Here is a 51,367-nt window from a genome sequence, read left to right as displayed (position 1 = left end):
ATCCCTTGAACAGGTAGAAGATGTACTTTGCCAAGGCTTACTTGAACTTTCTTCTAATAGTGAGCGCCTGCGTTCAATGACTTTCTTCCCTCATCTTCAAATACTACCTCTGACCGCAACTTAGTATGAGGAATAAATCAAAGCGATCGCTCCTAATTGTTTAATATTAAATCGAAGCAGCGCTTTTCTAATTAAAAGAACACACTTATATCACAGCAGGTATTTAATTCAATACCTAGTTCATTCAACAATCAAAAAAGAGAACATCAAATCATGAATAATCTCACCTTTGTAATAGAAAAAGAACTACAGCATCAGGGTATGTGTGATGCTTCTGGTTCAGTTGCAATAGACGAGCATCGATTTCTCGTTGCCAACGACGAAGATAATATTTTGAAAGTCTATTCGTCTGAAAAGTCAGGTAAACATCTTCAAAGCATTGATACAAATAGTTATTTCATTAATAATCCTCCTAAAGATGAAGTTGATATTGAAGCAGTTACACAACTGAATGGAATCTTATACTGGATAACATCCCACGGCAGAACTAAAAAAGGAAAACGCGAAGAAGAACGGCATCAATTTTTTGCTAACAAAATTACTAATTCTAGCCAACCAGTTCTCAAACAGGTTGGCAAGTCTTATACACAACTTGTACTTCAAGATATGCTACAAGAAAGCAGCCTTAAAAAATACAACTTAGAAAAAGCAGAAACTATAGCTCCTAAAGGGAAAGGTGGCTTAAATATTGAAGGGTTAACTACTACTCCTGAAGGAGAATTGCTTATCGGTTTTCGCAATCCCATTACTGATGGAAAAGCTTTACTTCTCCCTTTAAAAAATCCTCTCGAACTTATTCAACAAAACGAAGATAAATTTAGTGCCAGTTTTGGCGATCCCATAGAAATTGATTTAGAAGGCTTAGGAATTCGGAGTATTGAATACTGGGAATCTTACAAAGTCTACCTAATTATTGCAGGCGCTTATGACAGTAGCGATAAATTTGGTTTGTATTGGTGGTCAGGAAATGATGAGGAGAAGCCACAAAAAATCGAAATAAATGATTTGCCAGAGAAATTTCGCCCCGAATCAATATTGTTTTATCCAAATCAAAAAAATCGCTTTCAACTACTTAGTGATGATGGAGCAATTATTAGAATTGATAATAAGCCCTGCAAAAATATCGATGATAAAACTCATCCTGAAAAATATTTCCGAAGTGTGTGGGTTCAAGTGAGTCCAAGTTAAAAATATTACTTTCTATAAAATAACTTTGCATAGGAGTATTTTAGAAGTCAATGAAAATACATTTTTTAAGCAATCTACACGATCATCAAATTTCTAATATCAAAGTAATTGCAGAACTCTTACAGTAAAATGCAGCCTTAATTACTTCACTTACATAATCATTAATCATGACACAATCAACATCTACACAATTACCTAAACTTGTTACCCTTACTTGCTCTGGTGGTATTTCATTAGGTGCATATATGGGTGGGGTTTTCTATGAATTGGTCAAAGAGTCTGTAAAGGATAACCCCAAAATTACTATTAATATCATTACAGGTGCTTCTGCTGGTGCTATGTCTGGAGCAGTTGCTGCTTACTACTTGTTAGGAGGAGGTAGAGATAAATTATTTTCAGGCAAGGTAGAAGATGATTTATTCTATCAGGCATGGGTAGAAAAAGCTGACATGAAGTTCATCGAAGAACTTCAGCCGGAAGAAATTCAATCTAAAAACTTGAGCGTACTTTCAGGAGAAGCAATTAATAAAATTGCTGATGTAATTAAAGAGACTCCACCAATACCAGCAAACACAAAGCCACTGGCGCTTTTAATGACTGTTACTAACTTACAAGGTCTTCTTAAAAACCAAAGTGGTACTAAAGTAATTACTAATGCAGAAACTCGTGAGTTTAAGTTTAAACATGGTATAGATACAAATGATATACATGAGATGTGGGAGAAAGTAAAACTTAGTGCTAGGATTTCTGGCGCTTTTCCTGTTGCTTTTCCTCCTATTCCAGACACTTCAAATATTAAAAGTCCCAATTTTCAGAATTTAAGCGATGAGGATTATTTTGAACCAAATATTGACCCCAAAGTTTTTAAAAAATTAGTAAATGCTTATGTAGCTGATGATCGCTTAAAATTTCTGTACACTGACGGTGGTATTCTTGATAATCTACCAATTGGTAAAGCCATTGACTTTGAAACAAGGTTTCTTGAGTGGCAACAAGACGGAGAAATTAAGAGTGATCGCCAAATTGAAATTGACAAGAAAATTGAGCTTGAGCAGTTTTACGAGGTACTTGCAGAAACTCAACCTCAAGAATCATCTGAAAGAATGTATGTCTATGTTGTACCTGCACCTGTCAAAAATTTAGAGCGTTCCAAACGTCTGACAACAGGACATTTTTCTATGCTTGAAGTTGGGTTAAGTGGGTTGCAGCTTCCCAAAACAGAACAAGACTCAATTCAAATCGATGAAATTATTAGCCGTAATAAACTGGCTGCATATAAACAGCAATTAATCGAAGAAATCGACAACGGCTGTAGTGGAAATATAGAACAGGTCAAAGCAACTTTAGAAGATGCAATTCCTTATCGAAAGATTGAATTATCTCCAATCAGTCCAGCTATTGTTGGCAAAATTGTCGAAGAGAATATTGGTTCACTTAAACCTATTTTTGATAAGCTACCAAAGCACATTCAAGATTTCCTAATAGAAGGTAATGCGGAAGCTTTACTTGCTTCCGATTTTCTGGGAGCCTTTGGAGGATTTTTTAACAAAAGTTACCGCGAACACGATTTTCTTTTGGGTAGGTTGTGCGGATTGACATGGTTACATTTAAATTGCCCAGGTATGCAAATTTCTGAAAGTGAGATTGCAAGTCTTGTTAATGAGATAGAACAAAAAATTCTAGATTACGATCCTCAACCGTCCGATCTCAAGTTGAGCCAAAAAACTAGACTTGCTAGAATGGCTATTCGTGCCTTAAGAATAGTAGTAATTGAAGGAAAAATAGCAGAAAGAGAGACTCAAAAACTTATTGCTAATTTTTGGAAAGTCGTTTTTGGAATTTTCAGAATTTTGGCAATTATTACCCTCAGAACTCTCGAAGGTTTAGTAACTGTAATCATGAAAGTTTTGGAAGCATTTGGTTTCTAAATTTTTTTTGGTTAAATTGCATCGTATAAAAAGTGATCACTTGTTTTTAGTAAATACACAATAGGCAGTGAATTATGACAAAAGATGTAAATAAAGAAATAGAAGACCAAATTAAAAGATGGCATCACAGTGCAATTACCTTACATTCTACATACATAAGTTTAGGAATAATTTCGGTAGTTTCATCTGTAATAATTGCTACTTTTACTGAACGGCTTCAACCATTTTGGCTCAAAGTTTTTGCTGCTACAAGTGCCACCTCAGTAGCATTAATCAAAACAACAGATGTGGGACGTAAAGGTAACGGTTTTCGTCAAGCTCACAGACATTTAAGAGTAGCAGAACTACGATTTAATACAGGTGAAAGTTCTATTCAAGATTTAACTAAAGCCTTTGCAGAAGCTGAATTAATGATAGGAGATGTAGTAGTTGCAGTTCGAGATTTACCGGAACTACAACAATAACCATTCACGTTCTTTTAATCAGGAAATTATGCAAACAACTGTTAAAGCCAACAATATTGACATTTATGTAAAAACCTTTGGCGATCGCACACATCCCGCCGTACTCTTAATTATGGGATTAGGTTGTCAGTGTCTCAACTGGTTTCCTTACTTCTACGAGCCAATAGTAGAGCAAGGTTACTATGTTATTCGTTTTGATAATAGAGATATAGGCTTATCAACCTGGAGCGATGCTAATGGCTGGGAAAAACATCCCTATTTTTTAGACGATATGGCTACTGATAGCGTAGAGTTGCTCACAGCATTGGAGATTGACAAAGCGCACGTTATTGGTGTATCAATGGGAGGAGCGATCGCCCAACGCATGGCTATTAGCTACCCCGAACAGGTTTTGTCTCTTACTTCTATTGTCTCTTTTGCAGATGCGTCAGCTTTGAGTAAGAGCAATATATCATCTCTATCTTTGTTAGCTAAAGTCCCATCATTAGAGGAATATTTGGGGTTTTGGTCGGCGCTGGTTGGTACAATTTATCCCCTCGACATCCCGCTCTATACCCAATTGTACAAAGACAGTGTACAAGAGAGTAAACGTTACAACCCTAATTGTATAACTCATCAACTGGGTGCGATCGCTCGTTCAAGTTCACCAGACTTAGCAAAGATCGACGTTCCTACTCTCATTCTCTACGGTACAGCCGATCCTTTAATTCCCGCTACTCATGCGGTGGAGTACGCCAAATTAATCGCTGGTTCTCAACTATTCAAAATGGACGGTGTCGGACACGATATCCCCGCCGGAATTTGCGATCGCATTCATCCAGAAATTTTCAACTTACTTAAAAGGAGTTAACTTACTATGTCTAACGAAATCGAAGTTGTAAGAGCAAAATTTATTGAATATTCAGAGGTATTTAACAAGCTCGATCCTAGCTTAATACCTCCTTTCTTTAATCTGGGTTCTATACTGATAACTACAAAGGTCGTAGCTACAATGGCTAAAGAACAAGAGGTTTTGGGTGTCTTTACCCAATTTATGAACTCTTTACGCGATCAAAACTTTACTCGCAGCCAACTAGATGTAGATAACCTCAGCACAAAAATGTTGAGTGAGAATATTGCGATTGTCAGTGGCACGGCGATTCGCTATAAAAAAGATTCAGAAACAGACACAAAAGAAGTAGAGCTTGAGCAGATCGGCGTTACTTACACTTTCCGCAAAGATGATGTCTGGAAAATTGTCGCTGGCATTATTCACGAGCCAAAAAATGCGATTACTTTATAATCCCTAACTAATACTCCCTCTCCCCGCCGACAGCTTCAAATTCAAGATAGATAAGCCCAAAATTGCCAAAAATAGCACTAAACCAATCGTGCAAGCATAACTAATTTCGAGGTTTTGAAAGGCTTGTTCGTAGAGGTAATAAACTATTGTTTTGGAGCTATCGCGCGGTCCTCCTTTGGTCATAATAAAAATTTCCTCAAAAACCTTAGTAGCTGAAATTGCTGAGATTACAGCTACCAAAACTATATAAGGCTTCATCAAAGGAACTGTAATATCCCAATGCTTAGAGATACCGTCAGAGCCATCTATGGCGGCGGCTTCATACAAGTCTGCGGGAATTGCTTGCAGCCCTGCAAGGTAAATAACCATGTAGTAGCCCAACCCCTTCCATATTGTTACTGCCATCACGCTAAATAGCGCTAATTGAGGACTTGTTAGCCAGCCAAGCCCCTCTTTAGCAGAAAAAACACTTTTAATTATTTGATTGAGTAAGCCATTTTCTGCATACAGCCAACTCCAAGCAATCCCAGCAACTACTGTAGAAATTACAACAGGCGTATAGAAAGCTGCCCTAAACCAATTCATACCCCGGAGTTTTTGGTTAACTAAAATTGCGATCGCCAATGGTGCAATTACCAAAATTGGTACGACACCAATTAGATAAATTACAGTATTTTGCAAAGTTTTCCAAAACACGCGATCACCAAACAAACGCTTAAAATTTGCCAACCCTACCCACTGCGGTGGCTGAGTAATATCGTACTCGTAGCGGGTAAAGCTGAGATAAAAGGCTTGCAATGCTGGCAAAAATACCGTTATTCCCAAAATCAACAGCGCGGGAAGCAAAAATAAATAGGGAGTCAAGCGCTGAATTAACACCCGGTTTGCAGAGATGGTTTTTTGCATTAGTTTGGCTCATTAAAATTAACTGCAAGTTTTACCACTTGTCTTTTGACTTGTTTACAGCGTTCAACCCAAAATTAGTAGCAGTATCTGTACAAGATCTACTAGATGAAGGAGAACGCATGAAGAGAATATTATCAGTCATAATACTTGTTATGGTGACTTTTGCTTTTAGTTCCCCCACTCTAGCTGCCGATGCGGCTCAAGGAGCAAAACTTTTTACAGCCAATTGTGCAGCCTGTCATTTGGGCGGACGCAACGTAATTGTTGCAACTAAAACTCTAAAAAAAGATGCTTTAGAAAAGAATAATATGAACTCAATTGCAGCAATTGTGACTCAGGTACAAAATGGTAAAAATGCCATGCCTGCCTTTAAAAGTCGTTTAAATGACCAACAGATTAAAGATGTAGCTACTTACGTTCTAGAACAAGCAGACAAAGACTGGAGTTAAACATGAGTTACCTCTATCGATGTATTTTCAGTGTGGTAATAGCGATCGCTTTTTTTTGTTTTTCTCCTCCTGCTCAAGCGCAGACATTATTTGATGTAGGAGTAAAAGAGCTTGTTAACGGCAATTATCCCGCCGCTATTACTGATTTTACTAGGGCAATCGAGCTTAATGAAAATGTCGCAGAGGCCTATGGCGATCGCTGTAGCGCGCGAATTGAGTTAGCAGATTACCAGAGGGCAATTGCTGACTGTACTCAAGCAATTACCCTGGCAAAGAATCCGACAGAACCTTTACTTAGTCGCTCTATTGCCTACTACCGCCAAGGAAATTATCTAGATGCCGTCGCCGATAGCGATCGCATAATTGCTCTACATAAGTGCGATTTTCGCGGCTATTACAATCGCGCCCTTGCTTATGCAGGGCAGAAAAATTACCTCCAAGCCATTGCCGATCTCAATCGAGCTTTGGTACAACTTCCCCACAATTCTCATTCTCTCTTAGCTAATATTTATACCGATAGAGGGCTGGCGCGGTTTGAACTTGCCGACTATCAAGCAGCTATGCAAGACTTTTCTCTTGCTATTCGGCTCAATCCTCTTGGCGATCGAGCTTACTATAATCGAGGTTGTACTTGCTTTCGCCATGGCGACTATCAAAATGCGATCGCTAACTTTACAACTTCTTTGCAACTCAATCCAAGCAATGCCCAAGCTCATGTAAATAGAGGTATTGCCAGGCATCAGCTAGGCTACCAGCAAGCAGCTATTGAAGACTTACAGCAAGCCGCCCAAGACTTTATTCGCCAACAAGATCGATCGGCTTATCAAAAAACTTTAAACTCAATTGAGCAAATCCAACAAATATTAGGATCGGAATTTGAAGTAGTTGATGCCTAAATTACTCCTAAAATTCAGTCATCATGGAGTAGTTGCCATCAGTCACGTCCCCAACTTATGAGAGCCAAAATTGAAGATATGGTTCTTTACATCCATAAAGAAGATGTACCGGAGTTTAAAAAAGGCGGCTCGGTAGTAAGAAATAGTTATTTTTGGGCATTACGCTCTATTGCTGGACAAGCTTACCGCAATCGTGACTGGGAATACGAAGCCGAGGTATGGGTAGCATTATCTCGGATGCTATTATCATTTAGCGAATCTAGATATTTGGGCTTAAGCGAAACTATTTTAGAATTTCCGCGCAGCCAGGAGCAAATTCCTGAGGTGCTGCGGAGTATTTCTACTTGGGAGTAATAATTTTGTTTGTTTTTAGGTAATTACACTATCAAAGTCTCCTTAAATCCCGCGCATAATAGGTACACACCCTTGGTAGTTATTAGTACCGAATATGCACGCTCCCAACTTAAGCAAATTTACTGCTTCAATTGCAATTACTTCTATATTGTTTCTAGCTAGTAGTGCGGGGGCGCAATCTCAACAACCTACTTTTAACTTGGACAGAGATATCAAAAAAAATACTGTATGTTCCTTTATTACAGGTAATAACGTCAATATTCGTAGTGGAGCAGGCAATCGTTACAAAACTGTTGCCAAGCTTAATCGCGGCGACGGTGTAAGAGCTACTTATAAAAAAGGAAATTGGGTGCAAATTACCGCTACAGTATCTGGAACTATTCCCAATGAAACTTTTAAACCCCTTAAAGGTTGGGTATACAACGCTTATATTAATGGCTGTTCGGAAGATCAATTTGACAGATGGCGCTCTTGAGTTAGGAGTTTCTAACTGATTAGTTATGCTTGGCGACTAATTCTATGAGAGTGATTTGATATCAAACTTCATACCCAATTGTTTTAGGATTCATTCTAAAGAAAGATCGTTTAAGAGTGTAATCCTTGGTACATTGCGTGTAACCCCAATTAAATAGGACAAACCTATGAATAATCCCATCGGTGGCGTTATTCCTCCTCAGCCACCAATCGATCCTCAATCCAACGCTCACGAACTCAAATCGCGTCTAGAGTGGGGAGAGCCAGCTTTTACAATTCTCGATGTCCGCGATCGCATGGTCTATAATGACGGTCATATCATGGGTGCTATGTCCATGCCTATGAACAAATTAGTAGAAATTGCTAAAAATACTATTGCTCTAAGCCGCGATATCTATATTCACGGCGAAACCGACGCAGAAACAGCCCAAGCCGCCCAACAACTCCGCAGTGCTGGTTTTGAACATATATCTGAACTAAAAGGTGGTTTACCAGCCTGGAAAGCTATCGGTGGTCCAACCGAAGGTATCATCGAGTCTAGAACTCCCGCAGGTGCGGATGACTACAACGTAGTTTCTAGAATGCAAAATCACGCTGAAACTCAGAAAAAAGACGTATAAATTGAGATTGCAAGGAATCTAAACTAATCCTTGTCTTCTAATTCAATAAGTTGCTAGTCCAAAATACTCATTTAATTAACATAAAAATACCCATTTCCAAAATCAATTTGGAAATGGGTATTTTTATTTGAGTAAGTGTAAGTGAGAACACATTATCAAAATGAATAAATACATATAAATAGGACATTACTCATTAATTAAGCAAAATTCTGAGAAATATTTCAAAAAGTTTGTAAATATTAAAGTTGTTTGTTACATTATGAGCAAGAAAATTAATAAATATAAAAATTATGTCTCAGTTTTTAGGAATGATTCCCACACCGCCACCATTTAAAGATAAATCGCTAGTTTTTGAATTAAAAGCACGGCTAGATTGGGGCGAACCAGCATTAACAATTATTGATGCCCGCGAGCGCAGCGAATTTAATTTTCGGCATATACTAGGCGCTATTCCTATGCCCATGTCAGAACTCGTAAGCCGCGCTCAGTCATCTTTAGAAAACAGCCGCGATATCTATATCTACGGTGAAACCGATGAAGAAACAGCCCAAGCTGCGGCAAACTTGCGCAATGCAGGCTTCCAAAATGTCTCTGAACTTAGAGGTGGCGTTGCTGCTTGGCGGGCGTTGGATTACCCAGTAGAATCAATTTCGTCGCAAGTAGCCTAAGTTAATTGGTGGAGCTTTGTTCTTGGCAATGGATAATAAACACGGCTGTTGCCAAGCAGTTAATTGAAGCCGGAGCAACGATTCTTGATGTTCGCAGCCAAATCTCTTGGAGATTTGGACATATACCAAATGCGAGTTGCGTAAATTGGCAGCAGTTTTCCCAAAAAACTCCACCAAATAAAGGCAAGTTATTAGACAATTCTCAAGCTTTAGAGCAACTCCTGCGTCAACTGGGCATATCAAACAATAAGCCTGTAATTGTAATTGGCAATCCAACTCACCCTCTGCATTTTGGGGAAGAAGGGCGAATTGTCTGGATGTTACACACTTTGGGACATTCCCAAGCAGCTTTTGTTGATGGTGGGCAACAGGCACTAACTAAAGCTGATATAGCGCTGGAAATGTGGGGAAGTAAACCAAAACAAGTAGGCGATTTCAAGATTAATCGTACAACCGCTTGGGAAATTCAAACCCATCAATTGCAATCTAGTCTGGCAAATCCCCAAAGCCTAATGGTCCTTGACAATCGCGAAGCAAGAGAATATTTTGGGCATACTCCTTATGGGGAAAAGCGAGGCGGACACATACCTGGGGCAGTACATTTTTACTTTAAAGATTTATTGCAACCTAATGGTTATTTGCTCTCCCCTGAGCAGATAGACTACAAGCTTAAACAAGCAGGAATCGAAAAGGGCAGCAATCAGGAAGTTATTACTTATTGCACAGGCGGCATTCGTTCCGCTTTTTTTGTCGCCGTGCTAGTTAATTTAGGCTATACCAACGTCAAAAACTACAGTGGTTCAATGTGGGAATGGTCGCAAGCCGAAAACTCCAGCTATCCGCTTGTAAATTAAGCAGCTAATACTCAACTATTTTCCCCAACTAACAGCAAACCCGCGTAAAATTAGTTGCACGTATTCGGTTGACTTAGGAATTTTTATTAATGCCAGCAGCAGTAGGAACAATTGAAGCTTTAGGATTTCCGGCAGTGCTTGCCGCAGCAGATGCAATGGTTAAAGCTGGTGCAGTAACCCTAGTCGATTACAATTTAGCGGAAAGCGGACGGTTTGTAGTTAGTATTCGGGGTAAGGTTTCAGAAGTCCAAATTGCTTTAGCGGCGGGAATTGAAGCAGGCGCAAAAGTTTTTGGAGAACAAGCAATGACTTACTATATTGTGGCTAATCCGCCAGAAAACGTCGAAAGCGTTTTACCAATTCATTACACCGCAAAAGTAGAAGAATACAGAGTGTAGTTTATTGGTAGCTTTTGGCAAGAATTTACTAAGCTAAGGCGCGATCGCACTACCAAATGTTCGTACAATGATTGTTTGGCTTTACATACTCTATTAATCTTAGGAGATTTTTCATGTCGTCAGCACAGGCAGTTGGATCGATTGAAACGAAGGGTTTTCCGGCGGTTTTGGCGGCATCAGACGCGATGGTCAAAGCTGGTCGAGTTACATTAGTTGGCTATTTAAGAGCCGGAAGCGCGCGTTTTACTGTCAATATTCGGGGGGATGTTTCGGAAGTCAAGGCGGCTATGGAGGCGGGTATTGCTGTAGTAGAGAAGGTTTATGGCGGCACTTTGGAATCTTGGGTAATTATTCCTCGTCCTCATGAAAACGTTGAAGCAGTTTTACCTATTGGCTATGGTGATGATGTGGAAATGTTTAGAGAATCCCTAGATAGACCAGCTATTAGAGGATCGCACTAGAAAATACATTTATTAAATGTTTAATTTAAAAACATAATAAATTGCTATTAGTGTAGAGATGCTTACAACGTCTCTACTACCATCAACTTTCTTAAATGTCTTGTGTCTCAATTATTATTCCTACTCTTAATGAAGCAAGCTGTTTAGAGCGCACTCTGCACCAATTGAGTATTCTCGATCCTCCAGCCAAGGAAATATTAGTAGTAGATGGTGGGAGTAAAGATGAAACGGCAGCAATTGCCAATAAAGCAGGCATCAAGGTCTTAAGTTGCCAACCCCCAGGGCGAAGTCTTCAAATGAATTATGGAGCAAAAGCTTCTACGGGGGAGATATTGTGTTTTCTTCATGCTGATACTTGCGTACCTGACGATCTAATCGCCGTAATTACCGCTACTTTAGAAGACAAAAGTATTGCAGGAGGCGGGTTTATTTCTTTAATGACAGGTTTCCAGACTACCCGTTGGGGAGTATCGCTACACAACTACTTAAAAACTTACTATGCCCCGTTAATATTTCGTCCCCACCTGTTTTTTAAAGGACTGCGCTTGTTATTTGGCGATCAGGTAATGTTTTGTCGTCGCGCCGATTTTTGGGATTGTGGCGGCTTTGATGAGGCTTTACCTATATTAGAAGAAGCTGACTTGTGTTTGAAGCTAGTACGGCGGGGACGTATTCGTCAAGTAAATCGAATAGTCATGTCAAGCGATCGCCGTGTGGCACATTGGGGTACATTCAAGGCTACAGGCATATACCTTTATATTGGGTTATTGTGGGGCTTAGGTGTTTCACCAAGCTATTTAAAAAAGTTCTACGAGGATATTCGTTGATTCGGGGTTAAAAAGGGATGGGTTGGGTTATTTAGAGCGCGAGTTCTTTTTCCTAGGGAGTTAAAAGCTTTGCAAACACAAGCTCTCAAACGCATACGGCTAATTATCAATCCAGTTTCTGGCGACGACGAGCCAAATTTGATGAAATTGCCAGAAATTATTGCGGCAATGGATGCGGCAGGAATTAGAGCCGATATTGCCTTTACTGACCCCGATAATTCCCCAGCTTTGATTGCTCAAAAAGCGATTGAGGAAAATTACGAATTAGTAGTAGTTGCTGGGGGAGATGGTACGGTGGGCGAAGTTGCCAAGGGATTACTGCGATCGTCCATTCCGCTAGGAATTATCCCTATTGGCACTTACAACAATATTGCGCGTAGTTTGAGCATTCCCACCGATTTAGTTGCAGCGTGTCAGGTAATTGCGCGTGGTCAAATCAAAAGTATTGATGTCGGTCAAGCTAATAACGAACATTATTTTTTTGAAGCGGCAGGAGTGGGGCTAGATGCTGCCCTTTTTCCCATTGGTGAAGAAATCAAAGGCGGTCGGTGGGGACAAATGCTGCAAGCGGTTCGATTAGCAATAAATTACAAACCGCAACGGCTAAGAATTGAGTTTGACCGGACAATAGCCGAAGCCCGTGCAGCGACTTTTTTAAAGCGGCGGTTTGCGCGGCAAAAGCCCCTCGCAAAGCGAGAATTGCGGCTTTCTGCCTTATTAGTTGTAATTGCCAATGGCTCTTACTACGGTACTGGTTTTACCGTTGCTCCCGATGCCGCAATTGATGATGGCTTGCTGACAATTAGTATTTTCCGCAACTTTAGCAAATGGGAACTAATGCGTCACTTTTGGTCAATTAGCAAAGGTCAGCGTCAATATAGCCCCAAAATAGAGACTTATCGAGTTGCTGAAGTAAAATTGACTTCTGATGTCAAGATACCAGTTCATATTGATGGTCATCCCATTGGAGAACTACCTGTAACCCTGAAAGCAGTTAAGGATATGCTCAAAGTAATTGTGCCAAAAACTACCGTGATTCTACCTATTGATCGGGCTTAAGCGTTTAAATGCGATCACGCATTTTCCCTAAAATAGGATTGTTTAGTGCGATCGCTAATCTCTCTATTCACCCGACTTCAGACTGAGCTGAACTAACCATTTCTTGAGAAGCATCAGATTCTTTATTCATCAAATGCTGCACAACTAAAACTGAACAGGAAGCATGGTGAAGAACATAATTGCTTACACTTCCCAAAATTAATTCATTTATACCCGATCTGCCTCTGCGTCCCATAACTATCAGATCGGCTTGCCAATTAATAGCTAAATCGCAAATAGTTTTACCTGGACTGCCTTGATTTTGAGTAAATTCTGTACTAACTCCGGCGGCAATTGCTTGGTCAGCAAAACTTTGTAATAGGTTTAAACCTTGATTTTCAATCTCTTTGCATTGTTGTTGATAAATCTCCAGCGCTTTACTGCTTAGTCCTGCGTAGTAATCTCTACCAAAGCTTGTAGGCAGATAGGGCATCCCTTCTTCTGAAGATAAAACGTGCAGCAGCATGATACTCGCTCCTGTAGTTTTGGCTAAATCGAGAGCTTTATCAAAGACATTTCTACCAATTGTAGAGGAGTCAATAGCTACTAAAATTTTTGCAAACATAATAAACTTTCTCCCAATTACTTTAATTGAGTCCTTAGCTTTTTACAGCGCTTTGTCAGCCTATAATCTGCTAGTTTCTATTTGAAAATATGTTAATTTTACACAACATATGTTCCTGCAAAGTGCTTTTAACTTTACAAAAATCGCTTAGTATATGTGGGAAAACCTAACCATCATTAACACCAACCCCACTAACATACAAACCCAAATTATCAACGACCCCCAGCTAACAGACTGCCCTGGCTCACGTTGTTCTGTTCCAGTTAGCTTCTTGAGGATAGCCATTTGCCTTCCTCCATATTTATAAATTCTTAATTTTTAATCTAACCTAAAGGCTGCCAATAAGAGGTTGACTGCAATGAAAATTAAATACTATCAACAATAGTATAAGTTCAGGTTTAATATTGCTCTCAAGCAGCCCTAACGATGTAAAAGAGCAGCTTAATGTTCTGGTTGAGCGGCTGCCGATAAACTTTGCTACAACACCGAATAACTGTGGCAGTCTGCTCTAATCGGGTTGTTATGCCGCATTTCTATAGGTAACTGCCCGCATTCTGAAGCAGGCTCGGTTTTGTGAAGACTCATTCACCTGCTGCGGACTGGCTACACTAAACCACGTAGTCAATATTTTTCCTCCGCAGCAAGGGCTGATGTGAATTTAGCGAAATATGCAGCATCTGCAATTCGGTCGAGCAACAACATTTTACCGTCAGCATTCACAACAGATTCGTCGCCAAAATGCCCTTCCAATTCTTCACCATTGGACTTGGCCCGAATCCTTAATACTTCGTGATATATTATGTGTCCTGAATATACTTCTATAAGGTTGTACGCTTTAGCAAATTTAAACTCAATCTTAGAAAAGATAGACTCCCAAATATCTTGATGACAAAAGGATACCGATGCCTCATGCAGCTTATCATTCACAATATAAACCAGTCCTGGATGGAAAAGTTGTGCGATCGCTTTTGAGTTAGCCTGTTGTAATGCTTCAGCATAATCATTAAGCTATTGTGTACCAATAGATATTGTCATGAATTTTCTCCACTCGTTTAGATCCAACTCAAACTAAAGCATCTCCGCCATCTAACAGTAATGTTGTTCCTGTAACAAAACCATTATTCATGAGAAATACAACTGCATCCGCTACCTCCTCTGGTTTGCCAATTCTTTTAACAGGAAGCCTCTGGGCAATCTCTTGTACAATCTCATCTCGATTTTCACCGAATACTTTGTCGAGCATTTCAGTATCAATTACGCCCGCACAGACAGTATTGACTCGAATTGGAGATAGTTCAATTGCCAAATTTCGAGCGACTGCCTCAATTCCAGCATTAGCCGCTCCGGCAACTGCAAAATTAGGGTAGCCCCGCCGACCTGCTAAACCTGAGATAAAAGTGATTGAACCATTTATTGATATTCGTGAAATTGCTTGTTTAACAACGTGCAACGCTCCCCAAATCTTACTGTCTAAAGTCATGCCAAGTTGTTCCATTGTTGTTTCTACCAAAGAAGCAGTAGAAGCATCCTGAGCAGAAATGAATAGATGATCGAGGCTGCCGATTTCAGTAAATGCTTTAGCGACAGTTTCCTCATCCATCACATCAAGCACAGTAGTTGTCACTTCCCCTCCAATTGAAACCTTTGCTTGTTCGAGCTTGGTCGATGAACGTCCAAGAATCACCACCGATGCACCCTCAGCCTTAACCATTTTCGCAACAGCTAAACCAATTCCAGAGCCACCGCCAACCACCACAATCTTTTGACCAGATAACCGCATAGGTATCGCCTAAATTTCAACCTTTAAGGTTTAATTCCACCAGATCTCTACAGTGTACTCATGAATTAAGTTTAGATAAAGAAGGATTTTAGAAACTTTGAAATGAAAAATATTCATGAATAGGGCTATAATCTTTCTGTGGCTTGGGAGCAAATCATGGAAAAATTTAAAGCGATCGCAACCTTTTTGCGAGTCGTAGAAGCAAAAAGTTTTGCCCAAGCTGCTAATTTGCTTGAGCTAACGCCTTCTGCGGTTAGTAAGTCTATTTCGGCTCTGGAGGCTGAACTAGATGTTCAACTCCTGAAACGCTCGACTCGGACACTAAGCTTGACCCAAGATGGTGTTATTTTTTATGAGCGATGCCGGAGACTTTTCGATGAATATGATGAAATAGAAGCAACCTTACGGGGTACATACCAAGCTCCTCAAGGACGTTTAAGAGTTGATATGCCAATTGTTGTGGCAAGGTTCATTGTCTTGCCTGCACTGTTGGAATTTTTGCATCGATATCCGCAGGTGCAATTAGAACTAGGCGTTAACGATCGGCCAATTGACTTGATTCAGGAAGGCTATGATGCAGTTGTGCGAATTGGCAAATTGAAGGACTCTAGATTGCTAATGCAGTCGCTTTCAACAATTCGGTTATTTACCTATGCGTCACCGGACTATTTGGTGAGATATGGAGAACCCGAAACACCTGAAGCTCTATTGCAGCATAATTGTCTTGCCTATACTTACAGACCATCGGGGCAATTAGCAGATTGGTTGTTTGAGCGCGATGAAGCACGATTTTCTCTGTCGGTGACGGGAAGTTTCTGCTCAAATGACCCTGAAGCTCTCATCGATGCAACATTGGCTGGCATTGGAATTCACCAAACTGCCAGTTTTACAGTAGCTAAACATCTCCAAGCAGGCGCTCTCCAATCCATTTTGACTGGCTATAGTACCCTTGGTCTTCCTGTTTCGTTGCTTTATCCACCAACGCAGCATCTTTCGGCAAAGGTGCGTGTGTTTGCTGAATTTTTGAAGGAACAATTTGCCCGATCGCACCACACAGACAATTTCTCGATTCCTCCTACACCAACAACCTGAGCAGCATGACAAATCACTTAACAGAAACTCAACTAACTTAAGCAATATACTTAGCTGGATCTTCGCCAAATACTTTGCCACTGCCTATTTAAATAAGCCCAAAGCGGAAAGTCTAAAAATTCAATTACTAACCAGCCAATAATTCCTAAATGCAAGAAAAAAGTTAACCCCGTCCAAAACACCGGAAACCAAGATAAAGGGCGGCTAGGTACAGGAGGTCTAGCATAAACTGTGATGCCAATTAAAATCGTTGGCAGCACAACAAAAGTAATCGCTCCCAACCAGTAACCCCAGCCTATTTCTACATTTTTTAACTGCCTTTCACTCCAAGAGTTACCATTCCACCGCCACATCAAAGGCGGCTGTCTGTCTGCCATTTGCAACTGCTGTTGTTCTAAATCCGCAGTAAAAATATGATGGCAAAATTGACACGCCATCGCCTCCATCAAAGGCATAGTAGCAATTTCACCCACACGGCAAATCGGGCAAGGATAAACTTCTTGAGTTGTGAAGTATCTAGCGGATTTGTTTAAATCGTGCATAGATAAAATAATTTCTATAAGAGTTTAATTAAGATCAGTTATCGCGATGGTTATTATCATAATGAACTCTTGCCCCCGCCCATTGGAGTTTTTCTCGCAAGGTTTGATAATAAGAATAGTTTTCTTCCAAAATTATAAATTTCGCTTGACAGTCAGCCATCTTTACATCTACCCTCTGTCCGGGCCAAATAGATGTGCCTAAAATACTATCAGTCCATAATTTTGTACTGAGATCGTAATCGGCTAAGGGCCAAACACTTACCACTGAACCCGCAGGTAAAATCAAAGGACGACTCGAAAGACTCATCGGACAAATAGGCGTAACAATAATAGCTTTCATGCCATCATGCACTATTGGTCCACTAGCAGAAACAGTATAGCCTGTAGAACCCGTAGGCGTGGCAATAATTAACCCATCCCCTTGATACTGATCGACAACTTCCCCATCAATATCCATTTCCAAAATTGACGTAATCGTGCGGTCAGCAGAGGCAGGTTTGATGCACATTTCATTAAGAGCGAGAAATTTATCGCTCATCAATTCAGTATTAGTGCGATCGCCTTCATAAATTGCCGCCTGCAACATCATCCGCCGTTGAATAGCATAGCGATCGGCAAGTATTCGCTGCCAAACTTGTTCGGAGTTTTTAAATTCTTCAAAAGCTTCTGTCAAAAAGCCTAAGTGTCCCCCCACATTCACCGCCAAAATGGGGATATTGTGAGGGGCTAAATGTCTTGCTGCCGTTAGTACCGTACCATCCCCGCCTAACACTACTGCAAGATCGATTGGCTGGGTTGCGGACGCGAGAAACACTGGATAAGGGTTATCTTTTGGTCCGCTTGGTCCCATGAGAATGCGGCAATCGAGACTTTCTAATTGCCGCGCGCATTTTTCCGCCCATTGGCGGCTTTGGGCATCGGCGGCTTTGTGAGCGATAATAACCTGCTTTAGCTCCACCCGATTACCACTTCAAAAGGTTGAATTGCTCCATATCTACCGTATCGCGGTTGCGATAAATAGTCAGCACGATCGCCAGCCCTACCGCCGCCTCGGCAGCAGCAACGGTAAGCACAAATACTGTAAATACTTGTCCTTTAATTTCTTGGGCATCTAAATAGTTGGAAAATGCCATCAAATTCAAATTCACAGCATTTAGCAGTAGCTCAATGGACATCAACACTCTGACTGCATTTCGGCTAGTAATTAAGCCAAAAATACCAATACAAAATAAAGCCGCAGCTAACAATAAAAAGTATTCAAGTTGCATAATTCTCCTGCTTTTTTACTGACTTGTAGGGACACTCTTACCTGCGTCCCTACCTACTTTACCCGCGCCGACCATCGTCAAGACTGCTAGTTTTATCGCTAGACACGCCCACAAGTTCTCTTGGACGTTCTGGTAAGGTTAAAATTGGCTGTTCTTTTGTCGGCGACATAGTTTGATCGGGTAAAAATTCGCGCCGTGCAAGGATAATTGCTCCCACCATTGCAATCAGCAATAAGATCGAAGCAAGCTCGAAAGGCAACAAGAAGTCTGTAAAGAAATGCTCTCCAATCGTAATCGTCGAACTACTGCCAGGAATCGTAGGTGGCGAAAGCTCCCAAGGAGTAGCCAAAATCATCGCGCTAAGTAAGCTAAATATGCCTGCACTAACTATTGCCGTTAATGTTGGACGCACCCAAGCATTATTCATGGGCTTAAAAGTTTCCCGTTTGTTTACTAGCATGATCGCAAACAAAATTAATACGTTGACAGCCCCGATATAGATTAATACTTGAGCAGCAGCTACAAAGTCAGCATTGAGTAGTAAATACATCCCCGCAATGCTAATAAACACGCCTCCGAGCAGAAAGGCAGAATAAACGATATTAGATAACAGCACTACTCCTAACGCTGCGGCAATCATCATTATTGCCAAGATGCCAAACGAAACAATTTGTACGCCTTCTGCTAAATTCACTTTTTTATTAGTCTCCTTGTTGGCTAATGGTTTTGAGCCAAGGAAACAATATTTCCCAGTGACTCAAAACTTAAAACTATTTCGTTGCTGGTTTTTCTTGCTCGGCAATTTCTTCCGGTGTTTTACCAACGCGGCGGCTATCAGCAGGTAGATTATGCGGTTCTAAAATGCCTTTAGGTAAGTACACAAGTTCGCGCAGTGGTGTCACCATCGGATCGTCCGTTACTTTGTAAGGCAAACGCCCCAAAGCTACGTTGTCATAATTTAGCTCGTGGCGATCGTAGGTAGAAAGATCGTACTCCTCAGTCATGGAGAGACAATTGGTCGGGCAGTACTCCACGCAATTACCGCAAAATATACAAACACCAAAATCAATACTGTAGTGCTTGAGTTTTTTCTTTTTGCTGGCTTTGTCAAATTCCCAATCAACTACAGGTAAATTAATCGGGCAAACTCGCACGCAAACTTCGCAGGAAATGCACTTATCAAATTCAAAGTGAATCCGCCCGCGAAACCGCTCCGAAGGAATCAATTTTTCGTAAGGATACTGTACGGTGATCGGTCGTCGCTGCATATGGTCAAAGGTGACAGATAGCCCTTGACCAATGTATCGGGCAGCTTGTACCGTTTCTTTGGCGTAATCACCAACTTGCTTGAGAAACTTGAACATAAGTAGTGTATCTCTCTAATTTTCAGCTATCAGTTAGCCACCAAAAGCAACAGGAAAAGCTAATTTTAAGGCGGCAGTTAGTAATAGGTTAACTAAACCAACAGGCAGTAAAAACTTCCATCCTAAATCTAACAACTGATCGATGCGGACTCTAGGTACAGTCCAGCGTAACAAAATCGCCACAAATATCAGAAAGTAAGCTTTTAACACAGTCATAGTGATGCCCAGTGAAGCATCTACTAGCTGCAACCACGAACTTGTTTCACTAACTCCAAACAAGTTTGCTAGTACGTCAATTGGAATGGGAAAATCCCAACCACCCAAATACAAAACTGCGACTAGCAAAGAAGAAAGTACCAAGTTTACATAAGATCCTAAGTAAAAAAGTCCAAACTTCATCCCGGCGTATTCAGTTTGATAGCCTGCTACTAACTCCTCCTCCGCTTCGGGTAAGTCGAAGGGCATCCGTTCGCATTCAGCAAGTACGGAGATCCAAAAGATAATAAAGCCGATAGGCTGTCGCCAGACATTCCAGCCCAAAATCCCGTAACCCGATTGTTGATTAACAATGTCAATGGTACTCAAGCTATTAGACATCATGACGATCGCCAAGACTGCCAACGATAGCGGGATCTCATAACTAATTGACTGGGCGGCGGCTCTCAAGCCCCCTAGCAAGGAATACTTATTATTAGACGAGTAACCTGCCATTAGTAAGCCAATGGGCTGAATGCTAGATAAAGCAATCCATAAAAATACCCCTGTACCTACATCTGTAATTACTAGGTTTTGTCCAAAAGGCACTACCAGATAAGACAAAAATACTGGAATAACAACGATTATTGGACCTAATGTAAATAGCAGAGGATCGGCTTTTGCGGGTACTACATCTTCTTTAAAAACTAGCTTTAGTCCATCCGCTACGGGAGCTAGTAACCCAAAAGGTCCCATAAAATCAGGACCAATACGTTGCTGGGCGGCGGCAGAAATTTTCCGCTCTAGCCATGTAGTAACTAATACCCCTACTGTTGCACCAATAATCATCAATATCATTGGCAGTGGCATCCAAATAGCTTTGGCTGTACCCGCAGGCAAGCCTAGCTGTATCAGAGATTCAATAAAGGTTCCTTGGAGGTCTATTCCTGAATTCATGTTTACGCTCTTAACATCATTGATTCAGTTAGTTATTTACAAAGCTGCTGTTAGGGATTGACGACTAGGGCTATTCCTGCAAGGCTTGTAAATTCACTTTGTTTTCGGTTATCTAAACTAACAGCTTGGAAGTAAAGATTTTTTACCTATTCCAATGCTTAGTATACCGTTGCCTAGAGAAGTTAAATGCACCGTCTATCTCTGCTCGATCGGAATATAAGCTTCTTTGTGCAAACCGCTATACACTTGGCTAGGGCGAAAAATTCGATTTTCCGCTAATTGTTCTTTCCAGTGTGCCAGCCAGCCAGCTACACGGGCGATCGCAAAAACTGGCGTAAATAAATCTGTAGGTATTCCTAGCTTTCTATACACCAAACCTGAGTAAAAGTCAACATTTGGATAAATTCCTTTATGACCGAGTTTTTCGGCAACAACTTGTTCCATTTCTAGGGCAATATCGTAGTATTTGTCATGCCCAAACTGCTCGAATAGTTGCTCTACTAAGCTTTGCAAAATAGTGGCTCTGGGATCTTTGACTTTATAAACGCGATGACCAAAGCCCATAATTTTAGCTTTGCGTTGCAGTCGGTCTTCCAAGTAGGAGCGGACATTTTCTACAGAGCCAATTTCTTCTAGCATCCCAATTACTTCTTCATTAGCGCCACCATGCAAAGGTCCGCCCAACGTACCTACGGCGGAAGCTACTACCGCATAAGGATCGGTCAAGGTAGAGGCTGTGACTCTAGCGCTGAAAGTAGAGGCATTCATTGTATGCTCGGCGTGCAAGGTCAGACAAACATCAAAAATTCGCGCCGATAGAGGGTCGGGTTCTTTTTCGCTGAGCATATAGAGAAAATTTGCTGAGTAATCCAAGTCATCGCGCGGGCGCACCGGGTCATTACCTTTACGCATGAGTTGGAATGCAGCCACCATCGTCGGAATCGTAGCTAGGAGGCGCACCACTGCATCGCGGATGTAGACGGGGTTATCTAGGTCGCGACGGGAATAGAACAAGCCCAAAGCGGCGGCAGAGGCTTGCAGGGCATCCATTGGGTGTCCGCTTTCGGGAAAACATTTCATCATGTCTCGGATGCGATACTTGATCCGGCGATGATAGCGAACTTCATGCTCAAACTCAGCAAGTTCTTGTTGAGTTGGTAATTTTCCCCAAATTAATAGGTAAGACGTTTCTAGAAATGTACTTTTTTCGGCTAATTCTTCAATCCGGATGCCTCGATATTCAAGTATCCCCTGTTGTCCATCGACACAGCTAATACTAGATTCGGCGGCAGGTATGCCTTCCAATCCAGGCTTAAATTCGCATAAAGACATAGCTACACCAGCAAAAATTAATAATTACTAAATAATACTCAGGCTAACTTATCAGAAACTGCTGCAACTATTGCATTTTTACGATCGCTCCTTCTAGGCGATCGCTCAAAGTTACCCATTGAGGTACGCTTAAATCCTCCGCGCGGGCTTGGGGGTTGATATCTAATTGTTCCAGCAATTGAGTCAGTTCGTCCCGCTCTACTACAGATTTGAGGTTATTTCTCAGCATTTTGCGCTTGGTGGCAAAACCCAGCTTGACTAAAGTTTCCAACTTCTGAGGATTAGTAGCTGCGGGCAATATTTGCCGAGGACGCAACCGCACCACTGCCGAATCTACTTTGGGCGCTGGCGAAAAGCATTGAGCGGGGACAAGGCAAATTAATTCGCATTCTGCCAAATACTGGACTCGCACCGATAGCGCTCCAAAAGCTCTATTGCCGGGCTTGGCGTACAATCGCTCGGCGACTTCTTTTTGCACCAATAGCACAATCGAGTCAAAGTTTTGAGCGGGTGGAATTGAAATTTTCCCTAACAACTTTTCTAAAATTGGTCCAGTAATATTGTAAGGAATATTTGCCACCACCTTATTAAGATTGGCGCAAGCATCATAATCAGGCAATTGCAGGCTGAGAATATCTCCTTGCAGCAGTAAAAAGTTGCTAATTTTACCGAGTTGCTTTGCCAATAAATCGCATAAATCGCGGTCAATTTCTACCGCCACCACCGACTGAGCTAAGGGTAACAACTGACGAGTCAGCACCCCCTTACCTGGTCCAATTTCCAAAATGCGATCGCTAGTATTAATTTCTGCTGCTTTAATTATCTGGTGCAGCACCTTCTCACTTTTCAGCCAATGTTGGGCAAAAATTTTACGCGCTCTTACCACTTATATCCTTTTTGAAACCGCCAGACAATTTTCGATATACCACCGCCAGGGTAACTCTATCCCTTTAGAGATCCCAATCCGGGTAGTTTGCACAAAACTAATTTCCCCCGTTGTTACTTTGTTTGTAAATTCCTCGCTGCGATGCTCTAACCACAGCGCCGACCCACTCTGCAACGATATCCCATTTAAACTGCGATCGATTTGCATTGCCCGACATAGCTTACCTGGACCCGCCGCAAACTTTTGTAAATTCTCCCCTTCTGGGACATTCTCTAATTGTAAAGCCCGAATTAGCACCGCACTCGGCACTCCATCTAAGTCTGTAACTACATTAAAACAGTGGTAAATGCCATAAATTAGATAAATGTAGCTTCTCCCTGGCGCTCCAAAAACAACACTATTGCGACTTGTACGGCTTTTGTAAGCATGAAAAGCTGGATCTCCAACCTCATAAGCCTCCGTTTCAACTATTGCTCCCCGGATAATTTGCCCATCAGGCAATTGACGCACCAGTACGCAGCCCAAAAGCAACGGTGCAATTTCTGTTGCTGGACGCGCCAGCCAATTCGGTTCTACAATCTGATTGAATACAGTTGAATTAAGCAAAGCAAGTTAGCTAAAGTAACATCGTACTACTAGCCCAATTGTAAAATTACTAAGCAAACAGTACAACTACTACGGAGATAAATATGGATGTCAAGCTGGTATTAGTAGGTTTAACTGTAATATTTACAGTCTCTTGCCTATTTTTTGGCACTAAAAATGGGTTTTATGACTCTAAAAACTATCATGGCAATGGCTCGGCTCATTAAATTAAGGCTACACAAAATTTAATGTTTTTCACCTCCCACCCGTGCCAGCTTGGGGAAGAAAGGGATTTCTAGAGCAATAATTCTAATTTTCTCTGGGGCAGGTGTGGCAATGCAAAGAATCTCAACTTGGACGCAACTCTTAAAAAGTAATCGCGCCGGAATCCTTGGACGCGCGCATGAGATACGGGAAGAATCCTTCTCCCCGTATCTCTCTCGACTTTACGCAACCTTATCTTCGCCAAGCAATGAGGAGTAGTAATATATCCTCCTCTAGCTCTAATATTGGAGGATCGGGTTCGGAACTAGAATGTTTGCCTTATGGCGTTCACCATCACGACGAGGGTGTATGTCTGTTAGTGCGGATGGGACCATACCGCATTTTACTAGACTGCGGAATTGAAGATATTTCGCCGCTCCAAGCTTTAGAACAACCAATAGACTTAGTTCTATGCAGCCACGCCCACTCAGACCACGCTAGAGGCTTATTAGCCCTGCATCAAGCTTTTCCGACTTTACCCATCTACGCCAGCGAAGTCACAACCCAGTTACTACCGCTAAATTGGCACAATACCGAGGAACCGATACCTCAATTTTGCCACGCCTTGCCTTGGCGATCACCAATTGAGTTTCATAACGGCTTAGTTGCCCAGTTGTTCCCCGCCGGACACTTGCCGGGAGCGGCGGCAATTCTCCTTACCTACACCAATGCCCAGCGCTCTTACAAGCTGCTTTATACGGGGGATTTTTTCTTATCCAATTCCCGCCTAGTAGATGGATTGCCCTTAGAAGAATTACGCGGTTTAGAGCCAGACGTACTAATTATTGAGGGCAGTTACGGCACATCGCGCCATCCTCATCGCCGCACTCAAGAAAATACTTTAGCAGAACGCATCAATCGTGCGATCGCCTCAAATCATTCGGTCTTGCTACCTACACCTACTTTAGGCTTAGGGCAAGAAATTTTAATGCTGCTCCGCAGCCACCATAATTTTACTGGGCGCGACCTAAATATCTGGGTAGATGGAAGTGTTGCCAATGGTTGCGATGCCTACTTGCAACTGCTTCCTTATCTCCCTGCTGCCGTCCAAAACTTTGCCCGCCATCAGCCCTTATTTTGGGATGAACGAGTTCGTCCCCGGATGCGGCGTTTACAACCCCAGCAGCAGCTTAATAACGGGCAGCCTTGTATAGTCTTGACTGATGACACCAAGGATTTAACTCAATATTGTCAGCCAGATACTGGCGCTTGGCTAATCTTTCTGCCTGAGAAGCCCGGTCATTCGGTAATAAATACTTTTACTACCAATTTGCCCTCAACTAACATTGAAACTTACTTACTTGCCCAACATAGCGATGGACCTGGAATTACTCAACTAATTCACAACTTACGACCCCAAGATGTAATCTTTATTCACGGTTCCCCTACCTACCTCGCTGACTTAACTAGCTTAGAGGAGTTGCAAAATCGCTATCACTTGCATTCTCCATCGGCTGGCACTTTGGTAGAACTGAGAATTGGCGAACTGTTTTTGCAGCCGCCAGCGCCGCCAGAAACTAGCTACGAAGGCGAACTAAATGAATTGGGTAGTATAGTCACAATTACTCTCCCCGATGCCGTTACGACCGATCCGCGTTGGCGAAATTTTGCCGATACAGGCTTAGTATCTGCTCGTTGGCAAGGAGAAGAATTAGTATTGCGAGGCTTGTCTTCCCGCGAACTGCTCCATACTTCTCATAGCGATTTCCCAGCTTGGAATAATTTAAACTGTTGCGGTACTTGTAAATTTTACCGGGGACAACGTTGTTGGAATCAAGCTTCTCCCCTGTTTGGCTTTAAAGTAACGCCAGAAGGCTATTGCCCTGTATTTGAAAGGCTAAATGAATCTGATGCTGATTTTTCTACCCAAGCTCAGGAGTCAAGCGAACAAGAATCCTAACTTTAGGCTCTAACTGTTGGTCAAATAAAAAGTCCAGAAAAAATATGCTTTTTCTGAACTTTTTTTAGTTAAATATATTTAGCTTACTCAGGGTTTGAATCGTTGTGATGATTGTGAATTCGCTCTGCCTCTGGGCAATCGTCAGAAACAAGGGGATCGACATTAGCTCTAGAAACCGATGCTAGTTTTTGAGTTACAGCACCAATACTTTCTAAGCGAACCATTTCTTCCCAAGAACAAATTTCATCTTCGTGATCTTCCTCGTAACGTAAAGTTACCAAATCCCCTTCTATATCAATAATGCGGGCGTGTTCAATCCATCGTTGCTGATCTCTTAGGAAAATAGATATCTCACGCCCATCGCAACAAAGTTGATAAATCTTGCGGTGTAGCATGTATTGCTTCTGCCTTTTCAAATGTGGTTAAACTCGTAACTTGATGGAGCCTGTACCAGTAAATAGTTCCTACTTGCGGCGGATTTACGGCTTTATTCCTCAGTGGTAACCGATATTTAGTTAGCGACTTGGCGATTTTTAAATATTTCATGTAGATTTTGCGTCACTATCTATTTGTCGCTCCCGAATCTAAAACGGGTTCCCTAAATGAATGCGGATGATTTTGGAGAAGGCGCGATCGCAACTCGTGCAAGACTGTAATCTTGATTGAGTTGATGATGGCGAAGATTTTTCTCCTTTGCCCAAAATTTTTCCTAACTTTCATCCTGCCGCCGGGTGCGGCTGTTTGAGTTTTGACTCCAGCTTGAAGCTTGATAACTCCATTGAAGTTTAACCCAATATAACTAATATTAACTTATTCTTTGGCGGAGTTTACAAACACAGCAGCAGCTTAACTGCTTTTTTGGTTCGCCATGTCAGCTAAAGTTTTTAGATAAGCTCGTCTTTGTTCCATCTTAGGCGTATGACTGAGTTCCACTTTATCCAAAATTTGACCCCAGCGATATACCCAGTCATGTCTAAGTAGTGAATTGACTACATTATTTTTGCGTACTTCTTTTAGGCGCTCTGGCTGTGCATTCAAATCTGCAATAACTTCTGCGACATTCGATGCGTTAGCAGAAAGCTCAATTACCGCATCAGACCAATCAAAGCTTTGGGTAAAAGTTTCCGTTTGCGGAGGCATACCCAAAATTACTGCACCCCCCGCAGTAGCTTCAAAAAAGCGAAAGTTCAACTCTTGTTGACCTCCAGTTTCACCTTCAAGGTCAAATTTTGCTCTATAAGCAATAAAGTAATTGCTTCTTTTAACTATATTTTGGTACAACACGCGATGTTCTTGGTAATTAGTTGTAAATAAATACTTCAACGTATCATAAACATATAAAAAATCTTTTTGCTCTGCTAAATCCAACAGCGATTGGTGTATCGAGGGCGAACGACGACCAAAATTACAAACATCAATACTCCGTTGCGGTTGTAGAGGATAAGGACAAAATTCTACAGCATCAACTCCAGGAGCCAAGTAATAACAGGGCTTTTGAGTTGTATTAGCAACGGCTTTGATGCTAGCACTCAAGTTCATAAAAATACAGTCAAAATCTTTTAATACTGATAGTTGTTTTTTGTCTCTATCATAGTTTTCCATCCATATTTCATCCACCAAGCAAACTGCTTTATTGCACTGTTCGCGCCAATTTTTAATTGTGTTTAAGTAAAGTAAATCTATAGGTTTTTGACATACATAAAAAAATAAATCATACTTTTTATTTAATATAAAGTGGTTACTAATAGAATTTGGGATGTTGGGGTTCCCACTAAGTTGAAAAACTTTTCTAGATAAATTGTTAACTATTTTTTTTGATAGCTTATTTCTGAAGTAAGGTATGCTCAGCAAATCGACATTTTCCCAGCTACAAATACATTTTTCAAACTCATTTATATAGGAACGGGATATGTGAGATTCTAAATCGCGCATAGATAAAATTAAAATGCGTGGCTGAGAACTCGATGCTACGGCAGAAATTACTTTTTGCATAAAAAATTATCCGCTAGTTTATTATTTAATACTAGGATTATCTGCGGCTACAATTTCAGCTAACTCTTTCAATTTAGCTTTTCTTTCAAGCATTGTTACTGAGGGCGAAATATCTACTGAATTTAGTATTTTTTCCCAACGATACACCCAATCGTGGCGAAGTAGAGAATTGACTACATTATCTGTACTGATTTTGTGTAAGCGCTCCGGCTGCGAATTTAGCTGAGTAATTATTTCTGTTATATTAGTTGAATCTTTATTTAAGGTAATTACGGCATCTGACCAATCAAAGTTTTGGCTAAAAGCATCGCAACTTGGTGGACTTCCTAACATTACCGCACCACCTGCTGCCCCTTCAAAAAAGCAAACGTTTAGCTCCTCTTGACCATTAGTTTGACTTTCTATTTCTGATTTGCAAGCAATTAAATAACGACTTCTTTTAACTAAATTCCTATACAAGTTTCGATATTCTCGATGGTTAGAAACGGGTGATTCTTGCATAGTGTCATACATATAAAACAAATTATTTTGGTGTGCCAAATTAAGCAAAGATTCATGAATTGGATCGGGACGGCGACCTAAGCAGCATATATCAATGTTTCTTTGGGGTTGCATGGGATAGGGGCAAAATTTTATAGCATCAATTCCTGGCGACATATAAGAACAGGAATCTTGAATGCTCTTTGTAATTTCAGGACTACAGCTTACACCTATAAATACACGATCGAAGTCTTTTAATGCTGTTAATTGAGGCTTGAACTTATTTATGTCTAACTTGTTTAGCCAGCAAACAGCTTTGCGGCATTTTTCTCGCCAGTTTTTAATAGAATCTAAATAATATAGTTCTGTAAGATCTTGGCAAATAAATAAAAATAGATCGTATTCTCGATCTAAGGAAAATTGATTAAAAATTGGGCTAATAGGCAGGGTTTTACCTATAGTATTAAAAGCAAATTGAGAAATTTCTTTGGTAATTTTATTGCGTATAGTTGACGGAAAGTCAGGTGCAAATACATCAACTCGATCGAAATCACACACAGCATCCTCAAATTCAAACAAGAAGCTGCGCTCGATAGGAGACTCAAAATTGCTTAGTGATAAAATCAACACTCTTGAAGTTGCTGGTGAATAATTAGTCAAATCGTTGCTCATAAAAGATGGATTTTTAGAGATTTGATATTAATTCAAGATACACTTTAAAAAATAGTAACGAGCGAATAAATATAACCATACAAGTTTTTATATTTAAGCAAAAGAGAAATTATAATAATTATATTTTTACCCTAATAAAATATCCTCTTAGGCGTATTTGCTACGCTCCAAAGCAATAGTAAAATAGCTTGAAAGAATTTTTCCGCCTAGCCTGGCTTTTTTTGTCGAAAAAAGCTGCGGAAATCTTCATCCTTTTGACTCAGTTTTACCCACTCTAGACCTAAATTAGTAAATTTTGTTACCAAAAGCTCACAAGCAGGGCGTTCAGTAGCATAATGCCCAGCATCGATCAAAATTAAACCGCGATCGCGACTTTCTTGAAATTGATGAAACTTACAGTCTGAAGTTAAGTAAGCTTGCGCTCCAGTCTTGACTACCTCGGAAATAAAACCAGCACCACTTCCCCCCAAAACCGCAACTTTTTGAATCGTTTGCTGAAGATCGGCAGTAGGAGAAAAAATCAAATCTGGAGGATGCAATAAAGTTTGAATTTGTACTAATAAATCTTCTAAAGTTAAAGCTGCATCTAGATCTCCGACTCGACCGTAACCCAAGCCCGCTTGAGTTGGCACTATAGGCATTGCTGCTTTTAAATTCAACAAAGTCGCTAGAACATCGGCTGTGCCTTCCTGCACTTGATCGAAATTGGTGTGAGCCGTGTATATGCCAATTTGATGGCTAAAAGCTAACCGAGTTACCTCTGCTAAAGCATCCCCAGTGCGTAAAGATTTGAGTGGATTAAAAATTAGCGGATGGTGGGCAAAAATTAGATTAATTTCTATACCTGCTTTTTGGAGAGCGATCGCTTCAAGCATTACTGCTAATGTAGGAGTCAAGCACACCAATACTTGGGCAGAACGATTCAATATTCCCGGCTCAATTTGCCAACCACAGTTATCCCATTTTTCCTGCCAAGCAGGATTCGCCCAAGCTTCAAACCAAGCAATTAAATCGGCAACAATCATACACTCAGCTTTAAGTAACTTAGTAGTTCAAGCTACACTAACACCAATGTTAATTCCAGATACCAGCAAAAAGTATATTTTATTGTCATGATTGACCTGTATACCTTTACGACCCCCAACGGACGCAAGGCTTCGATCGCTTTGGAGGAGCTAGGCATTGAGTACAATACCCACAAAATAGACATTACCAAGGGCGATCAATTTACTCCAGAATTTATCGCCATCAATCCCAATAGCAAAATTCCCGCTATTGTCGATAACGAGACAGGAATGACAGTATTTGAGTCTGGGGCAATTTTAATGTACTTGGCAGAAAAAACTGGGAAATTGCTACCAACAGACCAAAAAGAGCGCTACCAAGTCATAGAGTGGTTGATGTTGCAAATGGGTAGCGTGGGACCGATGTTTGGTCAATTAAACCACTTCAAGAAATTTGCTCCAGAAAAAATTGATTATGCGATTTCTCGTTACGAAAAAGAAACTTTACGGTTGTATGGCGTATTAGATACTCAACTAACCAAGGGCGAGTTTATCTGTAAAGACTACTCTATTGCTGATATTGCCATTTTCCCTTGGGTAGCTATCTATGAATTTCAAGGCTTAACTTTAGACAATCATTCCAATCTCAAGCGCTGGTTTGAGGCGTTGCAGCAACGTCCATCGGTGCAAAAGGGAATGGCAGTACCAAGTTGAATGTGTTGCCATCTGTCAGTACTCTTGCCTAAAGTGTCTTATGCAAGAGGCAGGGAAAAGGTTAAAGGGCAAAGGTAATAGTTCTAATTCTTTAACCAAATTTGTTGTAAGGGCGGCAATAAGTAGCTGGGAATAGATGGCGCTATTGATGGCAAAATTGCTCTACGCAACGGACAAATATTTCTACCCCCATCATTAGTGCGGTTTCATCAAAATCAAAGCGGGGGTGATGATGAGGGTATGCCAAGTTTTTAGCAAGATTTGCTGAACCCAAAAAGAAATAACAACCTGGTACTTCTTGCAGGAAAAATGACATATCTTCGCCGCCCATAGTTTGGCATTCTGGCACAATACCCACTGGAGTTTCTACTACTGCCATAGCTTGCGATCGCACTAATTGAGCAATTTCGGCATTATTAATTACTGGTGGATAAAGCTGCCAGTATTCTAAGTCATATTTTGCGCCGTAACTGCTACAGATTCCAGCAATAATTTGTTCAATTTTTTGCTGTATAAATCCAGCAAATTTTGGATGGAAATAACGTACTGTACCATTTAGCTGAGCGGTATCGGCAATAATATTGAGTGCCGTACCTGCATGAAATTCTCCCACCGTGACAACAGCCGATTCTATCGGATCGACATTTCGAGACACAACTGTTTGCAAAGCACTGACAATTTGTGCTGCAACTACGATGGAATCTACGGTTTGATGGGGCATTGCCCCATGTCCGCCTTTGCCCAAAATCCGAGCGCGAAAACACTCCACCGCCGCCATTAATGCCCCTCCGCGCACGCCTACCGTACCGAGGGGTAAGTTATTCCACAAGTGCAAGCCAATAATCGCCTCAACATCAGGATTTTTTAATACCCCAGCAGCAATCATTGGTTTAGCGCCGCCGGGGGCTTCTTCGGCAGGCTGAAAGATAATTTTGACGACTCCTGTAAAGTCGTCGCGGTGCTGGGCTAGGTAGCAAGCTGTAGCAAGGGCGATCGCAGTATGTCCATCATGTCCGCAGGCGTGCATTACACCATCATGCTTTGAGCAATAATCTACCTCGTTTTGTTCTTGAATTGGCAACGCATCCATATCTGCCCGAATTGCCAATACTTTACCTGGTTTGGGGCTGCGAATAATTGCGACTATGCCCGTATGGGCAATCTCTGTTTGGTGTTCAATGCCCCATTCTTGGAGTTTTTGAGCGATAAATTGCGCTGTTAATTGTTCTTTAAAGCCTAATTCTGGGTATTGGTGAAGCTTTCTGCGCCATTGCACAATTTGCGGCTGTAAAGCTCTAATTTCCGCCCGGATGCTTGATAAATCGATATTAAGAGGATTTAAAGAAGTAGCAACCATGTTTTAAATATGAGTTTAGTAAGGTTTATTACTGAAGCGATCGCCCGAAGTAATACTACAAGCCTAACTACATCCAACTATTTTTTACTTGCTTTAGAGCAAGCTGCATAAATTTGGTCTTGCCTATCTAGTGGATACAGTAAAGGGCATCAATCTTTCTAGGTCTAAATTTGCCGCGACTTGAGCTAATTTAGCTAAATTTGTGGGATTTTCTAAGTAAGGTAGGCAGCCCAATACAGGTATATTAGTCAGCGATTGAATTAAATCTAATGGTGTTAGATCGCTAATTTGCGCTTCTGAAACTGGTTGCACGCAGTTTAAAACAATGCCTTTGAGTTGTACGCCTTTCAGCCTAGCTAAAGCAACATTGGCAACAGCCCCGGAAATTGCCCCTAATTTTACTGGAACTACTAAAACCGTTGGCAATCGCCATTCGGCGGCTAAGTCGGCTACAGTAAATTCGTAAGTTACGGGCGATCCTAGTCCTCCTAATGCTTCTACTAACACCCAATCTCGCGCCGATTTCAACTGTTCTAACTTTTGCCAGACTAACCCCAAATCCACCGTGCGACCTTCTTTGGCGGCGGCGATTGGTGGGGCTAAAGGTGCATCAAAGTATAGAGGATTAATTTCGTCGATAGATTGATGGAGGGCAAATAATTGAGAATACAATTCGCGATCGCCAATTCCGGCTTGAATTGGCTTCATAATCCCTAAACTTGGAGAAACAAACTTTTGCCAATAAGCTGCTAAAGCAGTAGTTAAAACTGTTTTGCCAGTTTCGGTATCTGTCCCTGTAATTAGTAATGCGTTCAAAATGACCTGTTAATTGGAGTTAGGTGGATCGGAAATTAGCGGCGAGGGGAAAGATTGCGGTTCTACTTTGTCATTTTGACTTAATAACCAACTGACAAATAACAATGAGCTACCGCCAGCAACTAAAGCCACCGTCACAAAAATACCAATAATTGCCCACCAACGCTCCCAAATTGAGCGTTTGGCAACGGTTGGTTGCAGTTTAGTCGTAAAGGGCTTAATTTTTTCGGGACGGCGACCGATCGCAATTGTATTTATTTCTGAAGGATCGAGGTCTGGAGGGCGACGGGGAGAATTTTGCTCTGTTTGCGACAACGCAGCTACAGGTTGGGGGCTTTGAGGGGCTAATAATTGCGCACTTTGAGCATGGGGTGCGGTCAATGATTGTAGGGCTTTTGCGACTTCTGCTACCGATTGATAGCGATCGCTTGGCTTATAACTGAGCATTCGATCGAGCAAAGATGCAAATTGTTGACTTACTTTTGCCCACCGTTGCCAATTCCAAGTAAATTGCTCGTCATCAAATAAGGCTGGTGGCTCTTTGCCTGTAAGTAAAACTATAGCACTCACTGCCAAGGAGTACAGATCGCTACTAGCGTAAGCCCTACCTGTTTGCATCTGTTCGAGCGGCGCATAGCCCAACTTCCCCACCGTTGTTGTCACCGATTGAGGGCTAATTGCTTGAATGCGGTTTGCTAAGTCGTTGACTACACCAAAATCAATTAATACTGGCTTAGAATCAACAGCGCGCAATATAATATTATCTGGAGAAATATCGCGGTGGATAATGCCTCTAACGTGCAAATGAGCAAGTACAGGCAGTAATTGCTGGAATAATTGTACTATTTCTACTTCTGTAAAAGTTTTTCCTGCTTGTTGTCTTTGTTGTAGTAAGGTCCAATAAGACTGACCTTCTACATAGTCTTGAACTAAAAATAACCGCCCATCTTGCTCAAAAGTGGCTCTAAACTGAGGAATTTGGGGATGATGAATTTTGTATAAAACCGTTGCTTCTTTCTGAAATAACTGTTTTGCCTTGATTAAAAACTCTGGGTTACTTTGAAGGGGAATAAACTCCTTAAGGGCGCAAAGCTCTTTAAAGCGACCTAGATCCTCGGCTAAATAGGTACGCCCGAATCCCCCTTGACCTAAAATTTCGACCAAACGATAGCGATTTTGGAGAACTGTTTGCAAGGAAATAGGTGGTTGCATTGCGACGAAGAATGAGGAAGTTTAAAGTTTAGCGGTTTCTGGATAAGCCTATAGACGAAGGATTTGTAAGCAGTTTAGAGCAATTAAGTTTACCCTAAAAATTTCTGAGCTTGCAGCTAACTGCTAAGTACATCAACTACTATCTTATAAGTAAGTAATTTTGCTTACATATTTACTCAAAGAACAAAAGTACAATGTCTGTGGAAAGTATACTTATACTGGCAATTTATCTAAAACTCTTAAACTAATGTTAATTAATAACTTCATCCAAGCTTATAATTAAATTTCCCTAGAATTGCTGAGGAAGTAGGTAAACTTGTGATGATAGGATTGCCATGAAGCCGCTTAGAGGGTCTGTTGTGCTACGATCTGCAACTACTTTGACGGTTCCGTCAACTCAAAGCGCGGTTATGACTGACAATAACCGCCTGCGTTTATTCTCTGGTTCTGCCAACGTACCATTTTCTCAAGAAGTTGCTCGTTATTTGGGCATGGACTTGGGACCGATGATCCGCAAGCGATTTGCAGATGGAGAACTTTACATTCAAATTCAAGAGTCGATTCGCGGCTGCGATGTTTACCTTATTCAGCCAACTTGCAATCCAGTAAATGACCATTTGATGGAATTACTGATTATGATCGATGCCTGTCGTCGTGCTTCCGCACGGCAGATAACCGCAGTAATTCCTTACTACGGCTATGCTAGGGCAGATCGCAAAACCGCAGGGCGAGAGTCGATTACAGCTAAGTTGGTAGCTAACTAGATCACTCAAGGAGGCGCAGACCGAGTTATAGCAATGGATTTGCACTCAGCACAGATTCAGGGATATTTTGATATACCCTTCGATCATGTCTATGGTTCACCAGTAATAATTGATTATTTAGCTAACAAACAGTTGTCTGATATTGTGGTTGTTTCCCCAGATGTCGGCGGCGTAGCAAGAGCGAGAGCCTTTGCGAAAAAGCTAGGTGATGCACCTCTAGCAATTATTGACAAGCGTCGTCAAGCTCATAATATCGCTGAAGTCTTAAATGTAATCGGTGATGTGGCAGGTAAAACTGCGGTATTGGTAGATGACATGATTGATACGGGTGGCACGATCGCCGCCGGGGCTAAATTGTTACGAGATGAAGGAGCGCGTCAGGTGTATGCCTGTGCAACTCATGCCGTATTCTCTCCTCCAGCAGTTGAGCGGCTATCGAGTGGCGTATTTGAGGAAGTAATTGTCACAAATACGATTCCCGTTCCCCCAGAACATCACTTTGAGCAGCTAACGGTGCTTTCTGTCGCCAATTTACTCGGAGAAACTATTTGGCGAGTGCATGAAGATACATCAGTTAGTAGTATGTTTCGCTAGGAAAAACTAAATATTTATCAGCAGTGCGATCGCATTTATCAATTAAATGCGATCGCGCTTGTTTTTATAAGAACTCTAAAAATGGCTCTGGGACTAATAATAGCTCCCCCGATTTGAACCGAGAAATATCTACCCATAGGGCAGTTTTTTGGCGCTTACCTTCAGCAAAAACCAAGCTTTCCAACTCATAAAACTTCGGGCTGGCGAAATCGGCTTGATAAATTTGGAGAAGTTCGTGACCTTGTTTGCCATTGAAAGTAAATAGATTTTCCAAGCATCCTAGGTAACGAATATTAGTTAATTGAGCTTCAATTTCCTCTTGAAACTCCCTTTGCAAAGCCTCAAGACTGGTTTCACCAAAATCAACACCACCGCCCATGGCGCGATAGAAAGTTTGCTGCTTTACCGGATCGTAGCCTTGGGAGATAAAAACGCGTTCGCCCCTTTTAATCAATCCCAAAGCTAAAACTCGAATTTGACCTTCAGAACGCATATTTAGCTATTAGTTGTTGTAATCGTAAACAGATTGTTCGGGGCGGCTTTCGCTATCTTCCACCGTCCAATCGGCATTCTCACCGCCAATATATATTTGCTCCATCGGCAGATATTCTTTGTCTAATTGAATCAGACAATTAATCAAAATATCTAAAGCGATCGCGTCACTTGTCCCCAAATCAAACCAGCAACGCGCCCAAGTACCTTGATACTCAAAGGCTCCCATATTATGCATCAACGACATTAAGCTATCATCGGCTCTACGATCGTCATAATTCATGTAGCTAATATCTAATCCCTCATCTTGAACCTGGAGATTTTCGGCATTAAATGCTCCGAGTTTTCCTAGATAAAACCAAGAATTGAAGGCTTCTTCTAAATATTTTTTCTCCATTTCCGATGGCACTGTACTAAACTCTACCCAGATCCACAAGTCAAAGGGATTAAATTCTCGAAATTGTATTTGCATTTTGGCTAAAAGTTAGTTGACTTAATAAGAAAAACAAAGACATGGGGGGCATACCCCCTGCAAATCTGTTATTAGCCTTGTGTGATGCGTCCCTTTTTTACTGAGAGTTAGTTAAACGACTAGCAGCCTTACTGCGTTCGCGCTCAATTTGCTTGACCAAAGTAGAGGGAAGTTGAGCTTTTTTAGCGATCGCTTTATCGAAGTTTTGGATTGATTCTCCCAGCATAGAGCGATCGTTTTGTTTTTTACTGTATTCAGCCAGAATTTGGGCTTTAAGATAAAACAATTCTGGGTTATTTGCTGTCAATACTAAAGCCCGATCTACCGCCTTCAATGCTTCGTCGTACTCCTCCAAGTCGCGGTAGCCAATAGCTAGACCCCGATCGGCTAAATAACGCGGTGCAGCAAATTCTTTTAATCTGGTAATTGCTTGTTCGGGATTGGAAAACGGCAAATTGACCGCTAACATTAAATCCATATAACCGCGCATCAAGTTGATCTCTGGATCGTTTGTCGAAACTGCTTGAGCTTTGTCTAAGTATTCGTATACTAGGCGTAATTTAGATAAAGCTTCGGGAGTGCCTTTAACAGTTCCATCACGAGCTAGAACAGATGCACCTTGCAAAAAATAACCTACCGCCGCATACAAGTTCCCCCGCAAGGGATCGGTATTGATTAATTGCTTAGCAGCTTCTAAGGTTTTGTTGCCATAGAGATCGAAGGAGGTCAAATCTTTATTGACGCTATAAGCTAAAGATGCTTGCATAGCGTGCGCCAAAGGCTCGTTTGGTTCTGTAGTTTGAGCTTGCTTAAGATAGCCTTGGGCTGCTCCATAATTACCGTCTTGAAATATAGCTTTGAAAGCCGCTTCGGTATTAGCGCCGATTGGGCGGGGATTTGTAGAGCGAAAAGGATCGGCTGCCCAAGTTGGGCTAGTCGATCCAAATGTTAGTAATGCAGTGCTTAGAGCGATCGCTTTTAGCGCTGCGCTTTGCGCAATCGCGCCCCAGAATCGATAATTGCTCATAATTAAAAAGTTACACCCAAATTGTTTTTAAGTTAGTTAATACTAATTTATTAAGTTTGCTCCTAGGTTGCCCGGAAGTAGCATTTGTTCGCCACAATTGAGTTATAGCCAATTTTTTAAGTGATTTCCTACGCGCCCGAATGCTTTATCTCAAAAATCTGACCTATCACCCCCCAGCTAGTCCTACAGCTATTTTAAAAGAGATTAACTTAGAACTTGCACCCCAACAGTTAGGGTTAGTCGTCGGAGCGAGTGGTTCGGGCAAAAGTACCTTACTAGAAATTTTAGCGGGGCTAGTTGAAACAACTTCGGGTAATATTTCTTGGCGCGAACAAGAACTAATATCCGAGCAATTGCAACAGTTGGCTGGCTTAGTATTTCAGTTTCCCGAACGCCATTTCTGCGGTAGCACAATTTTAGAAGAACTGCGGTTGGGACATCCAGAATTAGGCTCGGAGCGAGTCAAGCAGGCTTTACAAGAAGTTGGGTTAGAGCAATTATCTATTCATGCCTCGCCCTATGCTTTGAGCGGCGGTCAGCAGCGTCGTTTGGCTTTGGCAGTACAATTAATTCGTCAACCTCCTTTGTTGCTGTTAGATGAGCCGACAGCAGGCTTAGATTGGTCGATGCGTCGGCAATTGGTAAGTTTGCTTGCAAAACTCAAGCAAGATTGGACGCTACTCGTTGTGACTCACGATGCTGGAGATTTACTCGCAATTAGCGATCGCACTTGGAAGTTAGATCGCGGTCAATTGCGTACACTATCACCCGTTGCTGGAAATCAAAATGTCTAGCTTATTACCAGAAATGACCGATTTGTGGCAATCAACTATAAATTGGCAACCAAACGCGCTCCAGCAATCTCAGTTTCAACAGCTTTACGAATTGGTACTCAAGGGCAATAGTCAATTTAATTTGACGCGAATTACTGAATCTACAGAGTTTTGGGAGAAACATTTATGGGATTCGTTGCGGGGAATTGCCCCTTTACTAACGCTGGAAAAGCAAAAAATAATTGATATTGGTACGGGCGCGGGGTTTCCTGGATTGCCAATGGCGATCGCATTGCCAGAAACTACAGTTACATTAGTTGATTCTACGCGTAAAAAAATTGCTTTCCTCGATACGGTGCTGGCAGATTTGAGCATCCCAAATGCCTTGACAGTGACATCACGCGCCGAAACTTTGGGGAAACTTCCCCAATACAGCAACGCTTACGATCTTGCTACAGTCCGCGCTGTCGGTTCGGCGGCTATCTGTGCGGAGTATGCCTTGCCTTTAATTCAACCTGGAGGAATAGCTGTACTTTATCGCGGACATTGGACAAAAGAGGAGCAAGAAGCAGTGCAAGTTGCGATCACGCCCCTAAATGGAGAAATTACTTCCATTGATAGCTTCACAACTCCCATCAGTCAAAGCATCCGCCACTGCATCTACTTAAAAAAACTAACAACTTCCCTACCCCAAACCAAGTTCGCGTTTGAGCAAATCAATTGACTTTGTACCGACAAAGTTTTCGCAACAAATTAACTGGGGAGGACGAATTATATCTTCTCTAACTGCTTGGACTGCGGACTTGAGAGTGGCAAAACTAGGGCGATCGCAAATAATGACCTGAGCGCTTTTGACAATGGCATTTAGTTTGTAAGCGTCTCCCACTTGGGCTGTAAGTACCAATAATTCGCTTCCCCGCAAACTATGAATAATTACTTCTGCCGATCTCAGCAATCCCGAACTGAGGCTAACAACGCCGACACAGCTATCTTTTGGTAGTTTTTTGAGTAGTTTGATTTCTTGTTCGTAGTCGTAAATATCAATGGGAATAACGCGGACAGATTTAAGCGCGGCTATTGCTTCGGCTTGACCGATAAAATATCTACTCGTTACGACCGTGCCAGTAATTTGCTCTAAATTTTTTAGTTCTTCCAAAGAAACAAGCTGTACGGGTATTTTTAATGATTGTTCTAATTCCTTCACAATCAATTTTCCTGCGCCAATATCATCGTTTGGCACTGTAACTATCACTTGGGCAATAGAGCGCAATCGCCAGTCAATTTCTGCGGAAAATAGTTCTCGTGCTTGGTTTAGAGAGCAGCCTTGCTGTAGGAGTTGATCTAAGCAAAGTTGAACGATTTTGTCGGCTTGGGGATATTGCTCAAGTAAGGGGATTAAAGCGGGGTTGCGCCGGACTGTTTGAGCGCGGACGTAAATACCTGAACCTGCGACACTTTCGACTAATCCATCTTCCTCAAGATGGCGATATACCTTACTGATGGTATTACGGTGCAAACCCGTTTGCATTGCCAAGGCTCTAGTGCTAGGTAAGCGATGACCAGGGGAAAATTGCCTAGAGGCGATCGCATAGCGAATTTGATTCAACAACTGAGTTGAGGAGGGGATTTCGCTATCGGGCTGAATGTGGAATTGAACCATGTTTTGACGAGCCTAGAGGATACCGAAAAAGGAAGATTGGGGAGGAAATAACTAAATTCTTGCCCTCTCTATTGTTCTAACTTCTGACACATTTTCTGGTAGTTTTGGTGATTGTACGACTGGGGAAACCTTTATGGCACAAGAAATTGTTACTTCTATTGTCAATATTCCGAATGACGACTTAAATATTTTTGCTTATATGGCTCATCCGAGCGGCGAAGTTTTTTACCCTGGAATTGTAGTAGTCCAAGAGATTTTTGGTGTCAATGCTCACATCCAAGACGTAACAGAACGAATTGCTCGACTTGGTTATGTAGCTATTGCTCCAGCAATTTTTCAACGCATCGCTCCCGGTTTTGAAGCAAGTTGTTATACGCCCCAAGATATTCTCACAGGCAGAAACTACAAAAGGCAAACTAAAGCCTCAGAACTTTTAAGCGATATTCAAGCAACAATCAATTATCTCAAAGATCGACCCCAAGTCAAAAAAGATGCTGGTTTTGGCTGCATTGGTTTTTGTTTTGGCGGTCACGTTGCTTATCTTGCAGCTACTCTAACCGATATCAAAGCTACAGCCTCATTCTATGGTGCTGGTATCGCTACAGAAACTCCTGGAGGTGGCGCAGCTACTGTTACTCGTACGTCTGAAATTAAAGGTATTTTATACGTTTTTTTTGGCATGGAGGACGCGAGTATTCCTATCGAACAAGTAGATGCTATTGAGGCAGAACTGCAAAAAGCGGGTGTAGCTCATCGTATATTTCGTTATGATGGCGCGGAACATGGTTTTTTCTGCGACGCACGGGCTAGTTATAATGAAGTAGCTGCGGCGGATGCTTGGCAGCAGGTCAAAGAGTTGTTTCAACAGCATTTGCCTAACTAATTTTTGCGGTTAAATTAAGATCGGCAAAAAAATCTAATTTTCTGCCTTTACGCCCCACTAGCTAATGTTATGAACTCTAAATCAAAATCTACTCCAGCCACCGAATCAGCCTTTTCAATGGATGATTTTGCCAAAGCACTCGAACAACACGATTTCCAGTTTCAAAAAGGGCAAGCCGTCAAAGGTAAGGTGTTTCAATACGAAAATAATGGTGCTTATGTAGATATTGGTGGTAAGTCGGCGGCTTTTATTCCTACTGAGGAAGTTTCCTTACGTCCGGTAACAGATTTAAGTGAAATGTTGCCATTACAAGAAGAATTAGAGTTTGTAATTATTAAAGAGCAAGACGCAGACGGTCAAGTTACCGTGTCTCGCCGCCAGCTAGAAGTTCAGCAAATTTGGGAACGTTTGGCACAAATGCAAGAAAATAGCCAAACTTTGCAAGTGCGAGTAACAGGTGTAAATAAGGGCGGCGTGACTGTGGACGTGCAGGGAGTAAGGGGGTTTATTCCGCGATCGCATCTTCTAGAACGGGAGGACTTAGATAGCTTAAAGGGTCAAACTTTAAGTGCTAGTTTTCTAGAGGTCGATCTTGACAATAATAAACTTGTCCTTTCCAATCGTTTGGCTACTCGTTCTGCTAGTTTTAGCCAATTAGAGATCGGTCAATTGGTAGAAGGGAAAGTTACTGGTATCAAACCCTTTGGCTTGTTTGTCGATTTGGAAGGTGTAAGCGGTTTATTGCATATCAAGCAAATTAGCCAAAAATTTATTGAATCTTTGTCACCATTGTTTCAACCAGGACAAATAATTAAAGCAGTAATTATCGATTTAGATGAAAGTAAAGGGCGCATTTCTTTATCTACTAGAGTATTAGAAAGTTACCCCGGCGAGATGGTAGAAAAAATGGATGAAGTCATGGCAAATGCTGAAGAAAGAGCAAGTAAAGCCAAAAAACCTGTAGCTGAATAAGGTTAAAAATTCTAAAAGTTTTACAGCCTACTTGTCTGGGTGTTAAAGAATTTTGCGCCCAGTCAATACTTCTCGTACTTCTAACATGGCGGAATAGGTAGGTAACACGTGCAGAGTTTCATTAGCAGGAGTGCGCTCTAAGGCGATCGCGATCGCGCTTTTCAAGTCTTCTTCAATAATTAACTCTACATTGCCGTTGTCAATTTCTGGCTGACTGTAGCGCAGGCGCAGCGCCATATCATAAACGCGATCGCCGCTAATTACCAAAGTACCGCCTTGTTCGACTAATTTTTCGGTATCTACATCCCAAATCCACGATACATCTGTGCCATCGGGAGTGCGATCGTTCAATACCAATAGCTTAGTTTTTCCCCCAGCTTGATTGACGGCGCGGATTGTTTCATTCATGCCGACGGGATTTTTTGATAAGAGAATTAGTACGCATTTACCTTCTATTTCTAGCACCTCCGCCCGTCCAAAGGCAGCTTGAAAGTTAGTAATGCGATCGCGGATAATTACCTCATCTACTCCTAATTCTTGGGCGGCGAGGACAGCCGCGACGGTATTGTATTTGTTATATACACCAATTAGGATTTGCTGCCAGTAAGCGCTGTCGATATCTAATTTGGGTTTGGTAAAGTTGCAACTAGGACATTGATAATCGCCCAAGTGAGACAGATAAACTCCCGCGTAATCTAGTAAATGTCCGCATTTGGGGCAGTAAATAGAGTCTACAGCGTGGGGGATTTCGTCTAAATACTGCTTTGGTTCGTTTAAGCCAAAATACCGCACTTTCTGCGGCAATTGTTGCCCCATAGAAGCAAGGGTAGGATCGTCTGCATTGGCAATTACTACGGTTTGGGTAGGCAATAGGGCGATCGCCTCTCCCCATCTTTTGCTAATTGTATCGACTTCTCCGTAACGATCTAGCTGATCGCGAAATAAATTTAAGCACATAATTAGGCGTGGTTGGATTGGTTGCAATACTCGGCGCAAAATGTTTTCATCTACTTCCAAAATTGCGAAGTCTGCGTTTAATGTGCCGACTAAGTTGGTATTTTCTAACAGCGCCGTCATTAAGCCATTTTCTAAGTTTGCTCCGGCGCTATTGTGCGCTACTTGCCATCCTTGGCTTTCCAACATCGTTTTTAGCAGCAAAGATGTGGTAGTTTTGCCGTTTGTACCCGCAACTAAAATTACGCCTTGTTTTACCTGACAACTGAGTAGCTGCAAGAGGTTGGGTTGAATACGCCGCGAGATTTCCCCTGGTAACACACTAGCTGCACCCAAGCGTAGGAATCGCACCCCGAAGGTTACAGTTTTAGCGATCGATACTGCAAGCCCTAGTTTTAGTTTATCTACCAGTTTAATTTTTTTACCCACTACTTACACCCTTACTTTTGGCTTGCACTCATATATACCGTAAGTTTCTAGTCTCGCCAAACTTACGCCTTGTCAAGATGTTATTTTATTGCACATAGGCACTAATTTAATTTATGCAAGCATTGCAATTTTGGCACAATCATTATCAAGGCTTAGTTGATAGTGGTGCGATTCGAGCCGGGAATTATCCCGAAATTATGTATCATGGGGAGCCGAGGAACAATGCGATCGTTTTGATCCATGGTTTAACCGATTCACCTTATTTTATGAAAGCGATCGCCAACAGGTTTTATGCTATGGGTTTTAATGTTTTATTACCTTTGCTACCTGGACATGGTTTAAAAATTCCCGATAGCCAAATAGATACAGTAACCTTTTCACAGTGGCAAGATGAGGTAAGTTTTGCTGTTGGTTGTGCTACAAATTTAGGCAAGCAAATTTCTATCGGTGGTTTGTCTGCGGGAGGAACTCTTGCTACTTATCAAGCTATTACAGATCGGCAACGTATAAACGGAGCATTATTTTTATTTGCTGGCGCGTTAGATATTCACGATCCTATTGAAACTGTTTTAAGGTTTGATGCTTTTTTAAAAGTTGCTTCATTTATTCAAGTTAACAGAAATAAAGATGTAATCGATTTACTTAAAGAGGCTTTCAAAAAAGACGATCACAGTAAAAAAGAGCATAAAAAAATTACAGTTCCTCCAAATTTACAAAGGCGCTCTGAAAATATTTGGGCAATTGGCGATAATCCTTACCGTTATGTAGAAATGACTTTAAATGGTGCGGGTCAATTAGCAGATTTAATCAAACAGATTGAGGACTTGTATAAAGAGCGAGATAGATACAGCGATATTATCCAACCTGTTTTTGCGGCTCATTCTGAGGCAGATATCGCCGCAGGGATAAAAGAAATTGAATTACTAATTAAAAATCATCCCAATTCAGTGGAAAAAACAAAGCTTTTCCGTATTGAAAAAAGTTTGAATGTCGCTCACCCAAGTATTGTATTAGAGGAAGATATTGAAGTTAATGGCGAGGTTTTAGAAAAGCGCAATCCAGTTTTTGATCAAATGATGGATTGCGCGGAAGCTTTTGTAAATAAGCATTTAAGATGAGGTGTCGATACCCCCTAGCTCCCCTTAAGAAGCAGGATTCTTCTTCTATTGGTCTTTAGCTAGATTGATAATTTGACTAAAAATCTCAATTTTTAGGTTTGTGGGGCAGGCACAAATTTAAGTGAAACTCCATTCATACAATAGCGATCGCCTGTAGGTTTTGGTCCATCATTAAATACATGACCCAAATGTCCGCCACAACGAGCGCAATGAACTTCTGTCCGGGTCATAAATAACGCTTTATCTACCGTTGTACCAACCGCTCCCTCAATCGGTGCAAAAAAGCTTGGCCAGCCCGTACCGCTATTAAACTTGGTTTCTGAGGCAAATAGTGGCAAGCCACAGCCAGCGCAAGCATAAGTACCGCTACTATATTGCTTGTCGAGTTCGCTGGTATGAGCGCGTTCCGTGCCATGTTTGCGCAACACTTTAAATTGTTCTGGGGTTAGACTTTTTTCCCATTCTGTTTCTGGCTTAGTTATTTCAAACTTACTATTGTCAACGGTCATAGTATTTAACTTCCAATGTGATTAGCTGTTTCTTCTATTCTTATTTTATTGTTTCTCAATCATGCTTTTATCTGCAACCAGCATATCTAGCTCCCATTGCATCTGCCTACAAACTTTTTTATAGCAAGCATCGACATAATCGCGGTCTTGAGCCGCCGCCCGACCATAACGCTCAAACTCAATCGGCGCGCAAATCCGCGTATGAATTGGTACAGGGAGGGGAATATTGGGTAATGGTCCAATTGCTAGTCCCCAAGGCAGTCCCAAATAAATCGGAAATACCATCGGATCGAAGCCAAATAACCATGGCATACCCCAATCGTGGAGTTGGCGAAGTTCTTTGTAATAGTCAGCTAAAATAATCAAAGTATCGTGAGCGCCGTTAGAAATTGCCGGGATAATGGGAACTCTCTCTCGCAGCGCTAACTTAATAAATCCTTTGCGCCCAGCAAAGTGAATGCGATCGCGCTCTTTATGCAGCCGCCACAAATCTTGCGGTCCTCCAGGATAAACCAATACCGCCGCTCCTTGCCTCAGCGCCGCGCTTGCCATTTTTGGATGAGCCATAACTGCCCCAAGCTTGACAGTTAACTGGGCATATGTAGGCAGCATCCACACATTCGGGTGCATTAGCCCGTATACGGGGCGGTGGGTGCCAAATAGGCGAAACCAGTCCACCATAAACATCAGCGTATCTGGAGCGAGTAAACCGCCGTTATGGGAACCCACAATCAGCATACTGCCATCAGTTGGCAAGTGATGCCAGCCATCGGTTGTGACTTTAAAATAGTGACGGTACAGCCATTCACCCAGGGGTAAAAGCGATTCAATTACCGCCGGATCTCGCCCCTCTAAAGACCAACCATCGAAACGATTAGCTTGGTTGGGATTAGAGCGATTAACACGATTCGCATCCAAATAAGTAAACAATGAGTCCAAACTCCTCTAAAATTTTATCTGACGATAAAAATACTTATATTTAAGTTTCCCATCATGCAATAAAAATTGCGCGATCGCAGTTCCTAAATGTACTAACTTTGGAACTTGGTGATGACTTCATGGATTTATTTAGCGGCTCTACTGTTTACTTAGATACAGATAGTATTTAATCAGAGCATGGTTGACCAATTAACGGCGGCTGGCTATTTGGTTTATTTGCCTCAGCAGCAATGTTTCGGAGCCACAAATTCGATGGAATTGTTTTAATTGCAAGTTGGGGCGGTACATAGCTTTATCCCCCGATAAATGAAAGTTCGTGCCAAGATGAAGGAAACCTCTATTGGGGAATCGTGATGTCTAAAGAGAAGAAAGGCAATAAAGAGACTAAAAAGCCAAAAGCACAGTCTGAAGATTCTAAAAAGCAAAAGAAAGACCCTAAAAGACATGATGGCTTAGGAGGTAAGTAGCTATTAGGGTTGAAGTTAGCTGAATAATTGGATTAGAGTAGTTCAATTAGCCCACCTTGGGTATACACTCACTTGCTTGTAGCTAAAAACCTCTCACAACAACCAAATAAATCTTTTAAATCTAAGTAGTGAAAAGCAGACTAAAAAGTATCAAATTTGACTGATTAGTTAGTGTGGAAGTAGGAAGCAAAAACCTTATGCTACAAATCTGAGGGAGTCTGAGTAGACATTGTTTAAATCCCTAGTTCCCACTACCAAACTAGGCAATCGCCCTGGTAACGTTGCTATCCAAAAAATTCTCAATGCCATATTCTACATTCAGCTCAACTGCTGTTGTGCAAGGGCGATTATTGCCCCATTGCTTTCTTTATTAGAAGACTGCCTATACTTTTATGCTTACTCAGCAACTTCTTCCCGATCCTACACTGACTTTTGCAAGAGATCTAATCATGAAAGCTATCAAATTTGTGCCACCGCTGCCGCATCCAGTTTTTGAGGACAAACCACCAATGCTGTATCTTGTTTAGGTCTGGAGAATAAGGGGGAAGATATGATAATTCACATCCAGCCTCTGCCACAATTTCATCAATTGTCTGGGAGTGGTGGAAACTTGCATTGTCAATGACGATGACCTCTCCCCTTTGCAATTGATGAAGAAGACACTGCTCTAACTACATCTGGAACAAGTTGCAGTTGCAGGGGGTGTGCGATTCGTTGAGTGCTCAATCACGGCAAACAGCCCGTACATAAGCACTCCAGCCAAGACTCCCACATCTTGTGCTGAACTTCAAGGCTGATGTAGGTGAAAGCCCTAGCCGTCAAACTCAGACGTGACTCCTTATCTGCCCACAGTGAGCAAGCTCGATTCTTGCAGGCTGAAGCTGGGAACAGGGCGCAATCAGACAACTATTACGGGTTGACACTGGCGCTAACAGGGGGTTCTTATGATGAAACAGACTCTAAAAAAGCATCCTAGCAACTAGCAGGGCGTAAAACAGGTAACACCTGGAAAGCCTGACTAGGCCAGAGATTAGTATCCCGCCGCCTTGTGCTTCCTCTAGCGGCACGAGTATGGGGTTCTGGCGGATGAATTGAATCCATCTAAGGGAACGAACAATCACCTTGAGGAACGAATAAAAACAGTGGGATGTAACCCCAGTAGGCGTTGTGCGTGAAGCGGAATCCCGCAGACTGGGTAGGATGACCCGTAATTGGGTCAAGGTTCAAAGAATACATCTTTCGGAGCAGAGCATGGTTAGACACAGCGACAGCGCTAGTGAACTTTGGAAAAATCTACCTTGGAAGAAATTTCAGAAGGAGTTATTTCGCTTGCAAAGACGGGTGTATAAAGCAGTTTCAGTTGGAGACAAGCGCAAAGCAATGTCCCTTCAAAAACTCATTCTGAAGTCCAAGGCGGCTAGATTATTGGCAATTCGCCAAGTAACTCAGTTAAATGCTGGTAAGAAAACGGCGGCAATTGACGGCAAAGCGTCCCTCAATTATCAGGAACGCTTTACCTTAAGCGACTTTCTTAAGGATAACGTTAACACATGGAAACATCACAAGCTACGCGAAATTCCCATCCCCAAAAAGGACGGAACAATGCGTTTGCTGAAAGTTCCCACTATGGCGGATAGAGCTTGGCAATGTCTAACAAAATACGCCTTAGAACCCACCTGCGCGTCGCAACCTTCCACGCCAGGAGCTACGGTTTTAGGACAGGACGCTCGGCACACAATGCCCAGAAGTATCTGTTCGACAACCTAAACTCTAAAGTCAATGGAATAGATAAGCGAGTCATTGAACTAGATATCGAAAAATGCGTGCGCCGTGACGGTCAATACGGTATCCCGAACTCAGTTGGGAGAGATTAAGGAGGTGATCTCTAAGTCAACCAACTTACCTTGCGCCGAAAGGCAAAGGGGACAAAAGCATGTTGGTAAAGCGGGGAATAGAGAGAAGGCGTTAAAACTATTGCTCCGCAAAACTTGCGTGACATGGGGAAAGTTAAACTACCTGAACCCTAATTCTGACGACATAGGCGATTGTCTATTCCTACAACGTCTAATAGGAATAATCATCTATGCAATGTTCTAAGCATTTGGACAATGCAACTCCTTTAGATGATGTCAGCTATCAACGAGATAGCCCAATGAATGAGTGGGGCACCTAAATCACGCTAGAACGTACCGGATTGATGCAGCACAAGATTGCCTAAGGGACGCGAGTCCTATGGTGACGGAGTTCCCATAGTAGTCCGAAGACGGGAGAGCCGTCTACATGGCGAAGGGGAACAGGTATTCCTCAACATAAGAAACCAAGAGGTACGCAAGATGCGAACAGCCGAAACGGTTCTCAATGTTATTCGTGCTAGAGGCTTTCAGGGGTTGCCTCTGGATGATGTCTATCGGCAACTATTGAATCCCAATCTGTATCTTCTCGCATACAGCCGCATCTACAGAAATGCAGGTGCGACGACGCGAGGAGTGACTGAGGAAACTGTGGACGGAATGTCTCTTCAGAAAATCGAGAGCATCATTGAGCAAATGCGATATGAACGCTTTCGCTGGACACCCGTTCGGCGAGTCCAAATTCCTAAAAAGAATGGCAAAACTCGACCGCTCGGAATGCCAACCTGGACAGACAAATTGGTACAAGAAGTAGTACGGCTCATGCTCGAAGCATACTACAAACCTCAATTTTCGGATCGCAGTCATGGTTTCAGACCCAAGCGCGGCTGCCATACTGCATTAACAACTATAGACCGCACTTGGCAAGGAACGAAGTGGTTTATCGAAGGTGACATTCGCGGTTGTTTTGACAATATAGACCATCATATCTTGATGTCAATTCTCCGTGAAAAGATCGTAGATAACCGCTTTCTCAGACTGATTGAACTTCTACTCAAGGCTGGATATTGCGAAGAATGGAAATACAAACCCTCGCTAAATGGAACACCACAAGGAGCAATTGTATCGCCAATTTTAGCGAATCTCTACCTTGATAAATTGGATAAATTTGTCGAGCAAACACTCATTCCAGAATACACGCCAGGTCAAAGAAGAGCCGAGAATCCTGAGTATACAAAACTCGTGAAATTGGCTTGGTACTATCGGAAAACGGGGCAGATAGAACGAGCGCGAAAGCTGGAACTTCAATACCAGAAGATGCCCTCTAAAGATGTCAACGACTCGAACTACAGACGATTGTCTTATCTGCGCTACGCAGATGACTTTCTACTTGGCTTTGCAGGCCCTATCGCAGAAGCTAAAGAAATCAGAGAAAAACTGAGGAAGTTTTTAGAAACACTAAAACTCGAACTTTCTGAGGAAAAGACGCTGATTACTCACGCTAAAACTCAGGCAGCAAAATTCCTGGGTTATGAAATTGTAGTTCAACAATCCGACAGCAAGCACACCCACGGGCGACGCTCGCTGAATGGAATTATTGGACTACGAATTCCTGCAAAATTTGTGGAAGAAAAACGCAGATATATGGCAAATGGAAAACCCATCCATCGTGCCGAACTGTTGAACGATGACGATTTAACGATTGTCAATCTTTATCAGGCAGAATATCGAGGATACGTCCATTACTATAGTCTTGCCCAAAACATCGCTTGGCTTGACGAGAGTCAAGCAAACAATGGGGATGTCGCTTATGAAAACACTGGCTTACAAACACAAAACCAGTGTGGCAATAATCGGCAAAAAGTACAAGAAAACAGTCAGGTTTCCACACGGTCTGAGAAAATGGCGTTGAAGTCACAGTCGCAAGAACAGGCAAGAAGCCTCTCATCGCCCAATTTGGTGGCTTATACCAAGTTGCGTTCTAAAAAATCATCCTTAATTCAGGAAAAGTGGCTATACCCCAGGAACCCTGCTGCTATGTCGGAGCGCAACTTAGTATTACAACTCAAACGCAACCTCAAAGCAACCATTCAAGACCTACCCAAATCTCGCAATTATCCACGCCGAAATGAGTTGGTAAAACGACTTCTGGCGGATGAATGCGAAGTCTGCGGAGCGACGGAGAACATCGAAGTTCACCACATTCGCGCCCTCAAAGACTTAAAGGATAAAAGTAGTAAAGAAAAACCACTTTGGATACAGATTATGTCTGCACGGAAGCGGAAAACTTTGATGGTTTGCAAATACTGCCATGATTCAATTCATGCAGGTCGAGAAATGAAACGCCGAGTTACGAAATAGGAGACTGGAGAGCCGTGTACCTGGAAACTCGTAAGCACGGTTTGGAGGGGGGCGATTGGAAAAGTGCCAGCAATGGTAACTCGTCAGCCGCCTACCCTACTTCGATAGGATAAACCACACAACCATTATCGATAAACTCATTGCCCCTCTAGGCATTAAGACAGGAATTTTTCGCTGTCTTAAATCAGGAGTTAACCCAGGATTTCCCGAACAAGGAACGCCGCAGGGTGGGGGCGGTGCGCTACGAAGCGCATCGTGGTAATTCTCAAAAGGAGGTAAGAACTAACGAATGGGATGGCGTTTCCCCCAAAGCGCCAAGGCTAATCCGGCAGGCGGCGGACAATGAGTGAGAACCCGCCCTTTCGCCCGGAGAACAAGGGGCAAAACGCTGACACCCTGTTACAGCGCAAGACTCCAAGCCTGAGTTTGACTATGGCTACGCAAGAAACCCTTGTTTAAAGCGTCCACACCTTGAGCGCACTGTTAAACAACAGGGATGGTGCGAGACATCAGGTAGCCAGCCATTCTACGCAACTGGCGAAACGGTCTTTGATTCGACCGAACCGCTATGGCTATAGGGGTATAAGCCAACGGCTGATGTCGCGGACACTAGGTTTGTGTCCTACGGGCGTAAAGAGGGAGCCTACGGTCAAACGCACCACGTACCACGATGTGAACGTAGGAAGCGTTATTGTCGGTCTGAAAAAGACTGGGTTAACTGCAACTGAAGTGACGATAGCGTGGCAGAGCGGTTGTAGTAGTCCGAGCCAGCGAAGGGCTGGTACATGGCGAAGAACCGCAGTCATTGTAAAAGGAACGTCCGGGAATTAGAGAGGACTAATACTAAGTTGTGGTCAGAGGTAGTAGAGTATTAAATAAAGAAAACTTTGGCAAAGATAAATGTATAGGAGTCAAGTAACCCAAGCCTGTCCTCATCTAGACCTAGAGACAGTCAAGCAGAGAGTAAAGTTAGCGTCATCCCATTGGGACAAACAAAAATGGCTGGTGATATACAATGCACTAGCCGCCCCCAGAACCTCCGCAGAGATTGCCTTACATCTGGGGGTATCCCAAGGTTTTGTCAGAAAAGTAATTCAGCAATATAATCGCACCGGAGAAATCGGATTATCCAGTCCAGGGAAAGGGGGTAGGCGGAACTGCTATTTAAGTTGGGACTCGGAAAAGCAACTGATAGATTC

The 51,367-nt window shown here is 42.0% G+C and carries 55 protein-coding genes and 4 pseudogenes; 30 read left to right on the top strand and 29 right to left on the bottom strand.

Features of this window, described 5'->3' with window-relative positions:
- The first annotated feature begins 273 nt into the window (after positions 1-273).
- From AC2VE5_RS10995 to AC2VE5_RS10975, 5 genes are all read left to right on the top strand, one after another.
- Entirely contained in the window at positions 274-1,248 is a 975-nt protein-coding gene (locus tag AC2VE5_RS10995; protein WP_486887788.1) for a DUF3616 domain-containing protein, read from the top strand.
- Between the two features lie 167 nt (positions 1,249-1,415).
- Positions 1,416-3,176: a patatin-like phospholipase family protein gene (locus AC2VE5_RS10990; protein ID WP_486887787.1), complete on the top strand. Its 1,761-nt coding sequence runs from the start codon at positions 1,416-1,418 to the stop codon at positions 3,174-3,176.
- Between the two features lie 74 nt (positions 3,177-3,250).
- Positions 3,251-3,640 carry a hypothetical protein gene (locus AC2VE5_RS10985; protein ID WP_486887786.1) on the top strand — a complete coding sequence of 130 codons (390 nt, stop codon included), beginning with the start codon at positions 3,251-3,253 and terminating at the stop codon, positions 3,638-3,640.
- A gap of 28 nt (positions 3,641-3,668) precedes the next feature.
- Positions 3,669-4,490: an alpha/beta fold hydrolase gene (locus tag AC2VE5_RS10980; protein WP_486887785.1), complete on the top strand. Its 822-nt coding sequence runs from the start codon at positions 3,669-3,671 to the stop codon at positions 4,488-4,490.
- 6 nt (positions 4,491-4,496) lie between these two features.
- Positions 4,497-4,922, top strand: a complete 426-nt coding sequence (locus tag AC2VE5_RS10975; protein WP_486887784.1) for a DUF6841 family protein — start codon at positions 4,497-4,499, stop codon at positions 4,920-4,922.
- A 3-nt stretch (positions 4,923-4,925) separates the two neighbouring features.
- Here the strand turns inward: AC2VE5_RS10975 and AC2VE5_RS10970 are convergent, their stop codons facing one another.
- A complete protein-coding gene (locus AC2VE5_RS10970; protein ID WP_486887783.1) occupies positions 4,926-5,828 on the bottom strand; it encodes a carbohydrate ABC transporter permease in 903 nt (300 codons plus the stop codon).
- A 119-nt stretch (positions 5,829-5,947) separates the two neighbouring features.
- Between AC2VE5_RS10970 and petJ the strand changes: the two genes are divergently transcribed.
- The 11 genes from petJ (at position 5,948) to AC2VE5_RS10915 (ending at position 12,888) form a co-directional block, all read left to right on the top strand.
- On the top strand, positions 5,948-6,277 hold the full coding sequence (gene petJ / locus AC2VE5_RS10965; RefSeq protein WP_486887790.1) for a cytochrome c6 PetJ: 330 nt from the start codon (positions 5,948-5,950) through the stop codon (positions 6,275-6,277).
- Between the two features lie 2 nt (positions 6,278-6,279).
- A complete protein-coding gene (locus tag AC2VE5_RS10960; RefSeq protein ID WP_486887782.1) occupies positions 6,280-7,173 on the top strand; it encodes a tetratricopeptide repeat protein in 894 nt (297 codons plus the stop codon).
- A 57-nt stretch (positions 7,174-7,230) separates the two neighbouring features.
- Positions 7,231-7,527 (top strand): hypothetical protein, encoded by a 297-nt coding sequence (locus AC2VE5_RS10955; protein WP_486887781.1) that lies wholly within the window; start codon positions 7,231-7,233, stop codon positions 7,525-7,527.
- 94 nt (positions 7,528-7,621) lie between these two features.
- Entirely contained in the window at positions 7,622-8,002 is a 381-nt protein-coding gene (locus tag AC2VE5_RS10950) for an SH3 domain-containing protein (RefSeq protein WP_486887780.1), read from the top strand.
- 166 nt (positions 8,003-8,168) lie between these two features.
- On the top strand, positions 8,169-8,621 hold the full coding sequence (locus AC2VE5_RS10945) for a rhodanese-like domain-containing protein (RefSeq protein ID WP_486887779.1): 453 nt from the start codon (positions 8,169-8,171) through the stop codon (positions 8,619-8,621).
- Positions 8,622-8,911: 290 nt separating this feature from the next.
- Entirely contained in the window at positions 8,912-9,289 is a 378-nt protein-coding gene (locus AC2VE5_RS10940; protein WP_486887778.1) for a rhodanese-like domain-containing protein, read from the top strand.
- An 8-nt stretch (positions 9,290-9,297) separates the two neighbouring features.
- A complete protein-coding gene (locus tag AC2VE5_RS10935) occupies positions 9,298-10,143 on the top strand; it encodes a sulfurtransferase (RefSeq protein ID WP_486887777.1) in 846 nt (281 codons plus the stop codon).
- Positions 10,144-10,232: 89 nt separating this feature from the next.
- A complete protein-coding gene (locus AC2VE5_RS10930) occupies positions 10,233-10,541 on the top strand; it encodes a carbon dioxide-concentrating mechanism protein CcmK (protein WP_486887776.1) in 309 nt (102 codons plus the stop codon).
- A 113-nt stretch (positions 10,542-10,654) separates the two neighbouring features.
- A complete protein-coding gene (locus AC2VE5_RS10925; RefSeq protein WP_106367728.1) occupies positions 10,655-11,002 on the top strand; it encodes a carbon dioxide-concentrating mechanism protein CcmK in 348 nt (115 codons plus the stop codon).
- Between the two features lie 95 nt (positions 11,003-11,097).
- On the top strand, positions 11,098-11,829 hold the full coding sequence (locus tag AC2VE5_RS10920; protein WP_486887775.1) for a TIGR04283 family arsenosugar biosynthesis glycosyltransferase: 732 nt from the start codon (positions 11,098-11,100) through the stop codon (positions 11,827-11,829).
- 69 nt (positions 11,830-11,898) lie between these two features.
- The gene (locus AC2VE5_RS10915; RefSeq protein ID WP_486887774.1) at positions 11,899-12,888 is read left to right on the top strand and encodes a diacylglycerol/lipid kinase family protein; all 990 of its coding nucleotides are present in this window, start codon (positions 11,899-11,901) and stop codon (positions 12,886-12,888) included.
- A gap of 67 nt (positions 12,889-12,955) precedes the next feature.
- Here the strand turns inward: AC2VE5_RS10915 and AC2VE5_RS10910 are convergent, their stop codons facing one another.
- From AC2VE5_RS10910 to AC2VE5_RS10900, 3 genes are all read right to left on the bottom strand, one after another.
- Entirely contained in the window at positions 12,956-13,492 is a 537-nt protein-coding gene (locus AC2VE5_RS10910) for a universal stress protein (RefSeq protein WP_486887773.1), read from the bottom strand.
- Between the two features lie 621 nt (positions 13,493-14,113).
- Entirely contained in the window at positions 14,114-14,419 is a 306-nt protein-coding gene (locus AC2VE5_RS10905; RefSeq protein WP_486887772.1) for a hypothetical protein, read from the bottom strand.
- Between the two features lie 136 nt (positions 14,420-14,555).
- A complete protein-coding gene (locus tag AC2VE5_RS10900) occupies positions 14,556-15,272 on the bottom strand; it encodes an SDR family oxidoreductase (protein ID WP_486887771.1) in 717 nt (238 codons plus the stop codon).
- A 156-nt stretch (positions 15,273-15,428) separates the two neighbouring features.
- Between AC2VE5_RS10900 and AC2VE5_RS10895 the strand changes: the two genes are divergently transcribed.
- The gene (locus AC2VE5_RS10895) at positions 15,429-16,364 is read left to right on the top strand and encodes a LysR family transcriptional regulator (protein ID WP_486887770.1); all 936 of its coding nucleotides are present in this window, start codon (positions 15,429-15,431) and stop codon (positions 16,362-16,364) included.
- A 50-nt stretch (positions 16,365-16,414) separates the two neighbouring features.
- Here AC2VE5_RS10895 and AC2VE5_RS10890 read toward each other — a convergent pair whose 3' ends face one another.
- From AC2VE5_RS10890 to AC2VE5_RS10850, 9 genes are all read right to left on the bottom strand, one after another.
- Positions 16,415-16,906 (bottom strand): hypothetical protein, encoded by a 492-nt coding sequence (locus AC2VE5_RS10890; RefSeq protein ID WP_486887769.1) that lies wholly within the window; start codon positions 16,904-16,906, stop codon positions 16,415-16,417.
- Positions 16,907-16,940: 34 nt separating this feature from the next.
- Positions 16,941-17,864, bottom strand: coding sequence for an NAD(+) kinase (locus tag AC2VE5_RS10885; protein WP_486887768.1), 924 nt, complete (start codon positions 17,862-17,864; stop codon positions 16,941-16,943).
- Between the two features lie 4 nt (positions 17,865-17,868).
- Entirely contained in the window at positions 17,869-18,174 is a 306-nt protein-coding gene (gene nuoK / locus AC2VE5_RS10880) for an NADH-quinone oxidoreductase subunit NuoK (protein WP_009630993.1), read from the bottom strand.
- 58 nt (positions 18,175-18,232) lie between these two features.
- Positions 18,233-18,868, bottom strand: coding sequence for an NADH-quinone oxidoreductase subunit J (locus tag AC2VE5_RS10875; protein WP_486887767.1), 636 nt, complete (start codon positions 18,866-18,868; stop codon positions 18,233-18,235).
- 76 nt (positions 18,869-18,944) lie between these two features.
- Complete coding sequence (gene ndhI / locus AC2VE5_RS10870; RefSeq protein ID WP_486887766.1) at positions 18,945-19,538, bottom strand: NAD(P)H-quinone oxidoreductase subunit I; 594 nt, start codon at positions 19,536-19,538, stop codon at positions 18,945-18,947.
- Positions 19,539-19,571: 33 nt separating this feature from the next.
- Positions 19,572-20,690, bottom strand: coding sequence for an NADH-quinone oxidoreductase subunit NuoH (gene nuoH / locus AC2VE5_RS10865; RefSeq protein WP_486887765.1), 1,119 nt, complete (start codon positions 20,688-20,690; stop codon positions 19,572-19,574).
- 195 nt (positions 20,691-20,885) lie between these two features.
- The gene (locus tag AC2VE5_RS10860) at positions 20,886-22,022 is read right to left on the bottom strand and encodes a citrate synthase (protein WP_486887764.1); all 1,137 of its coding nucleotides are present in this window, start codon (positions 22,020-22,022) and stop codon (positions 20,886-20,888) included.
- A 67-nt stretch (positions 22,023-22,089) separates the two neighbouring features.
- Positions 22,090-22,908, bottom strand: coding sequence for a 16S rRNA (adenine(1518)-N(6)/adenine(1519)-N(6))-dimethyltransferase RsmA (rsmA, locus tag AC2VE5_RS10855; RefSeq protein WP_486887763.1), 819 nt, complete (start codon positions 22,906-22,908; stop codon positions 22,090-22,092).
- Positions 22,909-23,514 (bottom strand): DNA-3-methyladenine glycosylase, encoded by a 606-nt coding sequence (locus tag AC2VE5_RS10850; protein WP_486887762.1) that lies wholly within the window; start codon positions 23,512-23,514, stop codon positions 22,909-22,911.
- Between the two features lie 83 nt (positions 23,515-23,597).
- Here AC2VE5_RS10850 and AC2VE5_RS10845 point away from each other — a divergent pair, with 83 nt between their 5' ends.
- Together AC2VE5_RS10845 and AC2VE5_RS10840 are read left to right on the top strand one after the other, a co-directional pair.
- Positions 23,598-23,720, top strand: coding sequence for a hypothetical protein (locus AC2VE5_RS10845; protein WP_486887761.1), 123 nt, complete (start codon positions 23,598-23,600; stop codon positions 23,718-23,720).
- 245 nt (positions 23,721-23,965) lie between these two features.
- A complete protein-coding gene (locus AC2VE5_RS10840) occupies positions 23,966-25,657 on the top strand; it encodes an MBL fold metallo-hydrolase (protein WP_486887789.1) in 1,692 nt (563 codons plus the stop codon).
- A gap of 83 nt (positions 25,658-25,740) precedes the next feature.
- Here AC2VE5_RS10840 and AC2VE5_RS10835 read toward each other — a convergent pair whose 3' ends face one another.
- From AC2VE5_RS10835 to AC2VE5_RS10820, 4 genes are all read right to left on the bottom strand, one after another.
- Entirely contained in the window at positions 25,741-26,052 is a 312-nt protein-coding gene (locus AC2VE5_RS10835) for a DUF6679 family protein (protein WP_486887760.1), read from the bottom strand.
- 451 nt (positions 26,053-26,503) lie between these two features.
- On the bottom strand, positions 26,504-27,649 hold the full coding sequence (locus tag AC2VE5_RS10830; protein ID WP_486887759.1) for a glycosyltransferase: 1,146 nt from the start codon (positions 27,647-27,649) through the stop codon (positions 26,504-26,506).
- Between the two features lie 21 nt (positions 27,650-27,670).
- Positions 27,671-28,801: a glycosyltransferase family protein gene (locus AC2VE5_RS10825; protein WP_486887758.1), complete on the bottom strand. Its 1,131-nt coding sequence runs from the start codon at positions 28,799-28,801 to the stop codon at positions 27,671-27,673.
- A gap of 206 nt (positions 28,802-29,007) precedes the next feature.
- Entirely contained in the window at positions 29,008-29,826 is an 819-nt protein-coding gene (locus AC2VE5_RS10820; protein WP_486887757.1) for a Nif3-like dinuclear metal center hexameric protein, read from the bottom strand.
- Positions 29,827-29,913: 87 nt separating this feature from the next.
- On the opposite strand from AC2VE5_RS10820, the gene AC2VE5_RS10815 reads away from it, so the two are divergent.
- Complete coding sequence (locus tag AC2VE5_RS10815) at positions 29,914-30,519, top strand: glutathione S-transferase N-terminal domain-containing protein (RefSeq protein ID WP_486887756.1); 606 nt, start codon at positions 29,914-29,916, stop codon at positions 30,517-30,519.
- Positions 30,520-30,661: 142 nt separating this feature from the next.
- On the opposite strand, the gene AC2VE5_RS10810 is transcribed toward AC2VE5_RS10815, so the two are convergent.
- The 3 genes from AC2VE5_RS10810 to AC2VE5_RS10800 form a co-directional block, all read right to left on the bottom strand.
- Positions 30,662-31,876 carry a M20 metallopeptidase family protein gene (locus AC2VE5_RS10810; protein WP_486887755.1) on the bottom strand — a complete coding sequence of 405 codons (1,215 nt, stop codon included), beginning with the start codon at positions 31,874-31,876 and terminating at the stop codon, positions 30,662-30,664.
- Positions 31,877-31,999: 123 nt separating this feature from the next.
- Complete coding sequence (gene bioD / locus AC2VE5_RS10805; RefSeq protein WP_486887754.1) at positions 32,000-32,692, bottom strand: dethiobiotin synthase; 693 nt, start codon at positions 32,690-32,692, stop codon at positions 32,000-32,002.
- 9 nt (positions 32,693-32,701) lie between these two features.
- Positions 32,702-33,904 carry a protein kinase domain-containing protein gene (locus AC2VE5_RS10800; RefSeq protein ID WP_486887753.1) on the bottom strand — a complete coding sequence of 401 codons (1,203 nt, stop codon included), beginning with the start codon at positions 33,902-33,904 and terminating at the stop codon, positions 32,702-32,704.
- A gap of 335 nt (positions 33,905-34,239) precedes the next feature.
- Between AC2VE5_RS10800 and AC2VE5_RS10795 the strand changes: the two are divergent.
- A pseudogene (locus AC2VE5_RS10795) lies at positions 34,240-35,262 on the top strand (ribose-phosphate pyrophosphokinase).
- 64 nt (positions 35,263-35,326) lie between these two features.
- On the opposite strand, the gene AC2VE5_RS10790 reads toward AC2VE5_RS10795, so the two are convergent.
- The 3 genes from AC2VE5_RS10790 to AC2VE5_RS10780 form a co-directional block, all read right to left on the bottom strand.
- Positions 35,327-35,755 (bottom strand): NUDIX hydrolase, encoded by a 429-nt coding sequence (locus AC2VE5_RS10790; protein ID WP_486887752.1) that lies wholly within the window; start codon positions 35,753-35,755, stop codon positions 35,327-35,329.
- A gap of 9 nt (positions 35,756-35,764) precedes the next feature.
- Positions 35,765-36,226, bottom strand: coding sequence for a DUF3531 family protein (locus tag AC2VE5_RS10785; protein ID WP_486887751.1), 462 nt, complete (start codon positions 36,224-36,226; stop codon positions 35,765-35,767).
- Positions 36,227-36,323: 97 nt separating this feature from the next.
- Entirely contained in the window at positions 36,324-37,253 is a 930-nt protein-coding gene (locus AC2VE5_RS10780) for a Sll0314/Alr1548 family TPR repeat-containing protein (protein WP_486887750.1), read from the bottom strand.
- A gap of 140 nt (positions 37,254-37,393) precedes the next feature.
- On the opposite strand from AC2VE5_RS10780, the gene AC2VE5_RS10775 reads away from it, so the two are divergent.
- Both AC2VE5_RS10775 and rsmG read left to right on the top strand, forming a co-directional pair.
- Complete coding sequence (locus AC2VE5_RS10775) at positions 37,394-38,047, top strand: ABC transporter ATP-binding protein (protein WP_486887749.1); 654 nt, start codon at positions 37,394-37,396, stop codon at positions 38,045-38,047.
- On the top strand, positions 38,040-38,750 hold the full coding sequence (rsmG, locus tag AC2VE5_RS10770; RefSeq protein ID WP_486887748.1) for a 16S rRNA (guanine(527)-N(7))-methyltransferase RsmG: 711 nt from the start codon (positions 38,040-38,042) through the stop codon (positions 38,748-38,750). Before AC2VE5_RS10775 ends, rsmG begins: the two co-directional genes overlap by 8 nt.
- Here rsmG and AC2VE5_RS10765 read toward each other — a convergent pair.
- The gene (locus AC2VE5_RS10765; protein ID WP_486887747.1) at positions 38,712-39,686 is read right to left on the bottom strand and encodes a GntR family transcriptional regulator; all 975 of its coding nucleotides are present in this window, start codon (positions 39,684-39,686) and stop codon (positions 38,712-38,714) included. The genes rsmG and AC2VE5_RS10765 overlap by 39 nt on opposite strands.
- A 133-nt stretch (positions 39,687-39,819) precedes the next feature.
- Between AC2VE5_RS10765 and AC2VE5_RS10760 the strand changes: the two genes are divergently transcribed.
- Together AC2VE5_RS10760 and AC2VE5_RS10755 are read left to right on the top strand one after the other, a co-directional pair.
- Positions 39,820-40,569 carry a dienelactone hydrolase family protein gene (locus tag AC2VE5_RS10760; protein ID WP_486887746.1) on the top strand — a complete coding sequence of 250 codons (750 nt, stop codon included), beginning with the start codon at positions 39,820-39,822 and terminating at the stop codon, positions 40,567-40,569.
- A 69-nt stretch (positions 40,570-40,638) separates the two neighbouring features.
- Positions 40,639-41,541, top strand: a complete 903-nt coding sequence (locus AC2VE5_RS10755; RefSeq protein WP_486887745.1) for a S1 RNA-binding domain-containing protein — start codon at positions 40,639-40,641, stop codon at positions 41,539-41,541.
- A gap of 42 nt (positions 41,542-41,583) precedes the next feature.
- On the opposite strand, the gene AC2VE5_RS10750 is transcribed toward AC2VE5_RS10755, so the two are convergent.
- A complete protein-coding gene (locus AC2VE5_RS10750; protein ID WP_486887744.1) occupies positions 41,584-42,924 on the bottom strand; it encodes a MurT ligase domain-containing protein in 1,341 nt (446 codons plus the stop codon).
- Positions 42,925-43,037: 113 nt separating this feature from the next.
- Between AC2VE5_RS10750 and AC2VE5_RS10745 the strand changes: the two genes are divergently transcribed.
- On the top strand, positions 43,038-44,042 hold the full coding sequence (locus AC2VE5_RS10745; RefSeq protein WP_486887743.1) for an alpha/beta hydrolase: 1,005 nt from the start codon (positions 43,038-43,040) through the stop codon (positions 44,040-44,042).
- A gap of 92 nt (positions 44,043-44,134) precedes the next feature.
- Here the strand turns inward: AC2VE5_RS10745 and msrB are convergent, their stop codons facing one another.
- The 3 genes and pseudogenes from msrB to AC2VE5_RS10730 form a co-directional block, all read right to left on the bottom strand.
- Positions 44,135-44,551 (bottom strand): peptide-methionine (R)-S-oxide reductase MsrB, encoded by a 417-nt coding sequence (gene msrB / locus AC2VE5_RS10740; RefSeq protein WP_486887742.1) that lies wholly within the window; start codon positions 44,549-44,551, stop codon positions 44,135-44,137.
- Between the two features lie 45 nt (positions 44,552-44,596).
- Positions 44,597-45,469 carry a lysophospholipid acyltransferase family protein gene (locus tag AC2VE5_RS10735; RefSeq protein WP_486887741.1) on the bottom strand — a complete coding sequence of 291 codons (873 nt, stop codon included), beginning with the start codon at positions 45,467-45,469 and terminating at the stop codon, positions 44,597-44,599.
- Positions 45,470-46,400: 931 nt separating this feature from the next.
- A pseudogene (locus AC2VE5_RS10730) lies at positions 46,401-46,628 on the bottom strand (transposase); the annotation flags it as partial.
- A gap of 580 nt (positions 46,629-47,208) precedes the next feature.
- On the opposite strand from AC2VE5_RS10730, the pseudogene AC2VE5_RS10725 reads away from it, so the two are divergent.
- The 3 genes and pseudogenes from AC2VE5_RS10725 to AC2VE5_RS10715 all read left to right on the top strand — a co-directional run.
- Positions 47,209-47,789: pseudogene (locus AC2VE5_RS10725) on the top strand (reverse transcriptase N-terminal domain-containing protein); the annotation flags it as partial.
- Positions 47,790-48,290: 501 nt separating this feature from the next.
- Positions 48,291-50,168 (top strand): annotated as a pseudogene (locus AC2VE5_RS10720) (reverse transcriptase/maturase family protein).
- Positions 50,169-50,395: 227 nt separating this feature from the next.
- On the top strand, positions 50,396-50,518 hold the full coding sequence (locus tag AC2VE5_RS10715; RefSeq protein ID WP_486887740.1) for a hypothetical protein: 123 nt from the start codon (positions 50,396-50,398) through the stop codon (positions 50,516-50,518).
- 222 nt (positions 50,519-50,740) lie between these two features.
- Here AC2VE5_RS10715 and AC2VE5_RS10710 read toward each other — a convergent pair whose 3' ends face one another.
- Positions 50,741-50,974, bottom strand: a complete 234-nt coding sequence (locus tag AC2VE5_RS10710) for a hypothetical protein (RefSeq protein ID WP_486887739.1) — start codon at positions 50,972-50,974, stop codon at positions 50,741-50,743.
- Between the two features lie 94 nt (positions 50,975-51,068).
- On the opposite strand from AC2VE5_RS10710, the gene AC2VE5_RS10705 reads away from it, so the two are divergent.
- Positions 51,069-51,367 (top strand): helix-turn-helix domain-containing protein (locus AC2VE5_RS10705; protein WP_486887738.1); only part of this gene is annotated, 299 nt, incomplete at its 3' end.

The organism is Aliterella sp. E5.1, from assembly GCF_057473825.1.
The sequence above is the reverse complement of the archived record's forward strand: the minus strand, read 5'-3'. Positions and strand labels throughout refer to the sequence as shown.

Bases quoted from the DNA above. Each gene is read 5' to 3' on its own strand.
- AC2VE5_RS10995 (WP_486887788.1), top strand. From the start codon at position 274: ATGAATAATCTCACCTTTGTAATAGAAAAAGAACTACAGCATCAGGGT.
- AC2VE5_RS10990 (WP_486887787.1), top strand. From the start codon at position 1,416: ATGACACAATCAACATCTACACAATTACCTAAACTTGTTACCCTTACT.
- AC2VE5_RS10985 (WP_486887786.1), top strand. From the start codon at position 3,251: ATGACAAAAGATGTAAATAAAGAAATAGAAGACCAAATTAAAAGATGG.
- AC2VE5_RS10980 (WP_486887785.1), top strand. From the start codon at position 3,669: ATGCAAACAACTGTTAAAGCCAACAATATTGACATTTATGTAAAAACC.
- AC2VE5_RS10975 (WP_486887784.1), top strand. From the start codon at position 4,497: ATGTCTAACGAAATCGAAGTTGTAAGAGCAAAATTTATTGAATATTCA.
- AC2VE5_RS10970 (WP_486887783.1), bottom strand. From the start codon at position 5,828: ATGCAAAAAACCATCTCTGCAAACCGGGTGTTAATTCAGCGCTTGACT.
- petJ (WP_486887790.1), top strand. From the start codon at position 5,948: ATGAAGAGAATATTATCAGTCATAATACTTGTTATGGTGACTTTTGCT.
- AC2VE5_RS10960 (WP_486887782.1), top strand. From the start codon at position 6,280: ATGAGTTACCTCTATCGATGTATTTTCAGTGTGGTAATAGCGATCGCT.
- AC2VE5_RS10955 (WP_486887781.1), top strand. From the start codon at position 7,231: ATGAGAGCCAAAATTGAAGATATGGTTCTTTACATCCATAAAGAAGAT.
- AC2VE5_RS10950 (WP_486887780.1), top strand. From the start codon at position 7,622: ATGCACGCTCCCAACTTAAGCAAATTTACTGCTTCAATTGCAATTACT.
- AC2VE5_RS10945 (WP_486887779.1), top strand. From the start codon at position 8,169: ATGAATAATCCCATCGGTGGCGTTATTCCTCCTCAGCCACCAATCGAT.
- AC2VE5_RS10940 (WP_486887778.1), top strand. From the start codon at position 8,912: ATGTCTCAGTTTTTAGGAATGATTCCCACACCGCCACCATTTAAAGAT.
- AC2VE5_RS10930 (WP_486887776.1), top strand. From the start codon at position 10,233: ATGCCAGCAGCAGTAGGAACAATTGAAGCTTTAGGATTTCCGGCAGTG.
- AC2VE5_RS10925 (WP_106367728.1), top strand. From the start codon at position 10,655: ATGTCGTCAGCACAGGCAGTTGGATCGATTGAAACGAAGGGTTTTCCG.
- AC2VE5_RS10920 (WP_486887775.1), top strand. From the start codon at position 11,098: ATGTCTTGTGTCTCAATTATTATTCCTACTCTTAATGAAGCAAGCTGT.
- AC2VE5_RS10910 (WP_486887773.1), bottom strand. From the start codon at position 13,492: ATGTTTGCAAAAATTTTAGTAGCTATTGACTCCTCTACAATTGGTAGA.
- AC2VE5_RS10900 (WP_486887771.1), bottom strand. From the start codon at position 15,272: ATGCGGTTATCTGGTCAAAAGATTGTGGTGGTTGGCGGTGGCTCTGGA.
- AC2VE5_RS10895 (WP_486887770.1), top strand. From the start codon at position 15,429: ATGGAAAAATTTAAAGCGATCGCAACCTTTTTGCGAGTCGTAGAAGCA.
- AC2VE5_RS10890 (WP_486887769.1), bottom strand. From the start codon at position 16,906: ATGCACGATTTAAACAAATCCGCTAGATACTTCACAACTCAAGAAGTT.
- nuoK (WP_009630993.1), bottom strand. From the start codon at position 18,174: ATGCAACTTGAATACTTTTTATTGTTAGCTGCGGCTTTATTTTGTATT.
- ndhI (WP_486887766.1), bottom strand. From the start codon at position 19,538: ATGTTCAAGTTTCTCAAGCAAGTTGGTGATTACGCCAAAGAAACGGTA.
- nuoH (WP_486887765.1), bottom strand. From the start codon at position 20,690: ATGAATTCAGGAATAGACCTCCAAGGAACCTTTATTGAATCTCTGATA.
- AC2VE5_RS10860 (WP_486887764.1), bottom strand. From the start codon at position 22,022: ATGTCTTTATGCGAATTTAAGCCTGGATTGGAAGGCATACCTGCCGCC.
- AC2VE5_RS10845 (WP_486887761.1), top strand. From the start codon at position 23,598: ATGGATGTCAAGCTGGTATTAGTAGGTTTAACTGTAATATTTACAGTC.
- AC2VE5_RS10840 (WP_486887789.1), top strand. From the start codon at position 23,966: ATGAGGAGTAGTAATATATCCTCCTCTAGCTCTAATATTGGAGGATCG.
- AC2VE5_RS10835 (WP_486887760.1), bottom strand. From the start codon at position 26,052: ATGCTACACCGCAAGATTTATCAACTTTGTTGCGATGGGCGTGAGATA.
- AC2VE5_RS10830 (WP_486887759.1), bottom strand. From the start codon at position 27,649: ATGCAAAAAGTAATTTCTGCCGTAGCATCGAGTTCTCAGCCACGCATT.
- AC2VE5_RS10825 (WP_486887758.1), bottom strand. From the start codon at position 28,801: ATGAGCAACGATTTGACTAATTATTCACCAGCAACTTCAAGAGTGTTG.
- AC2VE5_RS10820 (WP_486887757.1), bottom strand. From the start codon at position 29,826: ATGATTGTTGCCGATTTAATTGCTTGGTTTGAAGCTTGGGCGAATCCT.
- AC2VE5_RS10815 (WP_486887756.1), top strand. From the start codon at position 29,914: ATGATTGACCTGTATACCTTTACGACCCCCAACGGACGCAAGGCTTCG.
- AC2VE5_RS10810 (WP_486887755.1), bottom strand. From the start codon at position 31,876: ATGGTTGCTACTTCTTTAAATCCTCTTAATATCGATTTATCAAGCATC.
- AC2VE5_RS10800 (WP_486887753.1), bottom strand. From the start codon at position 33,904: ATGCAACCACCTATTTCCTTGCAAACAGTTCTCCAAAATCGCTATCGT.
- AC2VE5_RS10790 (WP_486887752.1), bottom strand. From the start codon at position 35,755: ATGCGTTCTGAAGGTCAAATTCGAGTTTTAGCTTTGGGATTGATTAAA.
- AC2VE5_RS10785 (WP_486887751.1), bottom strand. From the start codon at position 36,226: ATGCAAATACAATTTCGAGAATTTAATCCCTTTGACTTGTGGATCTGG.
- AC2VE5_RS10780 (WP_486887750.1), bottom strand. From the start codon at position 37,253: ATGAGCAATTATCGATTCTGGGGCGCGATTGCGCAAAGCGCAGCGCTA.
- AC2VE5_RS10775 (WP_486887749.1), top strand. From the start codon at position 37,394: ATGCTTTATCTCAAAAATCTGACCTATCACCCCCCAGCTAGTCCTACA.
- rsmG (WP_486887748.1), top strand. From the start codon at position 38,040: ATGTCTAGCTTATTACCAGAAATGACCGATTTGTGGCAATCAACTATA.
- AC2VE5_RS10765 (WP_486887747.1), bottom strand. From the start codon at position 39,686: ATGGTTCAATTCCACATTCAGCCCGATAGCGAAATCCCCTCCTCAACT.
- AC2VE5_RS10760 (WP_486887746.1), top strand. From the start codon at position 39,820: ATGGCACAAGAAATTGTTACTTCTATTGTCAATATTCCGAATGACGAC.
- AC2VE5_RS10755 (WP_486887745.1), top strand. From the start codon at position 40,639: ATGAACTCTAAATCAAAATCTACTCCAGCCACCGAATCAGCCTTTTCA.
- AC2VE5_RS10745 (WP_486887743.1), top strand. From the start codon at position 43,038: ATGCAAGCATTGCAATTTTGGCACAATCATTATCAAGGCTTAGTTGAT.
- msrB (WP_486887742.1), bottom strand. From the start codon at position 44,551: ATGACCGTTGACAATAGTAAGTTTGAAATAACTAAGCCAGAAACAGAA.
- AC2VE5_RS10710 (WP_486887739.1), bottom strand. From the start codon at position 50,974: ATGACTGCGGTTCTTCGCCATGTACCAGCCCTTCGCTGGCTCGGACTA.